We start from the raw sequence: 53,750 nt of genomic DNA, 5'->3' as shown, positions 1-53,750 counted from the left end.
AGTAGTATACATTATCTAAACGTTCGAGGAGAAATGCCACTGCTACTCCGGCTGCTAAACCGCCAAAAATACCCGTCATAATTTGATTGATTAAATTGTCCGCAGGCGCACCCGGACGAGCGGGAGGAGATAGAACTTGCCAGGGAACTTCTGTTTGAGCGCCTTCAATTTGTAGAGATTCTCGTTTTTCTAAAAAGCGATTGAGACTGTTGGTTGCAATGGTTAAATCCCGTTGTAAATCAGTATATTGACGGTCTAAAGTCGGCATTTGTTCAAGTTGACGATTGACTTGGGTTTCGGCTTGAGAAATAGCATTTAAACGAACTTGTAATAATAATAGTTCATTGGTGACAGCAGCGACTTGAGAGCCTAAAACTTGTTGAGCTTCTTGACTCAGTAAAGGCATTAAGTTTTGGCGTTGGTTGAGTAGGTTTTTGATTGGAGCGCTGTTAGAACGGTAGCGGGTAGATTCTAAGGCAATTAGGGTTTCAATTTGTCGGATTTGACCGATTAATTGTTGATAGTTTGCCGAAGAATTTAAAACAGCAATTGCTCCTTCATCTTGTTGTAATATTGAGTAGCGGGTTTGAACTTCAACTAATTGTTTTTGAGTTTCAAACTTTTCAGCCGATAAATTTTCAGCTTGAGCGGATAATTTTTGGGCTTGAGTTTGCGGATCGATAAAATTATATTGTTGTCGAAATCGTTCGAGTCTGGCTTGTAAGGTATCCACTCGATTGATTAATTCGGGTAATTGTTCATCTACAAAGAGTAATCCTTGACGGAGATTTGTTTGTTGTTCTTGGAGAGAATATCTTAAATAACCAATTGCTAATTGATCGAGTACAAATTTCACCCGCTCTGGATTAGAGTCTTTATAACGAATATTTAATATTTTTGTTTCTCCTTGTCTAAAAATAGATAATTTACTGATAATCGAACCATAACTCAATTGCGGATATTGTGGAGAAATTTCATTTTCAATAATTTTATTAATCAGTTGAGGACTTTTTAAAATCTGAATCTGAGTCTCATAATCTAGAGAAGTTTCAGTGACTTTTCCCCCGTAACTATTGGTGAGTCCAGCCAGTTTATTAGAACTTTTTACAGGTTCAACTAAGAGTTGAAAACCAGATTGATAAACAACGGGTTTTCTGATAGCTTGTAACGTCATTGTCGCCGCCACTGCAAAAGCAACACTGGTAATTAAAATAACGCGACGCTGAATAATCGCAAAAATTTGACCAAAATTATTTTCTTCTCCTTCTCTGGATGGACTGATTTGATTTTGATAAAGGGAAGGGAGAGAGGGAAGGGATTTTTCAGGCTTTGATGAAACTAATTTTTCGGAGTTAGATGGAGTAGCCATAGGAGAAATGGTTAAGTTAAAAAAGCGGAAAAGTTAAAATTGCTTCAAAATCTCCTTCACTCCTGCTGATTAAGATTCCGTAAGCAAAACTGTTATCTGGGTGTATATTCCCTAGCGTGAGTGACTCGAAAAAAAGAGTTATACTGTTAAAATAAACGCTCAATTAATTGAAAAATAATTCCAAACGGTGAAGTTGCATTCAGAATATTACCAAGGTCATCGGAGAGTTTATTTAATCCCGTCGGTCGGACAACAATAATATCATTATTTCGCAGAGTCGGGTTATTTTCTTCTGTAATTCCTTCAGCAAAATTAACACTAATTTCTCGCTTTTCTAAGGTTCCATCGGGAGATAAACGAATTAACTCGACTGCTCCTTCATAGGCACGATTATTAAAGCCTCCAGCCGCTAAAATGGCTTGACTCAGAGGAGTATTAGGTGGAACATCTAAAATTCCTGGACGCAACACTTCCCCAACAAAGTTTACTTTAATTGTATTGGGAGAAAGGGTACTTCGAGCCAGATCATTTACTTCGTTCGGTGTTAATTTATCCGCAGTAGGAATCATAATAGTATCCCCAGTTTTTAAGATTACATCTTGACGTAAATCTCCTTGTTGAATTAACGCAAATAAGTTTACATTAATTGTTTCTTCAGTACCATTGCGGTTGAGACGTTTCACTTGAATTTGACGTAAATTAGCAGATGAAGTAATTCCTCCGGCTTGTTGAATGGCTTGAGTGACAGTTAGAAATCCACCACTTGCACTATCGGCGGTTAAATTATAAGGCCCAGGACGCACAACTTCTCCCACAATTGCGACTTTCATAGGTTTTGATTCAGCCGAATATAAGTTATTATTAACAAGCTGTGGAGCTTCTGCTAAATCAACATCAGTCAGGGTTGGGATAATAATAGTATCGCCATTTTTTAAGATCACATCTTGACGTAAATCTCCCCCTTGCAATAGTGCAAATAAATCCACATCAATAATTTGTTCTTGACCATTATTGAGAGGACGACGGACTTTGACTTGACGTAAATTGGCTGTTGATGTAATTCCACCTGCTTCTTGGATTGCACGAGTAACGGTTAGCACAGCACCTCCACTTCCGGTTTGTAGGGTGTAGGAACCCGGTTGAAAGACTTCACCCACAATGGCAATTTTAGCGGGAAGGGATTCAGTAGGATAAAGATTGTTATTGGCGAGTTGGGATGCTTCTGTCAGATCAACCCGAGTTAAGGTGGGAATGATAATTTTATCATCATCTCTTAAGGTTAAATCCTGCCGCAAATCCCCACTTTGAAATAAATCCCACAAATTAACAGCGATGATTTTTTCTCGTCCATAACCCATTTTTCGCTGTACTTTGATTTCTCTTAAATTAGCCGATTGGGTAATTCCTCCAGCGAGTTGAATGGCTTGGGTAATGGTGGGAAATTCTGTCGGATTTACTTGCAGTTGCAAGGCATAAGCACCCGGACGATTGACTTCTCCGGCGATCGCAATATTTAACGGTCTAGCAGAAACTAAAGTTACGGTCACTTCCGGACTTTTCATAGTTTGAGAAAATCGGGCTTCTAGATTTCTCTCCAGTTGTAAAATCGTCATTCCAGCGACTTTAAATTGACCCAGAAGGGGCATATTAATCAAGCCATTGGTTAAGATAGCATATTCACCATTGTGTTCGGGGAAGTTAGCAACAAAAACGGCTATCCGATCCCCTCCTCCTAGATTATAGTCTGTATTTTCAGCAACTTCGATGGCTTGAATTGTAGAGGAAGAACTCCGAGGATTTTGAGGTGGTGATGGGGTTCTCTGACGCGGATTATTTCGAGGGTTGTTGCCTGTTTGAATCAGGGTTGGGGCTTCTCCTAGACTGACTAAAGCTTGATAGACAAAAGCAGAAACTTCTGCAAGGGTTGCACTTTTATTGGGGTTTAAAACCCGGATATTCGGATAGTTAACAATTAAACGATTTTCAGTTGCCGCAGCAACTTGACTTAAGTTTGATTTCGGTATATTATGAGCATCAATAAAGTAACGATTTAAGCTCTCAGGTGTAATTTGACGGGATTGCAAATTCAAAACTTGAACCAATGTCACCAAAGCTTCAAGGCGAGAAACGTTTTGATTGGGATCGATATCCGGTTGGAGAGGATTAACGCCGAAAGCATTTTGAAGAATGGAGGAAAATTGAGCTTGAGTGATGAATTGATCCGGCTGAATTGAGTTGCCGTCGAGAGGAGGAATGATCCCTCGTAGCACTAAAGGTTCAATAAAACTTCGCGCCCAATGTTGCCCGACTGGATTAGTAGAATAAGCTGAATCGGGGAGAGAAGCAATTCTTTGTTCAACTGAGGTGAATGTCAGGGTTAAAGGATGCGGAGTCGCACCACAATTTCCAGAGGTCAGAATGCTCAGAGTTAAAACAGTTAGAATAGAAACGCGCATGAACGTTGTTTGAGTGCTTGACTGAACAAATGATCAATTAGCAAAAACAAATCGGAATTTAAAAGGGGGAGAAAGGCGGATTTTGTGCGAATGATATCACCCCGAAAACAGCGACAATGATCAAGAAATACTATTTAGATTTACGAAGTGTTTGTCACCGATCCGGAGATCAGCAAAATTACTGTTTATTCATCCGGATGGTGATTGCATAACTCGTATATTTGGAGAGTGTGCGGAAGTAAAATTCTACTCGATCTAACCCTAACTTCCGTATAATTTCGAGTTGGGGGGCTTGATTTTGCGACTCAGATTGGGGTCGGAACCCGGTGAGGTTCCCTTGCGATGGGAATGCCGACCCAGAGAAACAGAAACCCTGAATTGACTATGAGTGTGATCAATAATTCCGCCCTAAGCTGTATTGCTACCGCAGTCGGCTGTACACTGACAGGTATGGCTGTCAACGAGCATCTCGAGCAACCCAACCAGACTGGCCCGATTAAACTCGGTGTTCAGGAAAATCCTCTGATGGATGCTGAGGATTTGATGGTTGCTGCCTCAGATGGCGTTGAACAGTCGGTTGCCCCACCCCGACAGATGTTCACCCAAGACTTGACACCTTCGGTTAAAGCTGATAATTTTTCCAATTTTAGACCACATGAGCCAGAAATTTGGCAACAGTCGCCACTCGATATTGGTAATTTAGTGGTTAAGGCTCGCCCACTTCCTCGGATTGAACAGCCCAAGGTCAAGCCGACGGGGAATTTCAGCAACGAGTATTTTCCCGAGTACCTCAACTTTGACGGCGATGCTCAGGCTCCAGAACCGATTGAGATGGCGATCGAAGAATTACCACAGCCAGAAATCATCAATGAACCGATGGCTGTTTCTGCCTTTCCATCGGGGTTACAGCCTGTTCCTGCTCCACCTCCTCTATTTGACGGTGAACCGATAGGGGGTGAATATATCGTTGAACCTGAGACGATGATTAGCAATGGTTTTGAGGGAATTTATCCAGATAATATTGCTCCTCAAGAGCAATTGTCTAACCGTTCTTCAACAAATGCAACTCAATATATTGTTGAACCTCAGTCGATGACAAGGGCGACTCCTCAACCGCAGCAAGTCAGGGAGAATTCACAAGCTTCAATGCCTGAATTTTCTATTGCTGATTCGGCTAAACTTGCGGCTCAATACGTGGTTGAACCTCGAAGCGTGATGGCAGTTTTTCCGAGTGAACAACCCCAAGAAATTTTATCAACTTCTGAGGTGAATCGTCAGAGAGATGGGGAAGTTACTAATTACCGATCTCAAAAACCGAGAGTTTCTAGAATTTCGAGATCAAATCCATCTCAAATAACAGTTGCATCTACAGTTAATTCTTCAGTTTCGGCGATCAATCCCAGACCTAAATTATTGCAAAAATTAGTTGAACCTTATCAACTGCCCTCAGAAGTGAGAACGAATGAGGTTGTTTCTCCGGTCACTTCTACCCCTGAAAATAATCAAATTAATTCAAAGATCGCAGTTAATTTAGCCGAGGAAAAAACTGAAGTTATTGTGGCAGTTGAGTCGGAGTTAGATACGGCTTCAGAATCGATGATTGAAGAACCAGAGACAGAAACAGAACAAATGCCAAGTTTGTTAAGAAAACTGGTTGAATCCTACAATGAATCATCAGACGTTCTGCATGATATCAAAGTTTCTCCCTCTCCTTTAAAAGCATCCGAATCTAAATTTGCACAAAACTAAGTGATCTATAAATGATCAGGGATAGCAAGAATAGTTGAATCTAAGACTCTGTTGGAGTTTCGAGATATTTGATCTCAAGCAAGCAGAGTCTTGTTCAGCTTAGGGATTTTACAAAACTAGGGTATTTATAAAGCTTAAGACCGATCAGCTTTACAAAACTAGGGGATTTGTAAAACTCCAGAGGTCAATCCGGATAGTGAAGTTTGATTTAGTAAAAGGGAGTGAAAACAAAACCTGTTTTCATTGCTTTAAATCCGGTATGATTTATCTTCATTAATTCCATTTATGACCCTAAACTCTACCGAATTAATCATTGAATCTGGTCGAGTAGAACGCCAATATTGGCAAGACTTGTGGCGATACAGAGAGTTGTTTTACTTTCTCTCTTGGCGGGATATTTTAGTTCGTTACAAGCAAACGATTATTGGGATAGCTTGGGCATTAATTCGACCGTTTTTAGCAATGGTTGTATTTACTGTGGTATTTGGTAAAATCGCCAAACTTCCATCCGATGGAGTTCCCTACCCAATTTTAGTCTTTGCGGCGATGCTTCCTTGGCAATTTTTTGCCAATTCCCTAACCAACTGTAGTAATAGTTTAATCGGGAATGCTAATTTAATTTCTAAGGTTTATTTTCCGCGATTAATTGTACCTGTTAGTGCAGTTGTTGTTAGTTTTGTTGACTTTCTGGTTTATGGAATTATTTTACTGGGATTAATGGCTTGGTATAACTTTATTCCCAGTTGGCGAATTATTACATTACCGTTATTTGTTTTGATTGCAGTCTTAGCTTCTGTAGGAGGAGGGTTGTGGTTTGCATCACTAAATGTCAAATATCGCGATTTTCGCTATGTTGTGCCGTTTGTCGTTCAGTTTGGTCAGTATATTTCGCCCGTTGGATTTAGTAGCACGATTGTTCCCGAAGACTTGAAGTTTTTTTATTATCTCAATCCTCTTGTTGGGGTAATTGATGGGTTTCGTTGGGCAATTATCGGCGGAGAAACTAAAATTTATTGGTTGGGATTTAGTTTGTCTATTGGATTGGTTGTACTAATATTTGCTACGGGAGTTTGGTACTTCCGAAAAACAGAGCGAACTTTTGCCGATGTGATTTGATTGAATTGAATTTCAAAAAATTTACGCATTTTTCCGGAAAAGTTAATCAAACTTAGCAATTAGGGAACAGTAATTCTTCAAATATATGTCTGAGACAATTATTCAGGTCGAAAACTTAGGCAAAAAATACATTATTGGTCATCAAAAGCAGGAGCGTTATGCTACGCTGCGAGATCAGATGGCAAATGGGGCTAAGTCTTTCGGACAAAGTTTACTCAAACCTTTTGGAAAACAAACCAATGATCCCAGTAGTGAAGAATTCTGGGCGTTAAAAGACTTATCCTTTGAGATTAAAGAAGGGGATAGAGTCGGAGTTATTGGTCATAATGGTGCGGGTAAATCGACACTCTTAAAAATTCTGAGCCGCATTACAGAACCCACAACAGGAAGAATTACAATTAAAGGTCGGGTTGCGAGTTTATTGGAGGTAGGAACTGGATTTCATCAAGAGTTAACTGGGCGAGAGAATATCTTTCTTAATGGTGCAATCTTGGGGATGAGCAAGGCAGAAATAAAACAAAAATTTGATGAAATAGTTGCTTTTTCTGAAGTAGATAAATACCTCGATACACCAGTGAAAAAATATTCTTCTGGAATGCGAGTTCGTTTGGCTTTTGCAGTTGCTGCTCATCTAGAACCCGAGATTTTAATCGTTGATGAAGTCTTAGCGGTTGGGGATATTGCCTTTCAAAATAAATGTCTTGGTAAGATGGAAAACATCACCGAAAATGAAGGCAGAACGGTATTATTTGTTAGCCACCAAATGGCGGCAGTTCGCAAGTTATGTAATGTTGCTTATTGGCTAGAGGGAGGAACTGTCCGGGAAACTGGAAAAGTTGATGACATCATTGATTCCTATGAAAAACACATGATTAGTCGAGCTAGCTCTCAGTTAAATGGCAAGATTGTTAATGAAGAACATGGGCTTGAACTCCACAGTATTGATGCTTTTATCGAAGATGATGAAACTACATCAACACTCAAAGTAGAAGTCAAAGGTTATGCTCAAAAACAAATCTCTCGTTTAGCAGTAGCCGTTCGGATAACGACTTCTGATGGAGTTCTTGTTTCTAATATTTGGCCGAGGATGGCTAACTCATTTTTAGATAATATTCAAGAAGACTGGAATTGTGTCTTTAAATATCAAGATATTACTCGATATTTAGGGGGGGGTGATTATTTGATTAATATCATGGTTAGTCTGCCGGGAATGGGAATTATTTTGAAAGTTGAAGATGCGGCAATTATCAATATTCCGCCTGTAGATATCTATGGAGCGGGTAATTATTTCTCTTGGCGTCAACATGGAATTGTTCCCTTATCAGTTCAGTTTGATTATAGTCAAGGATAAATTAAATTTATAATTTTTATTTTCCCAGTACATGAAAAAATTAATTGATTGAATAAGTTATGAATCTGAAAAAAACTTACATAATTTGCTCGACAATGAGAAGTGGAAGCACTCTACTCTGCGATCTCCTAAGCCATACCAAATTAGTAGGTCAGCCTCAAGAGTTTTTTCTAGCCGAATGGGAGAAAAAAAGTAAGTTAGACTCTAGTAACTATCCAGAATATATTCAAAAAACCCTGGAGTCATTTGCATCTTCTAATGGTGTCAGTGGTGTTAAGTTAATGTGGTGTAACTGTCAAGAAGTTCTGCAAAGATTGCATGAAACTTCTGAGACTACATCAAAGTCTGATTTAGAATTGTTGAAAGAAGTTTTTCCCAATCTCAAGTTTATTTTCATTTCTCGCCGGAACAAAGTTCGCCAAGCCATATCCTTAGCTCGTTCAATTAAAACAAAGCGATGGAATAAATATCAGGATAGTCAAAATCCGGGCAAAATCTCATTTAATCGATACGATAATATTTCCAACTCACCGAAAAATCCTTATCCTTATATCAGCCCTGGAACGGTAGAGGTTTACCTCTCTCAGATAGAGAAAGATGAGAAGGCGTGGTTTCAGTTCTTTGAAAACAATAATATTGAACCACAAATAATTATCTACGAAGAACTTGCTCAAAATAAACAGAAGAATATTGTTGATGTTCTCAGCTTTTTAGAAATTCCAGTTTCCGAGGATATAAATTTTAATTCATCCTTTAAAAAGCAGGCGGATTTTTACACAGATTTATTGCTCGTTCAATATCATAGTTATACCCTTTTAAAAAAATGGGTCTCCCCTAGAATTTTAAAAATGTTGTCTGTTCTTAAAGATCGGTTTAAGAATAGGGGTACACCAGCAAATTCAAAAAGTTAGTTACAAGTCGGCTAAACAGGAGTAAATAATACCATGAAATTGGCATATTTGGGTCATCATAAGTCGGGATCAACTTGGATTGAAACCTTAATTAAACAAGTTTGTTATCTCGTTAATCTCAAATGTCAGATTGCTAGCAATCCTCAGCTATTTAATTCTGAGTTAGATAGCTATCTTCAAAACGAAAATATAGATTTTATCTGTTATACAAACGCGAATATTCACTTTCTCAAACCTATCTTAGAAAAGATAAAAGGCTTTCACGTTATTCGAGATCCTAGAGATATTGTTGTTTCTGCATATTTCTCTCATCGATATAGTCACTCTACCCATTCTTGGCCGGAGTTGAATGATTATCGTCAGGAATTAGAACACTTACCAAAGGAAAAAGGCTTACTTTTTGTGATGGACTACCTCTCCTATATGAAGGTAAATGGAGTGGAATTAAACATCTTTGGAGAAATGCAGGAATGGAACTATAATCTCCCAAATATCCTAGAAATTAAGTTTGAAGAAATGATTGCAAACCCCTACAATAAGTTTTTAGACATTGTGCAATTTTTAGACTTGCTGGATGACTCTCCGTATATTTCCGTTAAATCTATGTCATCCTATTTAGTTAGCGAAACTCTCAATCGAGGCTTAAAAAAAATAAATCCTTATCAGAAAAATAAGATTAGTTTTAACTCAAAAATTTATGCTTGGCAAGCATTAAATATTGTCTATGAACATGATTTCTCTCGCTATGCAAGAGGCAGAAAACCCGGACAAGAAGATGTCAAATCTCATAATCGAAAAGGAGTTGCTGGAGATTGGAAGAATCACTTTCAAGAAGAACATAAACAGTTTTTTAAAGACAAATACGGTTCACTTTTAGTTCAGCTTGGCTATGAAGAAAACAACGACTGGTAAAGCTTTTCAGAGTGATTCTGTAATCAATATTTGCATTGTCACTCCTCACTATCCAACTCGACATCTAGTTAATAGTGGAATTGCCAATCATTTTTATGAATTGGCAAATGGATTAAGTCAACTTGGTCATCAGGTTCATGTTTTATTTGTCACCGATAAAAATTTAACAGAGGATGATATCCTAGTAGAAGTTTCAGAAAACCAGAAGGTAAAAATCTATCTTCATCCCATTTCAATTAAGTTACCCAACTGGATTGAAACCGGGTTTAAAGGTAGATGGGCGCAAATATTAATCCTGAAAAAACTTGGGACTATTCTGCATACAAAAAAAGTTTTAAGCCAACTTGTTAAAAAACATAATATTGATGTGATTGAAACAACAAGTTATGATTTTCTTTGTCTGGCTTACTTGTTCAAACGTAATCGTCCCCTAATTGTAACGAGGGTTTCAACAACACTCAAACAAATTAATAGAGATCATTATGAATTTGTTTCCAGAGCGATAAAAATAGCATCTGCTTTAGAAGGGTTAATGATTCGTTTGAGCGATCGCTTAACCACTCATACTCTCGCCCATCGAGATGAAGTTTGTAATGACTTTAAAATTAATCAAGATAGATTTAAGATTATTCCTCATGGGATTCAACTCCCAGAAAAGATAACGTTCGAGAAATCATATCAACCCTTAAAAAAGATTAATGTTCTCTATGTAGGCCGTTTTGAATATCGTAAAGGGATAGATGTTTTGCTAGAAGCAATTCCCCTAGTTTTAGAAAAAATGAATAAGATTTATTTTACCCTTGTCGGCCAAGATAAAGATTATAATTATCAACAAAATTTTCAAAATAAATGGGGTAAAAAATTTAATGATTGTGTAAATTTTATTGGAACAGTAAACTCAGAAAATTTACATCATATGTATCAAGAATGTGACTTATTTGTTGCTGCCTCGCGTTATGAATCTTTTGGCTTAATTTATGTGGAAGCCATGAGTTATGGAAAACCTGTGATTGGTTGTAAAACTGGAGGTATTCCCGAAGTGATAGAGGAAAAAGTAACAGGGTTACTCGCTCAACCCGGCGATTCAAAAGACTTGGCTGAAAAGATTTTAAAACTTGCTGGTGATGCTGATTTGCGTCATCAGATGGGCCAACAGGGTCGTCTGCGAGTTGAACGGCTTTTTAGTCGAGAACAAATGGCTAAACAAACAATTAAAAATTACTCGGTGATTTTGCCATGAACCCAATTATCAGTGTAATTATCTGTACACATAATCCTCGACCTGATTATATTAGTAGAGTGCTGGAGGCATTAAAATATCAAACATTACCGATAGAGCAATGGGAACTCTTACTCGTTGATAATGCGAGTCATCAACTACTTTCATCAGAAATTGATTTAAGTTGGCATCCAAATGCTCGCCATATTCGAGAAGAAAAACTAGGCTTAACAGCGGCTCGATTGCGAGGTTTTCAAGAAGCAGTTGCAGAAATATTTGTCTTTGCAGATGATGATAATGTGCTAGCTCCCGATTATCTTAAAAATGTAGTTAATATTTGTGTAAATTATCCCAAACTAGGAGCATGGGGGGGCAAAACAATACCTGAATATGAAATTAAACCCGAGTCTTGGATATCCGAAATTGATGGACTTTTAGGACTACGTGATTTCGGAGATGATCTGAAAGTATGCTATTGGGAAGAAACATCAATTCAGTCTTTTAACTTGGCTAAACAATTGAAACAATATCCTGATTGTTCTCCGATTGGTGCCGGACTGATATTACGACGAGAAGCAGCAGAATTCTATGTACAACAAGTGACTGGAAGTAGCACCAGGCTTGCATTCGGTCGTACCGGAAAACAACTGATTTCAGGTGAAGATAATGACATTGTTTTAACAGTTTTAGAAGGGGGTTGGGGTGTCGGTTATTTTCCTCAACTTCAATTAACTCATTTAATTCCCTCCAGTCGCCTCTCAAAAAACTATCTTGCCAAGTTAAATCGAGCCATGTCACGTTCTTGGATTCAAGTATTAGATACACATAAAATTCGACCTTGGCTAAAAATCCCTCGTTGGACAGTTTTACCCCGAAAAATTAAAGCCTTTTTTCGTTATAAACCCTGGAAATATCCAGCTTCATACATTCGATGGCAAGGTGCTTGTGGAACCTTTGAAGGATTGGGTGAATTAACAAATCATAAATCAGTCAACTGATCGCCAAATTATTATTTTAGAGGAGTCCGTTTTTATGTCTTTAGACTTATCCATTATTATTCCCGCCTACAACCGAGTAGATTTATTGAGATATACATTAGAAAGTGTAGCCAGAGCAATCCCAAATTTACAGGTTGAAATTTTAGTGGTTGATGACGGTTCAGAACAACCCTTAGCGAAACAATTAACCGACTTTAATCACTTGCCAATCCACTTTATTCATCAAGAAAATCAAGGCTCAATTATAGCCAGAAAAACGGGTTTAAAGCAAGCGACTGGAGAGTATATCTTATTTCTAGATTCAGATGATCTGATTCACCCAGATAAACTTGTTTCTCAAATTAGTCAAATGCGGAATCAACAGGCTGATGTTTCTTATACTGACAAGGCTGTTACAACATTAATAGGTTCCTATGATTCATTAGTTTTTCAACCCAATGGAACCTTACCAGCAGTGAAAGATGCTACTGAATTTTACTTAAAAGTGCAGCCAATGCCTCACAGTCCAATTTATCGACGCTCCTATATTCAAAAGCATTTAGAAAATCCATTGGTTCCTGAACATCGAATTTTTGACTCAGTTGGAGATGTTTGGATTTACTATAATTTAGCACTTTATCCCGCAAAAATTATTAAGGTTGATGGCTATTATACAATTGGAACTCAACATAATGAGGAGAGATTTACACAACACTGGGAAAAGTTAGGAATAGCATCCTTGGCTTTAATGTCAGTGTTTATCAAAAATTGTCCAAAAACTGAAGATACTCTAAAAGTACGCGAACAGGTTGGTGAATGTGCTTTTATGTCTTGGCGAAGATTACCAACTCACTTTAATCAAACCTTTGAAAATATGATGTTAAACATTTGGATAAATTCACCTAAAACTTCATGTTCAAGACTGGGTGGAAGAAATTTTAAGCGACTTGCTAAAATTGTGGGTGTTGAAAATGCTGCACGTATTTTAAGATGGATTCAAAGACCTAACTATTCAAAAATTAAAACAGTTAGTGAATCTGAATTTAAAGAGTTAGTCAATCGGTTAGTAACAATATAATTATCAGGAATATATGAATAAATCACTCAAGCAAATTGCTAAATCTCTGCACTTAGGAGTTGTCGCTTATCGGCTTTATTACGCTCCCAAAGGTTTGATGCAGAAATATATACGTCGAGATCCAATTAAACGTGCGATAGATGAGCAAGCACGTCAACAGATGGAAGCAGCAGCTTATCAACTTCAACCCATTGAAATACAGAGTCCAGATTCTCCTCTAAACATTCACTTTTTAACCGGTCGAAAGTTTTGGTATCAAACTTGTTTTTGTGCTTACTCAATGGCTGTTTATTCTCCGAGTAATATCCAGCCAATCATTTATGATGATGGAACTTTAGCAAACAAGTATATTGAACAAATTAAGCGAATATTTCCTCGAACAAAAATAGTTTTTTTGAATGAGATAGAAGAACGCCTAGACCAATATTTACCTATCAGTAAATTTCCTTATCTTAGAGAACGTCGTGCAAATTATCCAAATATGCGGAAGCTCACTGATATTCATATTGGTTCTTCTGGGTGGAAGTTAGTGTTGGACTCAGATATGCTTTTCTTCCGAACTCCAACCTTTCTAATTGACTGGTTGAACTCTCCCAATAAACCCTGTCATATGGTCGATGTAGAGACTTCCTACGGTTATTCAGAGGCTTTAATGAAATCTTTAGCCGAAGCTGAAATTCCTCAACGCTTGAACGTTGGAATTTGTGGCTTAAAGAGTGATGAAATTGACTGGGAACAGCTAGAATATTGGTGTCGAATTTTGATTGAAAAAGAAGGAACTCATTATTACCAAGAACAGGCTCTTACTGCAATGATTATGGCAGGGAAACCTTGTGATATCGCCCCCCCAAAAGACTACATTGTGAAGCCAACAAAAGAAGAAGTTGTTAGTCAAAGAGGAATTTTACATCATTATGTAGCCGACTCCAAACCTTGGTATTTTCGCCACGCTTGGAAACAAATTGTTGACCGTCAAAAAAAGCCCGAATAAGTTAACTTGAAACTCTGTATGGAGGATTCATTATGAAACCACTGGTCTCTATTATCATTCCTTGCTATAACTGCGAAAAATGGCTAGCTGAAACTTTAGAATCAGCTTTAGCGCAGACTTGGAAAAACTTAGAAATTATCATTGTTGATGATGGTTCAACAGATAACAGTTTAGCAATTGCACGGAGTTTTGAATCGGAAAATATTAAACTAATTCATCAGCAAAATAGGGGGGCGAGTGCGGCAAGAAATCAAGCGTTTCACGAAAGTAAAGGAGATTTTATTCAATACCTCGATGCTGATGACCTTTTAGCATCTGACAAAATAGAGCGTCAAATTCAACTTTTAGGAGATAGCAACTCTGAATTTGTAGCAACTGGAGAATGGGCAAGATTTTATAAAACACCTTCTGAAGCTGTGTTTAAATCTCAACCTCTTTGGAGGAATATGTCACCCATTGACTGGTTAGTTTGTGCTTGGGAAGGAGAGTGGATGATGCACCCTGGAGCGTGGCTGGTACCTCGTAATATTGCAGAGAAAGCGGGTTTTTGGAATGAAAATTTATCTCTAGATGATGATGGTGAATACTTTTGTCGGGTTGTTTTAGCGAGTCAGGGCGTTAGGTTTTGTCAAGGTGCTAAAGTTTTTTACAGATCTGGTATTTCAGGGAGTCTCAGCGCTTCTAAATCTCGAACAGCATGGGAATCAGCTTTTCACTCTCTAGAACTTCGCACCAGCTATCTTTTAGCAAGAGAAAATAGTTCTTGTACACGTCATGCTTGTGCTACTGCTTTTCAACGTTTTATTTATAATAACTATGCCAATAATGTACCGGATTTAATTCGTAAAGCAGAGGATAAAGTTGAATTTTTAGGAGGATCGGAGATTAAACCCATTGGCGGGCCTCGGTTTCAGAGATTAGCTGAAATAGTAGGTTGGAAATCAGCCAAAAAGATTCAATTAGTTTTCAATGATTTAAAACAAATATTTTAAATCCAAAATATCAAGATTAACGGATTATGCAACTTAAATCTTTCACGAACTGGATACCTCCTCTGTGGAGAGTCGAATACAAGCTTAAATTTGCTCTTTCTCATGTTGGTTTATTTGATAAAAAAGCAGTTTACACAGGTTTAAAACACGTTTTTGACGATGATATTTTCATTGTTTCATATCCCAAATCTGGCAATACCTGGGTGCGGTTTATCATTGCTAATCTAATCAGCGATCGAGACACAGTAAGCTTTAGAAATATTAATAATTATGTGCCGGACATTTATCTTTATAAAGATTATCTTAACACGATGAAACAGCGACCTCGTTTCATTAAAACCCATGATGCTGGTTATGAGTTTTACCCCAAATTTATATACATCTACAGAGATGGAAGAGATGTAGCTATCTCCTACTATCATTATTTAACAGGACGAGGCGAATTTAATGGAACTTTGAAAGAGTTTTTAAATAGTAAACCTTCTTGGGGTGCAGTCGGTTGGAGCAGTCATGTATCCAGAGCTATAGATTATGCTAAAAGTCATTCAGACCAGGTTTTATTAGTCAAATATGAAGATCTGCTGAATAATACCGTAAAAAATGTTAAAAGGATAGCAGATTTTTGCCAATTAAATGTGAGTATTGAAAACATAAATTTTGCCATTAACAAATCGGAATTTCACCGATTAAAAAAAATAGAAAAACAATATGGTTCGGAATTTAATCATAGTAAAAATACTTTTTTTCGTTCGGGAAACTCCGGACAATGGAAAGAGATGTTTTCTGAGGAAGATATCCAACAGTATTTATCAATAGCAGATAATACACTTCGTCAACTCGGATATTTAGATTAACCCTTAAAATTGGAGAAAATCATTATAATGCGAATCTTTTTAGTCTGTCAACAGTCTCTTAAAAATCACTTAGTTCCGGCTTACCAGTTTTGGGAAGACTACTTTAAAAAAGGAATAGAAGAAGCGGGACATGAATGGGTTGAAGCTCAAAACGTTGATTGGGCTGAAGGTTTAGTATATTTAGATAAAAAAGCCTTAAACAAATGGCGCGATCGCACTTGGTCTTTGACCCTTTCCGCAATTAAAAAAGAGCATCGTAAAAAACCGATAAACCTATTTCTGAGCTATCTGTTTCCGAAACAAGTTGAACCTACAGCCCTTAAATAAATTCAAAAATTAGGAATTCCTTGCGTTAACTTTTTCTGTGATAATATTCGTGAGTTTACAAAAATACCCGAAGTATTTTATAACTTTAATTTACACTGGGTTCCCGAATTTAAAGCGATAAAAATGTATCAAAAAGCCAGACAAAACTATGTTTATGCTCCTATGCCTGTGTGGATTCCACCCGAACAAAGAACGTGGGATCATCCAGAACATTACGGTGTCAGTTTCATTGGTTCGCGAGATATTCAGCGAGAAGCATTATTAGCTCAAGTCTTGAATTTGGGTATTTCTCTAGAAATTCGAGGATCAGCCTGGAATCAAGCTGAAACTCCGAGTTCAACTCTTATAAAACCCGAAAAAACCTTTTACAAAACTCTAGTCAACCAGGTCAATTTTTTAACTACAAATGGAATCAATGCTTGGTATGGAAAAGCAACCTATAAACGTCAAACGAGAATACCTGATGATTATTTTCAAGACGCAGTAAAACCGAAACCTAACCCTCAGGAATATGTCAATATTATCCAACAAAGTCGTATAACTTTGGGGATTAATCGCTATCCAAGCTATCAATATCCCTTTTCAAAACCAGATACTTATTCTCGAATGCGAGATATTGAAGCCCCAATGATGGGAGCTTGTTACTTGACAGAATGGACAGAAGGATTAGAACATCTTTATGAGCTAGGTGAAGAAATTGAAACCTATCGTACTGCTGAAGAAATGGTCGATAAAATTCACAAGTTAGAAGCCGATCCAGAACGACGGAAAAAAATGCGTTTTCAGGCTCATAAACGAGTATTTTCCCAGCATACTGTCGTTAAAAATGTTGATAAAATTATCAATAAACTTGGATTAAAAATTTAGTCTAAACCGATGTGTTATCCAGCTATTTCAAAACAAATTTATGGCTAAAATTTTAATTTTAATTGGTGGTCATCTTTGCACCGCACCTCGCCCTCAAAAAGAAGCAGACGCTCTAGCCGCAGTCGGACATGAAGTCACTGTGAGAGGTTTCTGGTTTGATCCCGAACTGGTAGAACGCGATCGCCTTATTTTAGCTACAAAAACATGGCAATTTTTACCCATTATTGACTTTCAACCCGCTCATAAAATCAACAATATTAGAGTTAGAATAAAGGCGAGAATTGCCAAAGAAAAATATAAACGATTTGGCACATTTTCACCGGAGTTATTAGGCTATGGTGCAACTGCCATGCTGCAAGTCGCCCGTCACACTCAAGCCGACTTAACTATCGTTCATTCTGAAGGTGGACTTTGGGTAGGAAATCAACTTTTAAATGAAGGTTTTTGTGTGGGAGTTGATTTTGAAGATTGGTTTTCAGAAGATTTGCTTCCCTCAGCCCGTGCAACTCGACCCATTCATCAATTAAAAACATTTGAACATCGTCTAGCTATAAACTGTATTTACTGTTTGACCACTTCTCATGCTCTCGCCGAGGCTTTTTCTGAGGCTTATCAAGTACCCAAACCGACAGTAATTTACAATACATTTACGGCGAAAGAACGCTTCAATATCGATGGAAAAACACTCGATAAAATCAATTCAAAACTTCCTTCTTTGCATTGGTTTTCTCAAACAATTGGGCCGGGACGAGGCTTAGAAATTTTGTTTAAAGCTTTACCCTATCTGCAAACCCCTGTTGAAATTCATTTGCGGGGTGACTATCCCAAAACAGCACAGCAATGGTTACAACAGCAAGTAACTGACGAGTGGCGCGATCGCATTTTTATTCATCCAACTGTTCCCAATTCCGAGTTATTATCTCGCATTGCTGAACATGATATTGGTTTGGCACTAGAACAAGCCGATATTCCTAGCCGAAATCTTACCATTACTAATAAACTTTTTCAATATTTACAAGCAGGTTTAGCTGTCATTGCTACGGACACAGCAGGACAAAAAGAGATTTTTCAGGACTGTCCTGAAATTGGTCAGTTACTCACAGATAATCATCCAACTCTCTTAGCTGAAGCGATTGAAAACTTACTGCAAAATCCGGAAAAGTTAGCTAGAGCTAAAGCGGCGGCACTGCAAGCCTATGAAAATAAATTTGGTTGGGAAAAACAAGTTAACCTGCTGTTACAAATATCGGAAGTTTCTCTAATTCACAGAGCGAAAAAATTAGAGTAAAACTTTTCCGGATTCTGAAGTTTATGCTTGATATTAGAATTATCCAAGATTGTGACTGAGTACAAAAAGGATCGTGCATAATCTAACTTTACAAATCAATCTATCTCCAGGTGATGTTGCTTATGCGGGCGTAACGGTTCCAGTTATCGCTAAATTTCATCGAGCTAACGTAGATGAAATACTGGCAATTGTGGATTGTTGTAAACCTCAAAAAACGAAAATTGTTGATCCAAATCGACGTTTTCCTGAACCCGGATTTTCTCAGCGAGTCGAAAAAATTTGTGCAATTGTTGAAGAATTTAAAAGTCAGGGCTATATAGATCGAATTGTTTACTTGAAACCAGGGAATTCTTTACAACCCATTCTAGCTCTTAAATATTTAGGAAACTGGGTAAATGAAACCCATGACTACGGGGGTTGCGCCCTGATGTCTTATCTGGCGGCTTTTGAGATGAGCAAAACTCGCTATCTACTGCATTATGATGCAGATATGTTGCTCTATCAATCCTTAAATTATGATTGGTCTATTGAAGCGATTTCTTTGATAGAAAAATCACCAAACGCTGTCGCAGCTAGTCCTAGAATTAGTCCACCTTTTAGTACAGAAAAACAACTTCCAGATGCACCTAGTCTTCACGAAGGTAGACCATTTACTCCGGTTGAAGGAGGCTGGAAAAATGACTGGTTTAGCACTCGCTGTTACTTGATTGATAGAGAAAAACTCTCGACTTACTTACCCTTAATTAAAGGTAAGATTTTAGCAGAAACTTTACTCCGAAAATATCTGAAGCGAGGTTATCCAAGATCGCCAGAAATTATGATATTTCAGCGTGTTGGTCGGGCTGGAGGTTGGAGATTGAATCTGAACTCTGAGAACGCTTGGTTACTGCATCCAACCACGAAATCTCCCCGTTATCTAGAGTTATTACCTCAAATTCAACATTCAATTTTACAAGGTAAAGTTCCTCTAGAACAGAGAGGTTATGCAGATATTAAGTTGTCAGCCTGGGAAACATTTCTTCAAGCCAAATAAAAGGAATTTAACTGGCTTTATTAAAAACTATTGTAAATTTTAGTTGATGGATTGAAAAATTAAATCTGATGAAAATCCTTCTAAGCGCCGATCCAGAACTTCCGGTTCCTCCGAAACTTTATGGAGGAATTGAACGCATTATTGATTTATTAATTACTGAATTGCGATCGCGGGGTTATAGCATTGGGTTAGTAGCTCATCACAACTCAACCTCACCCGCTCATTATCATTTTCCCTGGCCAGGATTGCGTTCTCAAGATAAATTTGATTCCCTAAAAAATACACTCACATTATGGTCAGCCGTTCAACAATTTCAACCCGATATTCTTCATAGTTTTTCTCGCGTTCTTTACTTATTACCCCTGCTAAAATATCCTCTCCCGAAAATCATGTCTTATCAACGGGCTACAGGAGGATCGTCCGTTAAATGGGCAGCTAAACTCGCAGAAAATTATCTTACTTTTACAGGTTGCAGCGATTATATTTGTCGCCAGGGACGATCAGCCGGAGGCGTTTGGCATACCATTTACAATTGTGTTGAAACTGAAAAATACACCTTTAAACCTCATGTTGCTGACGATGCACCGTTGGTGTTTCTTAGTCGTATAGAACGCATAAAAGGCGCACATACCGCTATCAAAGTTGCACAGAAAACCGGACGAAGCCTGTTAATTGCAGGAAACTATAGCACTATAGGTGAAGCAGGAAGCTATTGGGAAAACGAAATTATCCCCCATCTTGGCAAAAATGGAATTGAATACGTTGGTACCGTCAATGATGAACAAAAAAACGAACTTTTAGGTCAGGCGGCGGCGATGATTGTTCCGATAGAATGGGAAGAACCTTTTGGCATTGTATTTGCAGAAGCGCTCGCCTGTGGAACACCTGTGATTTCTTGTCCGAGAGGTGCATTACCTGAAATTATTCGTCCGGGAATTGATGGCTATCTTATTAACAATATAGAAGAAGCTTGTATGGCAGTAGAAAACCTGACGAAAATTGACCGTTATAATTGTCGTCAACGCGCCCAAAAATGTTTTTCTGCTTCCAAAATTGTAGACCAATATGAGCAACTTTATCACAGTTTAGTGGGTACAAGTTTAGAACAAACTCTGATGGATTGCTGATTGAAAATCTAAACATTTATGAAGTTTTCCGGAGATATTGGCAAGTCTTTGTGATCTGTCGTAGAGAGTTTCTATCAAAACTTTCACTCGGATAAATTTTAAATAAATTTAAGAGGAATTAGCCTTGAACCGTAAAGTTTTGATTATCAGTCCTCATTTTCCCCCCATTAATGCGCCCGACCATCAACGGGTTAGAATGGGATTACCCTATTTTAAAAAATTAGGCTGGGAACCTCTAATTTTGACAGTACGCCCCGACTGTGTAGAGGGAATTATAGACCCGCTACTCACTCAAACTCTACCTGAAAATCTATCAATTACACCCATTAATGCGTTACCTGTTGAACAGACTCGTCGGCTTGGATTAAGTAATATTGGTTGGCGATGTCTTCCCTATTTATTTGCCGCAGGTCAGCGAATACTAAGCACACAAAAAATAGATTTAATTTATTTCTCTACAACAGTGTTTATAACAATGGCATTAGCCCCCTTGTGGTTTCGTCGTTTTCAAGTTCCTTATCTCCTCGATTTTCAAGATCCTTGGTTAAATGACTATGGGAAAAAATATGGATATGATCGACCTCCTGGCGGTCAATTTAAGTATGGTTTTGCTCAACGACTAGCGGAAAGTTTAGAGCCGTTTACAATTCGTAAAGTCAGCCATATTATTAGCGTTTCTCCCGCATATCCCCAAACGTTACTTGATCGATATTCCTGGCTGAAAGAAGATAAATTTACAGTTTTACCCTTTGGTGCGCCGGAAAAAGATTTTGAGTTACTTCCTCAGTTAAACGTTAAGCAAACTATTTTTAATTCCCATGATGGTAAACGTCATTGGGTTTATGTCGGTCGCGGTGGAAGTGATATGGCTCTTGCATTACGGGCTTTATTTTTAGGGATTAAATCAGAGCGCGATCACCATCCTGAATACTGGAGTAAAGTCAAGTTACATTTTGTCGGAACCAGTTATGCTTACGGAGAACGAGCAACCAAAACGGTTGAACCCATAGCAGAAGAATTTGGAGTCAATGACTTAGTTGAAGAACATCCTAATCGTGTTCCTTATTTTGAAGCTTTACAACTTTTAGTAGAGAGTGATGGTATTCTATTAATTGGTTCTAATAACCCAGATTATACTGCTTCTAAACTGTATCCTTGTATATTAGCTCATAAACCTGTTTTAGCTTTATTTCATCAACAGAGTTCAGTCGTAGAAATTCTTAAAAATTGTCAAGCCGGTCGAATTATTTCTTTTTATTCTCATAACAGTCCTACTGATTTACTTCCCCAAGTTACTGAGCAATTAAATTGGTTAATTTTAACTCCAAAAGGATATCAACCTGAAACAAATTGGTTAGCTTTTAAACCCTACACAGCACAAGAAATGACTCGACAGCAATGTGCTGTATTTGATAGAGTTTTAAGTAATTCGTCATTATCTTAGTTTATATGAGCTTATCTCATCAAGTTATTGCTCTTTATCAAAAAGCTCAATCCCAACTGATTCGCTGGGAAAGACGACGTTTACTTAAAACTTTTTGGCTTGGGGTTGGTGTATTTTTTGTTCAAAATGCCCAGTCTTTACAAACTAATGATCCACTCGTTAGTTTAGCTGCTATTTTAGTGAGTATTGCATCCTTATATCCGATGTATCTTTGGTGTTCCGGAAAAGCGTTAGGAATGCCCATTTTTCCCTTCTTTGCTTTAACCCATTTAAACACAAATGCAATCCCTCTACTCAGCAACCATCCTCTAGTCGTTACTTATCCTCCAGAAAGCCAATTTTATGCCGGAATTACAGTTACTATTCATCTAGCAGTCGGAAGTTTTTTTTGGTTAAAACAGGTTAAATCGAGTCCCCCTCCACCTCTATCTTATCGCGCTCTTGTTGATAACAAAGGAGAAAACTTTTTCTTATTAATTCTAGCGGGTGCAGTTTTCTTTCAAATGTATGCTAGGGGGAAATGGTTTGCTCTGAGCGGGGGATTATTTGCATTGGTTCGAGGAGGAATTTTAGGACTAAGTGTATTAGCTGTTTTTATTTTATCTTATCGCCAAGGGGAAAAAAAGTTAACAGGTGTTCAATCACAAATCTATATTGTTTTAATGATTTCCTATTTTATTAGTAGTGCGGCTGGATTAGTTCTCCGAGATAATGTTGGGGTTTTTTCTGTCGCTTTTATTGCTTATATTTTGGGAAGTCGTCGCATACCATTAATTACAATTGTGATGCTTTTAGCTTGTCTAACTGTTCTCCATTATGGGAAGGGTGAAATGCGAGGAAAATATTGGTTTGATCAAGGAGGATTTACATTACAACCCTGGCAGTATCCAGCCTGGTACAGCGAGTGGATCGGTTATTCTTTTGAAAACTTAAACCATGAAGAACAGGAAGAAGAAGGATCAAAAGAAAGTTCACCTTCTGAGCGCTCAAGTATCATTCAAATGTTGCTTTTAGCTCAGAAAAAATCTCCCGAAGAATATCCCTATTTAATGGGAAAAACATATCTAATTTTACCTCAGATGATACTCCCCAGAATTATCTATCCTAACAAGCCTCGGAGTCACGAAGGAACTTACATTTTAAGTGTTTATTACGGACTACAAAGTTATCAAGATACCTATAGAACTACCATCGCTTGGGGGCTTTTAGCGGAAGCTTATGCAAACTTTGGATTAATGGGTTGTACTGGACTCGGAATGATTCTCGGAACGGCTTATGGTAAAATTTCTCGCTGGAGTATGAACACCTCAATTCTCTCAGTACGATCGCTTTTTTCGATTCTAATTATTAGTTTTGCAGCTCAAAGTGAATGGTCAGCTAGTGTTTATGTTGCCTCACTCTTTCAATCCAGTATGGTTTTAGTAGGGATATCATTTGTCTTTATGAAAGTTATTCCTAATCGTAAAAATCCCGTTTTTGAATTAATGGAATATAGTCATTACTACGAGGTAGAACATGAATAAAATTGCTATTATCACAACTCATCCAATTCAATATTATGCTCCTTGGTTTCGTTCTTTAGCTCAAGAAAAAGATTTTTTAATTAAAGTTTTTTATCTTTGGGATTTTGGCATAACTCAACAGGTTGATCAGGGATTTAAGCAATCAATTCAGTGGGATATTCCCTTATTGTCAGGATACAACTATGAATTTGTTCCTAACCAAAGTTTAAATCCAGGAACCCATCATTTTTGGGGATTTCAAAACCCATCATTAGTATCAGTCGTAGAAAGTTTTCAGCCCCATAGTGTACTCTTAATGTGTTACAACTATGCTAGTATTTATAATTTTATTTGGCGTTGGGATACTCGTAAAGTTCCCCTAATTTTTCGTGGAGACTCCCATCGAATTTTACCCAGAACAGGCATTAAAGAATGGATGCGTCGTCAATTTATCTCTCTAGTTTATAGTCAATTTTCAGCCGTTTTATATGTAGGAAAAGCAAATTATAACTACTACACTTATCACGGAGTTTCACCTAAAAATCTGTTTTTTTCTCCCCATGCAGTTGATAATAATCGTTTTTTTTCTCAATCTCAGGAAGCAATGAAACAGGCTAAACTTTGGAAACAAGAACTTAAAATTCCCGAAGATCATGCAGTGATTTTATTTGCAGGAAAATTTGAAAGCAAAAAACGACCACTTGATTTACTTCAGGCTTTTATACAGTCTAATTTACCTAAAGTTTCACTCTTATTTGTTGGGTCAGGTTCTTTAGAAAATGAATTGCGATTACAAGCAAAAAATCACTCATCAATTTATTTTGCTCCTTTTCAAAATCAAAGTCAAATGCCACGTACCTATGCAATAGCTGATCTTGTCGTTTTACCCAGTTATGGGGCTTGGGAAACCTGGGGACTAGTGATTAATGAAGCGATGTGTCTTTCTCGGGCAGTTATTGCAAGCAATCATGTTGGATGCGCCCAAGATTTAATTCATTCAAACCAGAATGGATTAGTCTTTCCAGCAGGAAATATTTCCGCTTTAGCAAATTGTCTACAAAAGGCTTTCTTAGATTTTGAAAAATTAAAACGATGGGGAGAAGAAAGTCGCAATATAATCACAAATTATAGCTATATTCAAGCAACTCAAGGACTGAGAAGTGCTATCAATCATCTCAAGATTTAATTATTAATTTTTTTAAACAAAAATTAGAGTTTTTTTATTGTCAAAAGGAAACACGATGTATACTTCTACTTTCCCAAACGTTACTACTGATAAAATTGTGGACTCTCTCCACCAAAAAGGATTTTTTGTGTTTGAAGAAGCTTTAACTGAACAGTACATTGATGAGTTACTACAAGAAATTAATTTTAACCAAATCTTAGTTAATGCGAATGATGTCGGTGTTGTTATAGCAAAACATCAGAAATTTTTAACTCATTGTCTCGCTAAATCTAAAAAAGCTTACGACTTAATTACCTCACCTCAAATTTTAGAGATTTGTGAAAACTACTTTCAGGATAGATATGTTTTAATTAATCATCGCATCTATCAAACTCAAAAAATATCTCATATGCCTTGGCATACCGACAATAATCGACAAGTTGGTAGACAACTTTCAAGTAAGCATGATATGCCAGGATTGCTATTTTTATTTTATTTATCTGATGTTACAAAAAATCCTTTTCAGTTAGTTAAAGATTCTCATCTGTGGTCTCATAAACATAACCATGAAATTTATTTAAGTGATGCTTTTATAGAAAAAAAATACCAAAAAGATGTTATAAATTTTACCCTCAAAAAAGGAAGTTTAATCCTTTGTAATATTCATGCAGTTCATCGAGCAGAACCTTTTAAAGATAACACTTATACTCGAAACACTCTACTTTTCCAAGTTGATCAAGTGGGTTCTAATGTAATTGGACATGGTGAAAAAAATTTAGTCAATACAGAGTTTATTGATAATATAAACCCCAAAATTATGAACTATTTAGGATTTGGTTATAAAACTGATTATCCTGCTTTTCCAAATACATCAATTTCGACACTGACCCTTCAAGATCTGATCAGTTTACATCGTCAGCTATTGGCTTTAACGCTAAAATCAAGTGCTAAAAATTTAGCACTCAGTCTATTACCAGGTGAAATCATAATTCAAATAAAACGAATTCTCTGGAATTGGAAATCTAAGCAAATTAATACCGAAAAAATTAAAGACATTAAATGAAAATTTTATTGATTGGAAATTACGAACCTGATGCAATTATTAGCATGGAGCGATTTTTAACGATGCTCGCTACCACTTTGCCTACATTTGGTCATCAGGTACGAATTATACGCCCCAAACCTAAGTTCGGAAACTTTCAAGCTACTTTAAAATCCATAGGAAAATGGTTAGGTTACATTGATCAAATTTTTCTATTTCCGTTAGAACTACATCAAGCATTATCTTGGGCTGATGTTGTTCATATTTGTGATCATGGAAATGCAATATATACTCAATATTTACAACACATTCCTCATGTTGTAACGTGCCATGATTTATTAGCAATTCGCGCAGGTTTGGGAGAATTTACAGAATACAAAACTGGCTGGACTGGTAAACAATTACAAAAAATGATTATTAAAGGACTCAATCAAGCTCAAAGTGTAGTTTGTGTTTCTAAACAGACTCAAAGAGATTTATTACGTCTTTCATCAATTAAACCCGACGCTGTTTCTGTAATTTATCAGGGATTCAATTATGCTTATAGTCCGATGGAATCTTACAAGGTAAAAAAATATTTACAAGCTTTAGGAATTCCTCAAAATTGTCACTATATTTTACACGTGGGAGCTAATCATTGGTATAAGAATAGATTAGGTGTAATTTCTATTTTTAAACAGCTACTCTATATATATAAAAACTGTAAACTGCATTTAATTATGGTTGGTAAACCTTTCACTTCAGAAATAAATAAATACATTAAAAATTATCACTTAAGTCAAAATGTAATTGAACTCATTAATGTTGATTCAGAATATTTACGTGCGCTTTATTCAGGTGCAGTCGCTTTACTTTTTCCATCTTTACAAGAAGGTTTTGGTTGGCCAATTATTGAAGCTCAAGCCTGTGGTTGTCCGGTATTCACATCCAATCGTCCCCCTATGAATGAAATTGGAGGTCAAGCTGCAATATACATCGATCCTGCTTATCCTCAACAAGTGGCTGATCAAATCATTTTTCATCTACCTAAACGAAAAGAAATAATTGATCGAGGTTTAATTAATGCTCAAAGATTCAAAACAGAAAATATTATTCTAGAGTATATCAAGATCTATCAAAAACTAAAAACATAGAATTTAATTATAGTTCAAATATAAAAATTACATCAAATCAAACTTTTAGTTCCGGATCAACCTAAAAAGTTCTGTATTTTATTAAGTATCTACTATTTTTGGATTTTTTACAGTTTTCCTAAAATTTGTATGACATTTGATAATAACACTCGTTATCAACCCTTACCATTCATTTCAAGTCATACAAACCCACTCCGGATTTGTCAAGTTGTTGCTAGTATCAATGAGCAGACAGGCGGCACTGCTTTTGCCGTTACAAGTCTTGCTGAAGTTCTTGCTAATCAGGGAATATGTTCTTATTTATTTACCTTAGATTATCAACAATGTGGTCAACAAGTTACAACACCTGGAGTTAAAGTTCATAGCTATCGTGCTAACCGAATTGCTCGCTATATTCGAGGACTTCATCCAGTAGCCAGTCGTGCGCTCTGGGAATTGGCAGCAACAGAATTGGATTTAATTCACAATCATGGTTTGTGGATGTTTCCCAATCTTTATGCACGTCAATCTGCCCTGAAACATCAATTACCTTTTGTCATTTCAACTCATGGAATGCTGAGTTCGTGGTCTATCAAATTTCATCATTTTAAAAAGTGTATAGCTTGGTTCTTATATGAATACAAAAATTTATTAAGTGCTACAGTTTTTCATGCGACCTCTTTTGAAGAATTATTAGCAATTCGGAGTTTAGGATTTCGACAACCTATTGCAATTATTCCCAATGGAGTAGAATTTGAAGATCCAATCATTAAATATGATCGAGAGATCCTGACTCAAGATTTTCCAGAGCTAAAAAACAAAAAATGGTTACTTTTCTTATCAAGAATACACCCAAAAAAAGGAGTATATAATCTCTTATTAACATGGAATATAATCTCAGAAATTTTCGACGATTGGCATTTAATTATTGCTGGGCCTGATTCATTAGGATATCAAACAAAACTAGAACTATTAGTCGCAGAGTTAGGAGTTCAGCAGCGTGTCACATTTACAGGGATGCTTTCAGCAGATAAAAAAAAGACTGCATTATCTAATGCTAATTTATTCGTATTACCAACCTATTCTGAAAATTTTGGTATTGCGATCGCTGAAGCTTTAGCCTATGGAGTTCCAGTCATTACAACTAAAGGTGCGCCCTGGGAAGACTTATTAACCTATGACTGTGGTTGGTGGATTGAAAACACACGACCTACACTTGCGGCTGCTTTAACTGAAGCCATGCAACTCTCAGATCAAGAACGTCAAGCAATGGGATTAAAGGGAAGAAATTTAGTCAAAACCCAATATTCTTGGGACTCAATTGCTCAAGAAATGTCAAAAGTATATCAATGGATTATCCGAGGATATAACCCGCCCAATTCTATCCATTTTTAAAAATTTTATTTCTAAAAAAATAAAGTTAATTTTTTGATTTGATAACCGCTCTATGTCTACAAATAACAAGTTTAATAAAATTCATCTTTGGCTTCCTAATATGTTTGAATTTAAAGGAGGTATTCAAGTTTATTCATCATTTTTTTTAGAGGCTTTACAAAATATTAATCGCCCGATAAAATATGATGTTTTTTTAAAGCATGATACTCACGTTTCTGACAAACAGGCTTTTGATAAAAATACTAACTTCCACTTTTCAGGAACATGGCCATTGAAAGTTAGAACTGCAACTTTTGTTAGTCAAATACTGAGTAGTGGAATTTTACAAAATCCTGATCTGATTATTAGCACTCATCTGAACTTTACCATAGCGGCTGACTATTTAAAACGACTACGAGGTATTCCATATTGGACAATAGCACATGGAATAGAAGCATGGAATATTCAAAGTCCTGCTCGACAAAAAGCACTTCATAATGCTGATAAAATTCTCTGTGTTAGCAACTACACACGTAATCGCTTAATTCAAGAACAACATCTCGACCCCAAAAAACTCTCACTTTTACCAAATACATTCGATAGCAATCGATTTAAAATTTCTAGCAAGCCTTCTTATCTATTAGAGCGATATAAACTCCAACCAGAACAGCCAATTATACTAACTGTTAATCGTTTAGTCAGTCAGGAATCCTACCGAGGTTACGACAAAATTTTAGAAGTATTACCGCAAATTCGTCAAGTTATACCTAATATTCATTATATTATTGCAGGTAAAGGGGACGACCGATCTCGCCTAGAAAAATCAATTGCTCAACATCAACTTCAAGACTGTGTTACACTCGCTGGATTTGTTCCTGATTCAGAACTTTGTGATCATTATAATCTTTGTGACGTGTTTGCAATGCCGAGTAAACTTGAAGGCTTTGGTATTGTTTTTTTAGAAGCTTTGGCTTGTGGAAAACCAGTCTTAGCAGGCAATCAAGATGGTGCAACTGATGCTTTATATCAAGGTAAATTAGGAGCTTTAGTTAATCCAGATGATACCAAAGAAATCACTAAAACATTAGTTAAAATCTTACAACATACCTATCCACTTCCTCTAATGTATCAATCCGAAAAACTACGAAAAAAAGTCATTGAAATTTATGGATTCGAGCAGTTTAAAGCTTGCTTAAATCAATCTATTGGCGATTTTTTAAACTTTATCTAAATACAGGATCATCTGAAATGTCTCAAAAATTAGCCATCAAACCTCAAAACTGTTATCCTCATATTTGTCACGTTGTTGCCAGTATTAATGAAGAAGTTGGAGGGCCAGCTTATTCAGTTACCCATTTAACTCAAGCTTTATCTAAACAGCAAATATTTCCTCACTTGTTTACCTTAAACTATCAAAAAGTTGGTCATCAACTTGCAACAAATGGAGTTACACTTCATAGCTATAATGCGACTCCAGTTGCTCGATATTTGCGAGGTTTTCAACCTAGTGCTTATCAACATCTTGAGCAACTTGCTTCTGCCGAAATCGATCTAATTCATAATCACGGATTATGGATGTTTCCTAATATTTATGCTCGTCAAGCTGCTGTGATTAATCGATTACCTCTCGTTATTTCTCCCCGAGGAATGTTAGAATCTTGGTCACTCAAACATAGTTGGTACAAAAAAAGATTAGCTTGGATTTTATATGAACGTAAAAATCTAAAGAGTGCAACTGCTTTTCACGCGACTTCAGATGAAGAAGTACAGTCAATTCGCCGACTTGGTTATAAACAACCCATAGCATTAATTCCTAATGGAATCACAATTCCATCACTTTCTAACTTACCCAAGCGAGAAGTCTTAATTCAAGCTTTCCCCAAACTTAATAACAAAAAATGGTTACTCTTTTTATCAAGATTACATCCCAAAAAGGGAATAGATAATCTTCTCTATGTTTGGCAATCCTTAGTCAATCAATTTCCCAATTGGCACTTAATTATTGCTGGGCCAGATTTAATTTATTATCAAGCAAAACTTGAATCTTTAACAACTCAGTTACAACTAACAGAAAAAGTTACATTTACAGGAATGCTATCAGGAGAACTGAAAGTCGCTGCTCTCAGTCAATCTAATTTATTTGTTCTACCGACTCATTCAGAAAACTTTGGAATTGCTATTGCTGAGTCTCTCGCTTATGGTATTCCTGCTATCACAACTAAAGGTGCGCCTTGGAAAGATTTAGTTGAATACCATTGTGGTTGGTGGATTGACGATAACCAAAAAGCATTAAAAGAAGCTTTACTTGAAGCCATAAACTTGTCTGATAAAGAACGTCAAGAAATGGGAGATAAAGGACGAATAATGGTTGAGAAAAAATATTCTTGGGGTGTAATTGCTGAGGAAATGTCAAAAGTTTATCACTGGATATTAGGAGAAGATAATTATCCCAGTAGTATTCATTTATATTAACTATATTGAAATCATCAATCACTCCGGATATCTCGTTTAACGCTGGAAGAAAGGGTTGGAACATGAGTATTTCACAGCCCTGAAGTTACCCTAAATTAACCGACTTTCATGCGAATTACTATTGTAACAGGCCCTTGGCTTCCTGTTCCAGCCTTGCAAGGAGGTTCAACAGGAAGAATTTGGCAAGGTTTAGCAGAATCTTTTGCAACTCAAGGTCATCAGGTTAAAATTCTCTGTCGTTCTTATCCAGGTCAACCCAATCAAGAAATCAGGAATAAAGTCACCTATATTCGTCGAGGTGGACTTCCTCAAAGCACAAATATTTATCTAGATTTAGTTAAAGATTTTGCTTATGGTTTTACAACATTTCCGACTTTACCTTCGGCAGATATTCTAATTATTAATGATTTTTGGTTGCCTGCTTTTGCCGCTACTTTTCGTCCAGACGCAGGTAAAATTGTCATTCATGCAGGTCGTTTTCCCAAAGGTCAATATCGTTTAGGTTTATACACGGGTGTAACGCGGTTTGTGGCTTTATCTCGTGTTATTCAACAGGGAATTGCCCAAGAATATCCAGCCGCTATTCCTCGAATGCGAATCATTCCAAACCCGATTGATACTTCTATCTTTTCGCCTTCAACTTCTCCTCAACTTAATCGAACGGAAAAAATAATTCTATATGTTGGTCGAGTTCATCCTGAAAAAGGAATTCATCTTCTTATAGATGCTTTTAGTATTTTAGTTCAAAAAAATTTCCAAGTTCGTTTAAAGATCGTCGGCCCCATAAAAGGAACTCAAGGAGGTGGAGGAGAAGAATATTTCCGCATACTTAAAACTAAAGCTCAAGGTTTACCAATTGATTTTGTTGATCCGATTTTTGATCCTTGTAAACTTGCTAATACTTATCGTTCGGCTGACTTATTTTGCTATCCTTCTCTCGCCGAAAAAGGAGAAGCTTTTCCCGTTGCACCTCTTGAAGCAATGGCAACAGGTTTAGTTCCTATTATTTCTAATCTTGCTTGTTTTGAAGATTATATTCAAGACGGAATTGACGGCTACTTTTTCGATCATCGTAGTGATCACGCTGTACAAAATCTGGCTGAAAAATTTACCTTAGCTATTCAAAATTGGGAACAAACGATGAACATTGGGCAAAATGTGGCGAAGAAAGCCCAGCACTATAGCTATGAACAGATTGCAAAAGTATATCTAGATGATTTTGCGGAATTAATCAATTAATAGAGAGATTGATGTTATATATTTCAAACTAAATTATATCAAATAAATACCGATTTTATGCTAGAAAAAATAACACCCCTAATTCTCACTTACAACGAGTCTCCCAACATTGATCGCACCCTTAAACAGCTTACTTGGGCTAAACGAATTGTAGTTATTGATAGCTACAGTACCGACTCAACCTTAGAAATATTGAAGTCTTATCCTCAAATTGAGATATTCCAACGAGAGTTTGATACTCATACTAATCAATGGAACTATGGTTTAGAACAAGTCACCTCAGAATGGGTTTTGTCTCTCGATGCGGATTATCAGTTAACAGATGAACTGATAGAGGAAATCAAAATGCTTTCTCTCAAGACTCAATTTGATAGTTATTTTGTGCGATTTAGATACTGTGTTTTTGGTCAACCACTGCGAGGAACGATACTTCCGCCCCGAGAGGTTTTATTTAAACGAGAAAAAGGCGTTTATATTGATGATGGACATACACAATTATTAAAAGTTCAAGGTAACTCAGGAATGTTATCTTCTTATATTAATCACGATGATCGCAAGTCTCTTAGTCGTTGGCTGTGGGCGCAAGATCGCTACATGATTATCGAAGCCAAAAAACTTCAAGAAACACCTGCATCAGAATTAAGTTTGAGTGATCGCATCCGACAAAAAATTATTTTTTCTCCTCTGATTATTCTTTTTTATTGCTTAATTTTTAAAGGTGGAATTTTGGATGGTTGGGCAGGATTTTATTATGCTTTTCAACGAACTTTAGCAGAGATTTTGCTGTCAATTCGGTTAATCGAAAGAAAAACAAACTCTTAACCCAAATGAGTAGAGATTTTATCGGAAATCGCTACAACTTTTTATCTTTATTTCATCGAACTTTATCTGAAATGGCAAGTAGACAAAATTTGCTATTTAGTGCTATTTTTTATGGCTAGATTATGATAAAATTACCATTTTTGTCTCGCCCAGACTGTTCCTTTCCACAGACTAATAAATAAAGCACTGGTAATCAAAGCCCCTAAATTCCATTTAATTGAACGCTTAAACAGGTTCTGGCGTTGGGTACTACGGGCTTGTTTGGCTCGAGTTGTGAGTTGTTGATCGCTATTTTCTACCACCGTTGATAGACGATTTTTTATATCTTCAAATTGCTGAAAGCTGTCAATTTCTGGGACACCTCCTTGAGGGTTTATCTGACTTAGTAAATCTTCCATTTCTGCCGGATTATTGACCGTTTTAAGTTGATCTTTAACTTGTTTAATCTGAGTTTGAACTTGATTTACCTGAGTCGATATTTGTTGATTGGCTTGACGATCAATTCTCAAAGTATTAAACAATCCCAAAGGAATCAGCAATAAAAATATAATTCCATAGAGTAAAGTCAACCAAGATAAAAAACTCACAACTGGAATTTCCCAACGATCTCGGGAATTGCGTTCACCAAAAAAGATTAAGACAAAACCGAGGAGAGGAACAGCTACTCGTTCTACTAACTGTCCCATTGTTTGTAATTCCCAAGAAGGATTCATAAAATCAGGCGGATACAAGATATCGATTACGTCAAATAAACTCAGAACTATAAATCCATATCCTACCCATCGAACGAGATTAATAGAACGTAAAAGACTAATATTAAAGCGTCGTAAAACTTCTATAGATTGATTAGAAGAAGAATGATCAACTTGAGTCATAGCTACTAAGAAAAAATAAAAAGTTGACTAAATGAGATCGTAAACCCTCTCAGTTTAAACTGGGAAAGTTAGCAGACCACCATGTATACCAGGAAAACCAAGCTTTCTCTAAGACTTGATAAGCTGCTTCTGGAGAATTATCTTCTAGAGGAATAGATAAGTTTGCCCACAAACAACCCCGTTGTCGTAGTTGTTTTTGTCCTAAAAACCAGGGAATAAAGCGATTCCATTCTAGGGTATAAATAGAATGATTTTGACTGTATTGTTTGCGGGTAAAGGTACTAATTCCCTTCGGGTTAATGCAAGCGCTGAGATAAGCTCGTTTTTCAGCAACGAACAGCCCATAAAAACCAAGGTTTTCTTGTTGACGTACTAGAGGAAATGATGGGGAAAGCTGGTATTTTTCAACAAGTCTCTCTACATTTCCTCCGGGAAGATAGCGCATTTCAATATTCAGAGTCAGATCATTCTGAATATATTGATAGCGTTGATCTGGCGTCTTAAATAAGGATTCTTCCTCGGGTTTTTCAAGAGTATAACTCGTGCTATTCCACTCAGATAATGGCACTTTTTCGGGTAAATTTATAGTTGTTTTGCTGAGAGTTTGAGTAGAAGATGCAAACACAACTCGGGCTAAAACTAAGATTACAAAGCTACCCGTAAAAGCTAACAGAGGAGTTCGCAGTTGATGCCAAAACTTCATCACTCATAACCCTCTATTTTATTTTCTTGGGGTTCCTGATTACTTTGTTGTAATAAAAACCAGCAAAATAACCCAAATAGCAACACAGCTATAATAGAAAAAACAAATGAACCATCGCGATGATGCCAATAATCAAAAGCTTCTGTATTATTCTGTGCAACTAAAATAGCCAACAACATCACCCGAAATCCATTCACCAAAAATCCTATACTTAAAGCCACGATTGGTACAAAAATTTTCTGTATCCAATTGGTTGGAAACATCAGCAGAAACAGTAGCGCTAAACCTGACAAATGAATCATGGTTTCGATACCCGAACACCCCGGATAAACTTCTACAGTTCCGGTTGGTAAACTGATATATACTCCATTAAGTTTGGCTTCAAAACCGGAATACCACAATATAAATGCAGAAAATTTTGCTGTAATTGGTGAAATATCAACAATCCAGGGTTCTAACAGGCGAGGAGCGCCAATAAAAAATAAAGCGACTAACTCAGTCCAATATTGTTTTAATCCCCGAAAACCAGAGGCGAGTAACCCCAGTCCTAAACCGGATAAAACGGGAATCAAATCAAAGAAGTTTCCCCCTAAAGGAATAGAAGCACTTCTTATCAAAATAACAGCAATTAGCAAAAAACCAACGAGACTCGCAAATACTCCGCTTTCGAGTTTTAAGTCATCGCGCCTTTGCCAAACTAATGATGCAACAGCAGACCAAAATAAAATGCTGGTGCCGATTGTATTAGGATTATCCGCTCTCCAAACTAACGTCAGATGAATCGCCATTAAGCCGGAACCAATGGTTAAAAGCCAGAATGGAGAGGTTTTGAGGCGTTGAAATAATACAGGATAAGTTGCATTCATAGCCATCAGCATTTATACCAAGAAAACCCCCTCACAGAGAGAGGATGAAGGGGGTATTCCCGGTGATTTTATCAATCAATTAGGCATCGGACTTAACTTTGTTTTGACGCTTGTCGTGTTGTTTTTTCATCAGAGTTCCAGCGCCGAGAGCAGATAAAGAACCCAAGATGGTAAAGGGTTCGGGAACAGGTTCAACTTCGATAGAACTGAGGAAGTAGCTATCGTTATTATCTGTCACTGTAAAATCGAAAACTTTACCCGTGATATTTAGTGATGTAAAAGTTCCCTGATCAGTACCTAAAAAATTACCGCCTGGAATATCAGCAGAACTGAATAAAACACCATCAACAATGAGTCTAACTTCATCATTGATTCTGCCAACAAGGGGTAAAGTAAAATCCCCAACTCCCGAAAAGCTTGCTGAAGTCAAAGTAACAATCTGATTAAAGTTTAATCGCAGAGTTTCGTCAAACCCTAATCCATCAATTTGAGGATTTTCAAGCGAACTGAGTCCACCTGAAAATTGAACCCCTAAACCGCTAGAACGTCGTACAACATTGCGATCGTTACCATTGCTGGAAAATCCAGTCGCAGTGTAGCCAATACCCCCAACGGTGTCAGAGATTGACGAAGTAGTAAGATTTGAACCTCCGAAGTTAATACTAACAGCAACGGCAGCTTGTCCTCCTGCGAGAGTCACAACAGTTGCACCAGTCGCCGCCATCAGAGCTTTTTTCACGAAATTTGCAGTGATCATTTAAGAAGTTTCTCCAAAAATTGAGTGTGACCATAGAGACACCCAGATGTTTTTTGTTTCAAATAATACTTTTGAGTTGGGTACCCAAGCGTGATTCGTGAATTGATATTCACTTCAGTCGCCTCAATTTACAGCGTTTTTAAAAATATTCAGGAATCAACCCCCTGTTTTTTACATTTCTAGGGGATTTGTGAAGATACTCAAGGGTTCAGCTTTACAAAACCCCCCCCTTTTGTAAAGATTAAGTTGATCCCCAAAAATAATCGCCTCAATTCCGAGAGAATCAAAGCGATCGCGTGTTAAAACTACTCTAGAAGCGATGAGATTTAATCTTGGTTCTGGTCTTGGGAACGATGCTTTTTGAGAAGCGCCCCCATTCCTAATGCAACTAACGAACCTAAAATCGTCATCGGTTCAGGAACAGATTGAATTTCTACATTGTCCACCAACAAACCCGAGGGGAAGAAATCATTACTGTCATCCACATCTACAACCCCAATTCCTAATAGATAGATTCCTCCTTGAGTGAAGGTGTAGGAAAAGGTTTTGTATCCGGTTTCTGTATCAAAGATGGTATTCGACGGATTGGCTAAACCAGAAGTATCCCCAATTTTTAGGACTGTACTTCCAATGGATACAAACGCCAAGTCATTGAACGTTTTCTCATTATTATCAAATATAGTTTCATTGGAGAGAAAATTCCAAGAAAACCTGAGAGTCTCTCCCGCTCGAACGGTGAGCGTTTGTTTGATTGCTGAACCTTCAACAACCTGAGCCGATAACAGAGTATCTAGACTCCCTAGAGATAAATCTAAGAAAGATTCCAAATCGGTATCTGTAACCGAGCCGTATTTACTTGTAATTAAGGCTTGAAACTCCCCTTCAGTCGAAGTTACACCATAAGTATTTGTGACAATGCGAGTGTCACCAATGGACATCCATTCAGTAGAGAAATCACCCGTCTCAAAACCACCGTTGAGGACGATAGCTTGAGCCGAATTCTCCAATCCAAACAGGGCTGCAAAACTAATTAAACTAGCAACACCTGCGGTTAGAGTTGAGTGGTAGATAGAAGCGATGGGATTGAACATGAAATTAATTTCTCCAGGAGTTGAATCCAAACTTTGGAGCTGTTGTCAAAAGCAATTGCTTATTGGGTGACTCAGAAAGAGGGGGATAGGATTAAATTCAACAGATGAATGGGAGTTTGTTGAGAAAATCCTTACTCTGTTATTACGAGTAGAGATTCAATCCAGCACTCAAATCATTCTGGTTCATTTTACAGAATGTGAGAATTTTATCAGGAAAAATTTGAGCGATTTTACGTAATCTTATTACTTTATTGGTAAAATAATAAACTGGCTTTAAATAACCTCCTCTTAATCCAAAGTTGAGTCAAAATTTAACTCAGATCAGAGCAATTCGTCTTCCTCTGATCGACAGATACCGAACCCAGAATCAATATAACTCCCCGATCTAACTTAGCATCAGTTACTATAATAGTAAAACTGCGAATTTATGAAGTGGTTTCAGCGCACACAATCACCCTACCATTGGATTATCTGGGCTGGCTCAATTCTGCTTCTATTTCTGATCAGCATTATTCCCGTCCAACTGGCGATCGCTCACTATCAAGCCCCAGAACCCCAAGCCATTTTCACCCTGGGGGGAGGATCGGCTCGAGAACTGTTTACCGCTCAATTCGCCCAAGCGAACCCCGACTTAGACATTTGGGTGTCATCTGGAATTCCCCGTGAACCTGCAATGGATATTTTTCGCGCCGCAGGAGTCCGGGATCGTCGGGTTCACCTCGATTATCTCGCGGTGGATACGGTAACAAATTTTACCTCAATGGTCGATGAGTTCAAACAACGGAATATCCAACATATTTACTTAATTACCTCAGATTTTCATCTCCCTCGCTCCCAAGCGATCGCCACGATTGTACTCGGAAGTCAAGGAATCACCTTTACCCCAGTTGCTGTTCCAACTCCTGAAAAAGAAGAATCCTCCTTACGGATCTTGCGGGATATGGGACGTTCTATTCTGTGGGTGATCACAGGGCGAACCGGAGCAAGTCTGAACCCTAGAGTAGCAATGACTCATGCGTTTAAACCAATACACGACTGGAACCTACACTCCCGGCGCACCACTATTCCAACAACTTCTATGGTTCTTTCTCGGCGATCCCCTCGTTCGTAGCCGACTCCTCCCATTTTCAGGCTTGAAAGTCTTAATTTTGCGTTGGTTTGGTGCGAAAATCGGTCAAGGTGTACGGATCAAGCCCGGAGTTCGGATCAAGTTTCCCTGGCGTTTAACCGTTGGGGATCATGTTTGGATTGGTGAAAATGCCTGGATTGATAATTTAGCCCTTGTGACGATTGAAAGTCACGTTTGTCTGTCTCAGGATATTTATTTGTGTACGGGAAACCATGATTGGAGTGATCCCCATTTTCAACTGATCACCGCCGAAATTTATATTGAACAGAGGAGTTGGATAGCAGCCCGAGCCGTTATTGGGCCAGGAGTCCGAGTCGCTCAGGGTGCAATTTTAGGGCTAGGAAGTGTAACCGGACGTTCTCTCGCAGCGATGACAATTTATGCCGGAAATCCCGCTCAACCGATTAAAAAACGAACCATTCGAGAAGCTGTTCCAGAAATGATTCAAAACACTTCCGAATCTCTCACCCCCAATTCCAAATTCTCTGTTGCTGAGTAATCCGGATATGAAATGACAATTTTGTATAAAGGAATGGAAATCGTGCAACCTTGACACTCTTCATTTCCCCACACTATGGTATTTTTTTATCCTTATGGGGTTGCCTTCATTCTTTCTATCCTTATTGTTCTCTTAAGTACACCGCTTGTTCGATCAATCGGTCTGAATACTGGATATTTTGATCATCCTGGAGAACGAAAAATTCACGACCAGCCTATTGTTCGTTTGGGTGGAATTGCAATCTGTTTGGCAACCCTATGTAGCTGTTTGATTGTTGGATTATTTGATGATTTTACCCGTTTACCTCCCGTCAAGATCTTAGAATTTTGGGGAGTCATTGTCGGCGGATTTTTATTTTTTCTGATTGGATTAATCGATGATTTGTCCGATTTATCTCCCTTTACCCGATTAGGATTACAATTTGGCGTTGCCAGTTTAGTCTGGGTTGTTGGAGTTCGGATTGAATTTTTACCCATTCCCGGATTAGGATTGATCCCTTTAGGTCTTTTGAGTTTACCGATCACTATTATTTGGTTAGCCGGAGTGGTGAATGCTATTAACTGGATGGATGGTTTAGATGGACTCGCCGCAGGAATCTCAGGAATTTCAGCTTGTATCATGCTGGTGATTTGTTTATTTATCAATCAACCCGCAGCCGCTTTAATTGCTATTGCTTTAGCCACTGCAACTCTAGGATTTCTTCGCTATAACTTTAACCCCGCTCAAATTTTTATGGGAGATGGAGGGTCTTATTTTATCGGATTTACACTCGCGAGTTTGGCTGTGATTGGATTGATGAAAACCTCTGATTTTAGTCTCGTTATTCTTCCCTTTCTGATCTTAGTCGTTCCTATTTTAGATATGTTAGTCGTGATTATCGCTCGACTTTCCGATGGTAAATCCCCTTTTTATGCGGATCGACGTCATTTGCATCACCGACTACTCAATCGAGGTTTATCCCAACGATTAACCGTTCTATATATCTATACATTGACGTTATGGGTTGGATGTTTAGCTCTGGCAATTATTGGAATTCCAGGTGGGATATTTTATGGAGTCGGAGCCACCGGATTACTTATTTATATGAGTCGAAATTTAGGAGAACACAAACAGCTTACTTCAGTTGATTAATCATTATTCAGACCTTGCTTGCATTAAATAAAGTTGATGGGATTGTGATTACGGATATCTAATTAATCATCCTTTTTAGACACCACTAACCTAATCAGTGGGATAATAGAGAATTTATTTTTTTGTGTTCACAAAATGGAGAGTGTTTTTACAAAAGCTTTACATAAAATCAGGTTAACTTTACAAAAACCCCTATAACTTTTTTGATAAAAGAGACTACAATCAATCAGAGTAAAAACAACTGCTTAGGCTGAGTGATTAAACTGAGTGAATGCAGCTAAGTTATAAGCATTGTACAGATTGATGAAATAACTATTTCCCCAGGGCTTTCTATCTTTCCTTAAATTTGTATTGATTACTTGCTGAATCTCAAGCAATAGATGAAGTCACAGATTACTTAATCTTCTATTGCTCAAGTTTTTAGTTTAATATTTGTATGGAATGGTTTCAAAAAACAACTTACCGCCTCTATCTTTGGACTGAATTAAATTGTAGATATTTTCAGTAAACCTTTGATTATAAGTTGATAATAGATAATATAAATCTATCGAAAGATAGAGGTTTTTAGCATTAATTGACATCTGTTTTTAATCAAAAAACTGTTATCAAGTATACTGTTTAAGCTGAAAAAATTAATCAAGAATGTATTCTATTTTTTATAAAAAAGTCATTAAAATCTTTTCATAAAACCTTCGACAATTCCGGATGTTTATTTTAATTATTGTAAAAAGGGTTAACAATTGATTGCATCCTATTTAGCTAAATCTATCTAAGCTTTTAGTTATGATCAACGAATCTACAATGTCTAAAATACATCTGGGAAAAGTGAAAACTGCATCCATTCAAACGGATAAAACATCAGAAACATCTACTACTTTCCACAGTTCTCAAGTCAGTCAACTTTCAATTATTACTCAGTTTTATCCTCCAGACTATGCCGCAACAGGACAACTGATTGCAGAACTAGCCACTCAACTACAAAGCTTAGGAATGCGGGTAAAAGTCTTTACAGGACAGCCTGGATATGCCTTTCAAAATAGCAAAGCTCCTCAAAAAGAAATAGATAAAGGAGTACATATTCAGCGAACCCGAACCACTCAGGTTTGGTCAAAAAGAATTAGAGGGAAAGCTCTAAATGGATTATTTTTTTGCTTTAGAGCAGGTCTACACTTGCTCAGAAGTGTTAACCGTTCAGAAATTTTATTGCTGACAACAGCACCACCATACTTAACAATTTTGGGTTATTTAGCTCATCTCTGTTTTGGTCAGCGTTATGCTTGTTTATTGTATGATTTGTATCCAGATGTCGCTGTAGAACTCGGCTTAATTTCCTCCAAAAATCCATTGGTTAAATTTTGGGATTGGATTAACTGTAAAGTTTGGAAAAGAGCCGACTCAATTATTGTACTCAGTTCAACCATGAAAGATAGAATCATAGCTAAATGTCCTCAGATTGAGCATAAAATCAATGTGATTCAAAACTGGGCGGATTCTAAGTTTATTAAACCCCTGAATAAAACCGAAAATTGGTTTGCCCGGGAATTTAACCTACTGGAAAAATTTACCGTATTATATTCCGGTAATATGGGTCGATGCCATGACATGGACACCATTATAGAAGCTGCTGTCGAATTACAAAATGAACCGATTCAATTTGTCTTCATCGGTGGCGGTGCAAAGCAAGAAACTTGCATGAAGAAAGTACAAGAATTAAGATTAGACAACTGCGTGTTCTTACCCTATCAAGACAAAGCCGTATTACCCTATTCTCTAACTGCTTGTGATCTTTCCTTAGTCAGTGTCAGTGAAGGAATGGAAGGAATTGTAGCCCCCAGTAAATTTTATGGAGTCTTAGCCGCAGGACGTCCGGTTGCAGTTGTTTGTGAATCCCATTCCTATTTACGTCAACTGCTGGAAGAAGCAAAATGTGGTGCTGCATTTGATAATAGAGATGGGACTCAACTCGCTCAGTTTATTCGTTTACTCGCATCTGACCCTCAATTAGCAACTCAAATGGGTAATGCGGGTCGTCAATATTTAGAAGCGAAGTTGACTCCTGAAATTATTGCTCAACAATATTTTACCACCTTATCAAAGGTGAAAGCTTACAATTGATCGATTCACTGCCAACATGATTTTCCTCTATTGGGTATTCAGTTTGTACAAACTTCATGCTGAATACCATTTCAATTTCATCGCTACAATCAGAAAACGTTCTCATTCTCCTCTTTTAAAGTTGATTAATATTGTGAGATTGCCAGACAACTTAACTCAGATAAGCAAGATCAACTGCTAAAGCTTGAGCGGCATCTTGCAACAGTTCAATATCCGATGGCAACCAAGAACGAGAACTCTCACAATGATGAGCAATCAACAATCCCCATAATTGCTGATGATCCAACAAAACAGGAACGACTAAATTTGCTCTCACTTCTATACTCCGCAAAAAATCTTTATGACAATCATGAATTGGTTCTACTTCTACATCTGAAATCGCTCGTGTTCGACCTGCAATATATAACGCGGCATATTCATCATTAAAACATTCATCCGCTCCCGTTGAACCATAAATTGACCATTGGGGATGACTTAAAGCCTCAAACGTGACTTGTCCTTCCCATTGACGATAAAAATAATACAGTACAACCCGATTGACTTGTAGCTTCTTGAGAAGACGATTCAATGTTTCTTGTACGACAAAATCTCGTTTCCCATTAGCTTTCAAACGCTTATTAAACTTTTCTAACTCAGGATCACTTGAAGGATACAAAACTCTATTCGGGTTATTATCAGAGTTCAATTTTTGATTTGACATTATTGTAAAGTATGAGATCAAGTTGTTCTGATCTGAGTTTACATAAGTCAACAGTGTTTTACCCAAATTTTAAACAAAGCTTTAATTTTTCCGAAAAAAGAGAGCCAGTGATCGAGCTACACCCTCCGAGACCGCTAGAAGACAACAGTATACCCAAGAAAAAACACATCCCCTCAAAAAGAAGATGCGTCTGATAGAATTCAATAATCACGTTCAATTCATACCTTTATTTGAGGTAGCACTCAACTTGAGATTTACTCAAAAGGTGCAGGTACAACAAACAAAGTAATATTTTCTTTCTTGACAATATGAACAATAGTTCCGGGTCTGACGGTGGTATTCGTTATACAGCGAGCATTCCACCAAGTCCCCCGAAATTTGACTCGACCTTGACGATAAGGTTGGATTTCTTCAGAGACAATACCTTCTCCTATAATTGTAATCGGTTGAGAATCACAAGGCGTTGTGTGGATTTTATTACGAAAAAACATTGTTCTATCTCCCTTGCATAAATCTAAAATCAGCCTATAGAGGAAACCTTTTGAACTTATTCAGCTTGTAAGGTCTCACAAAATTTGTACGGTAGTTCTTCTAACAGTGCGAATAGCTTTCTACTTAACTATCACTTTACCCTGGTTATTTTATGGAAGAAATTCAAGTTGTTTAAGTTCCGAAAGTGGAACCTCCTAACCTGACCGTAGAGATCACTGTGACTTCCTGACGGTAATCTAGTTCAGGTCTGCTTTAAAAATCCAGGTGGACAATACTCCATAGGAATTGAAAGCACTGTCCTCTATAGAATCTGTAATAGCATTGGATCGACAACGATGAGAGCAAATCCGGAATAAATTGAATTTCAGTTCTCTCTCCAGATGATTTCTGGTATCTCTATATACAGTATGAACCTAAAAAGCTGATTGAATTCCAGTTCTCAAAACCAGTGATTTTAAGGACAGATCACATTTCGTCCACTCCAGTGCAATCGATTCTCGCTTTCCTGCTCATTATCTTTTGAAGAATATGCCTGCTCAATATATTTTGTTTTATAAACCTTATGACGTTTTATGCCAATTTACCGATAACGATCCGACAACCCCCCGCCGGAAAACCCTCAAAGATTTTATCTCGATTCCTGGGGTTTATCCCGTCGGACGATTAGACCGCGATAGTGAAGGATTATTGCTTCTCACTAATCAAGGCAAAATTCAACATCGTTTGAGTCATCGCAAATTTAGTCACCCTCGAACTTACTGGGTTCAGGTGGAACACATACCGGATGAAACCGCCTTGAATACTCTGCGATTTGGTGTGAAAATCAAAGACTATCAAACTCGCAGCGCTCAAGTGCAGTTACTCCCCACTGAACCCGCTTTACCTCCTCGTGATCCGCCCATTCGTTTTCGCAAAACTGTTCCCACCGCTTGGCTAGAAATTACCCTCACCGAAGGTCGCAATCGTCAAGTACGTCGAATGACCGCAGCCGTGGGATTTCCAACTTTGAGGTTAGTTCGAGTGGCGATCGCTGATTTCCGTTTAGACGGATTAAAACCCGGTCAATGGCGAGACTTAAGTTCAATTGAAGTGCAGAATTTGTATCAGTTAACCGACGTTTCCCCTCCAAAAAAATAACAAATTACAGGTTAAGGAATACCTGCTTGTTGAAAAAGTTGTTCGGGGATCAGTTCTAAGCCTTCCAAAATTGAGTCAACAATCGGTGCAGTTCCTCGCTTGATTTCCGGGGGTGCATCGGGATAAAAAATCGTAATACTTTGATCTTGGGGATCAATTATCCAAACTCTTAAAACTCCCGCTTTAATATAATCAACCGCTTTCTCGCTCATCCTCCCAAAACTTTGTTCGGGCGAAATAATTTCAATCGCTAATTCCGGTGGAACTGGACAAGCAACATTCTCTATCCAATCCGCATTTAAGCGATCGTAGGAAATATACAGTAAATCCGGCACCGGAACCCAGTCTTTTTCCCCACGTTTCAACTTCACTGACCACTCAATCCCGACTCGACCTCGATTTTGATGACCCTGTTGAAGTAAAATAAATAAAAGACCTGTGAGTGAGGAATGAAAATATTTCGGTGACATTTTAGCTAGAGCTTCTCCGTCAACGAACTCATAGGTGATATCATCTTGAGGTAAAGCTAAAAATTCTTCCAGTGTTAGGCGGTTCTGTGTTTGAACAGTCATTTATTTAAACTCCGAACCCACAAATTAGTCTCATTTTAGCGAAACAGAAAAGACGACGAAGCAGCAAAAATCTTCAACCCATCCCTTATCATATTGAAAAGAAAAACCATTAAACTTGAGTTAATCCTGTGAACTTTCAATCCGTCATTGCCACTTTACATCAATTTTGGAGCGATCGCGGCTGTTTAATCGCCCAACCCTACGACACCGAAAAAGGGGCGGGAACCATGAGTCCTCATACCTTTCTACGGGCGATCGGCCCTGAACCCTGGTCTGTCGCCTACATCGAACCCTGTCGCCGTCCCACTGATGGACGTTATGGCGAAAATCCGAACCGTTTTCAACATTATTATCAATACCAAGTCTTGATTAAACCTTCTCCTGATAACATTCAAGAGGTTTATCTCGACTCCCTGCGATCGCTGGGAATTCAACCTGAAGATCATGATGTGCGGTTTGTTGAAGATAACTGGGAATCTCCCACCTTAGGCGCCTGGGGAGTCGGTTGGGAAGTCTGGTTAGATGGAATGGAAATTACCCAATTTACCTATTTTCAACAATGTGGCGGAATCGATTGTCGTCCTGTTTCTATTGAAATTACCTACGGACTGGAAAGATTGGCGATGTATCTTCAAGACGTCGATGCCATGACGAAAATTGCCTGGACAGATACGATTAATTATGGGGATATTTATCTTCAGGGAGAAGTCGAACATTGTACCTACAATTTTGAAGCCTCGAATCCTGAGTTACTGTTTACTCTCTTTAGTTTGTATGAACAAGAAGCCCAACAATTAATCGACAAAGGATTAGTTTTGCCGAGTTTAGATTATGTATTGAAATGTTCTCACAGCTTTAACCTCTTGGATGCCAGGGGGGTGATTGCTGTGACCGAACGCACTCGTTATATTGGCAGAATTCGCAATTTAGCTCGACGAGTCGCTGGGCGGTATTTAGAACAACGAGAAACTTTAGGATTTCCTTTGCAAAAATCTGTTTAATTTACACAATAAAAATAGAGTTTAGGGCGCGGATTTTGCGCCCCTTGTTTTTAGCCATGAATTTGATCTCATTCTCAAAATTAAGTTCTAAGCTCGATGACTAGACACTAAACGAATTAAAGATAATGTTGCTGCATCTGTAATCAACTCTTGCAACATTTTACCCATTTTTTCAGGCGGCCAATGCCAACCACTTTCAGTCTTTTTCCCTATGGGCGGAAGAAATTTGAGAACGTAAGCGATCGCCTGGTTTTTATCAATAGATTGGGTAATCTCGCCCGGAAGGGTTCTCAGTTGAAGTTCAATTTCTTGAGCAACCCAGGATTCAAGAGTTTGGCACTCTGGTAGAATAGATTCGGCAAACACTTTACTCATTAGACAGGTATGGGGTTGAGATGAATTGACATTCATCAATGTACAGAGGGCGCAGATCAACTTGCATCTGTCAAAAGTACATATGGCTTACATTTTGACGCTTATGCAATTTTGACCGTCAGATCACAAAATAGACCTCTATCCTGAGAAGAAAGTTCCCCCCATCACAGTCATAAATATTACTCAGTTCTCAAGCCGATTTAGGCTTCTGGAGTTTCCGTAGAATGACTCTCTAGAGTGACATCTTCATAGAGATCAGCCAAGGACACGGTTAAATTCAAACTTTGGAGTGGAAAAGTTCCTTCGGTGGGGGTATAGGTTTTAAAAATCCATCCCCCTTGTTCGTGGCGTTGAAAAATTTCTACTCGTTGATGTTTGGTATTTACTAAAACATATTCTTCCAAACAGTCTAAGGTTTGGTAGTCGTTGAATTTGTCGCCTCTATCAAAACCTTCGGTACTCGCAGAAAGCACTTCAACAATTAATTTAGGAAAGCGTTTATAAGTCGAAGTTTCTTGATCTCGGGCGTCACAAGTGACCAGAAGATCGGGATAATAGAAACAGTTGCATTCTTCGAGACGGGCTTTGATATCGGCAAAATAAACACGACAGTTTGTTCCCCGTAGATGACTGCGAATCAAGGTTGCGAGGTTTAAAGCAATCGTGTTATGGGTGTCAGTGGTTCCCGCCATTGCGTAGACTTCTCCATCAATGTATTCGTGTTTGATGGGGCTTTGAGTTTCGAGTTTGAGGTATTCTTCTGGAGTTAGAGAGTGATGCTCAAAAACAGCAATCATCGTTTTAGTATTCCTAAATAGAGTTTTGGACAAGTAAAAATTAAGGCTTGTGGGATATCTTCATCTTTACTCAGAGCGATCGCATTGATAGAAAATAAAAGAGTCGCTATAGATAATAATAGGCTAGATTTTGTTCTTCGGGTAAAATCTAAGCATAAACTTTTTGAGGAATGAAAGGATAACTACTTTTCTGATTGCATAGTGTTTCCGCAGAAGTTGGAGGAAGTTTACTATGTATTTGGAGGTTTGACGACAAGTCACGTTTCCCTCAAGTCATCAGATTTTAGAGTCGTTCTTAGGAGAGTTACTATAGAAAGAGTTCTATAACGGCTTCGAGACGACCTTACTCGATCAAGAGTCCGACTCCCGTTGCTTGTTCCCTTTTGCCTTTTAAGATCACTAATTGACTACAACTGAGATAGGACTGTTTATATAATCACTTTATTCGAGAATCATAGAAGTGAAAACAGCAAAAACCATGAATATCAAACAAATTTTACCGTTAGGATTTGGAGTTATTATTTTAATCGTGAGTCTGAGTAGCTTAATTACACTGAATAGTACCTCAACTTTAAAAGAGTCTTCAGACTGGGTTGCTCATACTTATCAAGTGCAATCGATGTTAAGAGGTTTAGAAAAAAGTTTAGTTGATGCTGAAACCGGACAACGAGGTTTTATTATTACAGGAGAGGATGAATTTCTCGAACCCTATAATCAGACCGAACAGAATTTAGATGATGACTTTGATCAGCTCAGTGACGAAATCTCAGATAATCCTGAACAACTTGAAAGACTGGCTAAACTTGAAGAATTAGCTCAAGAAAAACTCGCGGAACTGCAACAGACGATTAATTTAAAGAAAGCCGGACAAGATGAAATAGTTTTAAATATTGTGCTTTCCAGTCAAGGTAAACAAATTATGGATAATATTCGGATAAAATTAGCGGAGATGATTGCAGTTGAAAGTGATCTTCTCAGCCAAAGACAAGAACGGACTCAACTCGATTATCAATTAGTAAATTTAGTCTCTTGGATAGGATTAATCACTATTTTTATCGTCGGTCTCCTCGTCTTGCTTTTGATTAATAAACTCGCAATTCAACCGATTAATACCGTTGCCAATACAATTGCAATTTCCGCTCATGAGATTGCTACAGCTATTGAACAACAAGAACGCACGGCTTTAGGACAAGCGGCTTCGGTTAATACAACCACGACAACAATGGATGAATTAGAGGCATCTTCACGTCAATCTGCCGAACAAGCAGATGCGGCATCTGATCAGGCACAACTTGCCCTTCAAGCAGCAGAAAATGGAAATCGTACCGTTTCCCAAACATTAGAAGGTATGGATCAAGTAACACAAAGCGTTAAAGAAATTGCAGACAAAATTACTAGATTGAGTGAAAGAACCAATCAAATTGGTAATATTTCTCTGATTGTTAGTAACTTGGCGAGTCAAACTAATATGTTAGCACTCAATGCTGCGGTAGAAGCAGTTAGAGCAGGAGAACAGGGTCGAGGTTTTTCGATTGTTGCTTCAGAAATTCAAAAATTAGCAGATAAAAGTAAAAAATCCACTGAAGAAATTAATACTTTGGTTGATGAGATTCAAAATTCAATTCGTTCTACAGTAATGGCAGCAGATGAAGGTAAAAAAACAGTAAACTGGAGTATGAGCATGACCCAAAATACAACTCAAGCCTTTGTCGGTATTACGGATACGATTAATACAGTTGTGATGTACAATCAACAAATTTCTCTCAATGTTCAACAGGAAGTCATCGCTATTAAACAAGTCGTAGAAGCAATGGAAAGTATTAATCAAGGAGCGAAAGAAACTGCACTGGGTATTCGTCAAACTCGAATTGGAACTGAAAATTTAAAGCAGGTTGCCGAGCAACTTAAAACGATTGTTTGAGTCTGAAACTCATCGCCATCAAGCACCCATTCCTGAGTATTGTCTTAATCCTTTTCGCCATAACCAACGATTCAAGATAAATATTACAATCCCCCAACCTAACATTACTATTAACCCTCGCCCAATGTTGGTTGGTAGTCCCACTAACACCGAAGCTGGAAAATTGACTAAGTAGGGAAACGGTGTCCACAGAACAATTTCTCGCAGGGTTGGGGGAAACATTTCTAAAGGGGCGATGACTCCAGATAGGAACAAATAGGGTAAAAACCAGAGTTCCTCTAAGGCGGATGCTCGTTCAGTCCAAAATGCAGCTAAGGCTAAGGTATATTGAATTAAAAATCGTAAGCAAAAAGCAACTAAAAGAATTAAAAGAAAGATTAAAGTGGTACCCAAACTCGGTAGCCAAAAGGCTTGGGGATAGAGGGTAAAAAATAGTAATATCAGTCCGATAATAAAGGGAAATCGGGCAAATCGTTCGGCGATATGCGAGAAAAAATGATGCCAAACGGGATCGATGGGTTGAAGTAATCGCGGTGAAAGTTTCCCTTGAATGACTTCTCGCTCAAAATCCCAAATCACCCAAACTACATTCGATTGTCGAACTAAAAAAGCAGCAAGAAAATAACGCGCAAACTGAACCGGTTCTAGGGCGAGTTCCTGAGATTGAGCCGCTTTGACCCAAATTCCCATGACAATAAAAGGTAATGAACCTGATAATACCCATAAAAAGAGTTCAGCCCGATACTCTAACATATAGGCATAATAAGTCGTGAGTAAAGTTTTGGCAGTTTTCCACATTTTTAAAGCTAATCTTGAGTGATATTACTGAATCAAAATATGTTTCTGAATGGTAACGATGTCTTTAGAGTTTTCTAAAATTAAGAGGTTCATAAAAACCTTGAAATTGGCGGGAGAGAATAAAGATGGAAATAAGTTTTTATAGGCTTTATTGAGCTTTCCTCGTTGCACGGCTGTTAAACCACTCCGAAGTTTGAGATAGGTTTTAAGCTGCTGAGGATTATGAATGTCGGCTTCTACATCTGGATGAACTGTAGACCTATTATTTTCTAACTCCGAAAAACTGACTTCTGAGAGTTTGGGTTGATTGCGAGTTGCCATTGATAACAACAAAATTTTCCAAGCTTTCTGTGATAAAACAGCAGAAGAAGCCATCTTAAATGCTGGATTGATTTTCGCTGCTTTCAAGGCAACTAAGCCCCAATGTAATCTCAAATAATTACGAATTTGTGCCAGGTCAGGAAGCCGATGATGATGCTTTTGATGAATCAGAGGATAAATTTTTTCTTTAATTAAAATATTCGTTCTCAGTCGCTTTTCTAGAGACAACTTTTGATTATAAGCGCCCGGCCAAACAGTTCGGTAAGCTAGACAACGATTAATAAAAATAGCATCTCCAAACTGAGCAATTTTAATCCAAGAATCTATATCATCAAAATTCACATCTAAACTCGAATCCCACCCTCCAGATTTAAGAAAGGCATCTCGGCGATAAGCAACTTGTACCGGAGTTCCAAAGGGAACTTGTTCGAGTAACATTCCATAATGAATGTCTGATTGAGGAATATAAAATGCTTTTCCAGGCCCAATAATTCGAGTGCGGCTAAGTTCTCGTCCGTTGGGATCAACCTGTGCTGCTTGAGCCGAACAAATCACGGCTTTAGAGTTTGTTTCAGGGGTGATTGTCGTGTGATGAATTGCGATCGCCTGTGCCATTTCTTCGATACAATTTGGAGCGAGATAATCATCATCATCAACAGGTTTAATCCACTCTCCCGATGCAACACTCACCCCCATATTCATTGTTTGGGAATGACCACTATTGCGCTCATTACGATGGTAAATTAGACGGCGATCGCTCTGTTGAAGTTGAGATTGACACAAATTTTTGACATATTCTTCAGTCCCATCGGAGGAACAATCATCAGCAATGACCACCTCACAGGGAACCGTTTGTTTTAAGGCGGAATCGATCGCCCGTTTCAACAAATTTAAGCGGTTATAAGTGGTGATGACGATACTAAACCGGATTGCCACTGTTGACGCTTCTTGAGGCATTGTTGAATAAGAGTAGATGAGTAAGGTTGTCCTAGAATCTCGCCATACCGACCTGAGTCAATCTCAGGTAGAAGTTTGATTCCACAGTAGCATTACCGAGGAAGATCGGCCAGATCTATTTTTGCAGTCAACTCACAACTCACTCAACCCCAAAACTCACTAAAATTCCACGCCCTCCTGTTTAGGAAAAGGCATGGAATCTGATGTAGCGGAGACAGCTTTAATCTTTAAATATGAGCAAACGTCCCGTGTAGACCGTAGGGAATGTGATGCTTAAGATGCAATTGGGCAACTGGCCCCTGACTAATATCTTTTGCATCTAAAATCACAATATCTGAGCGATGATAACGTGCATCATACACCAATGTCAAGAGCCAGCCATCGTCTTCATTAACACCGTTGGGATGGGGAACAAACACAGGTTCGCCGGAAAACCCGTGAGGGGCTGCACTCCAGAGTTGACGTTCTCCCGTTTGCAAGTCTAGCTTGAGAACTCCCTGTAACGGTGCATTTCCCTCCGCATCATGGGCGGCGCCGAGGTAGACATAACGATAGGGACGTCCAACCCATTCGGGATGGAGGGTGGGAAACTCACAACAACGGTTGTCTATTTGCTGACGTTCGACTTTACCTGTTTTTAGATTAATCTCAAAATGCCACAATTGCCCCGGATCTAATGCGGTAAAATCTGTATCGTGAAAATCGGCTTGCGGATCAACACCGGGAAGGGATTGATAACAAATTGAATCTACACAAATTTTATCCCCTTGTTCGTAGGCGTTGGCGTGATGGAAAACAAACCCTGATTGAGTTTCAAAACATTTAATTCCGGGTTGTTCTTTTTGATTGCGAGGAATGACTAATATCCGAGTCGGTTGTTTGGGTTTAAATTCCACACATTCTCCCGCCCCAGAAAAGCCGAAAAGAAAGGGTAAAGGATTAAAACTTACTGCATTTTGGAAGAAAATACAATAATTGGGAGTAATCGCGAAATCGTGAACAAAGGCAAATCCGGGTACTGAATGGGCGTGTTTGCGTAAAAGTTTGCCTTGGGGACTCAGTTCATAAATGGTAAATGTGGTAGAAAGTCCGGGTTTAATGGAGAAGTTCACTAGACATTGTTCTCCCCCGTCTAACTCACAATGGGGATCGATACAAGGATGGGCTGAAAACGCATCGCCAGGTTCTAAAATTCCATCTAAATAATCAATTCCAATGGTTTCTAAGGTTTGGGGATGGAGTTGATGAGGTTCGGCTGCTTCCCACAAGGCTAACAGTTTATCGCCCCAATAAATTACTTGAGTATTGGCAATATTTTTTAAACGCAAATCAAACGCATTTGCTAACAAACCGCCCGATTTTTGAGTCCCAAATACACCTCTATAGAGGGGTTTTCCGGCAAGTTGTTCTTCAACAAATCCTTTAGTTCTAACATAACGGTTACGATAATGGGCGCGACCTTGGGAAAATTGAATCGCTGAAATCATCCCATCGCCATCAAAAGGATGATGAACAGGATAACCGTTAATATCTAATAAACCAGGGCCGTTCCTATACAGAGTTCCTGCTAATTCGGGGGGGATTTTTCCTTCGATATCTTCTATCGGATAGTCATATTCATGGGGTTGAGATTGATAGCCTTTTTGCCAGTCTTCGGTATTGTAGGATAATCCTTTATTCGCGAAAGGTTTCGGCATTTGTAGGTTAGTCATTTGCTTTTTTTAGTGTGAGTAGTGTAATAAAAGTCTATGCAAAAATTGGGTTGAAAATTCGTGATCTAAACTTTAGTCTCGAATCCCAATTCCCTCATATTCTGGTACAAATTCCGGCACATGATGATGTCCAGTTCGTTGAGAGATTGGCATTTTAGAATCAGAATCTTCTCCCTCTGCTTTTGCGCTAAGATTGGGCAACCAGTTAAGAAAAAGAAGGGGAAGCAATGTGGAAATATTCGTAATAATCACCAGTATCCAGAGGTTTTCAAATTGATGTTCTGTTACCCCTAATAGGTGAGTTAACAATGCCCCAGATTCGTGAGATAAGAGTCCTGCTAGGTTATACACCGACATTAACAAGGCAAATAAAGTGGCTTCTACTCCGGGCGGACACAAACGCGCTGCTAATACTAAAACAGGCATATAGGCGATTTGTCCCATGACTGTTAAAATTAGACTATCACCTAAACTAAACCAATGATCATCTATTCCTAATGCACGGTTAGCATGGGTGACAAGCAACAACATTGTCATGCCCAAAACTGTTGATAAAATTGTAGACCAAGTGAAGATTTTGCGAAAGGGAATGGTTTTAAAAAAGCGTTGAAACAGCAATACACCCACTAAAGAGGCGATACTCGTAACCAGGCGAACTCGCCCTAAAAATTCGGGTTGAAATCCGAGTTCGTTTGTGGTGAAATAAAAGAAAGCTGAATCGGCTGTTGGGGTCGCTTGCCAGATGAATAAAAAAGCCATCGGTAGCCAGATTGTTTTTTGAGAAACAGCCTGACGGAGTTGACTGATTTGTTGTTTTACGGTATCTAGATTTGAGCGATCACCCACTTTTTCTTCTGTGATTAGCCACGCCACACCACAAACAATTAAAGGAAAACTCGCAGTTATTAAAAATACGGTTTTTACGGTGACGATTTCTAATAAAAAACCACTGAGATAAGCCGTAATTAATCCCCCTAAAGCTGAACTTCCCCAACACAAAGATTGCAAGGAA

At 38.0% G+C, this 53,750-nt stretch carries 49 protein-coding genes (1 of these 49 only partly in view); 33 read left to right on the top strand and 16 right to left on the bottom strand.

Going from position 1 to position 53,750, the window contains the following annotated elements; genetic code table 11:
• Positions 1 to 1,369: GumC family protein (locus M595_RS08080; RefSeq protein WP_023065643.1), on the bottom strand; the 1,369-nt coding region annotated here is incomplete at its 3' end.
• Between the two features lie 146 nt (positions 1,370 to 1,515).
• The gene (locus M595_RS08075) at positions 1,516 to 3,825 is read right to left on the bottom strand and encodes an SLBB domain-containing protein (protein WP_023065601.1); all 2,310 of its coding nucleotides are present in this window, start codon (positions 3,823 to 3,825) and stop codon (positions 1,516 to 1,518) included.
• Between the two features lie 384 nt (positions 3,826 to 4,209).
• Between M595_RS08075 and M595_RS08070 the strand changes: the two genes are divergently transcribed.
• The 26 genes from M595_RS08070 to M595_RS07945 all read left to right on the top strand — a co-directional run bounded on the left by M595_RS08070 (position 4,210) and on the right by M595_RS07945 (position 32,789).
• The gene (locus M595_RS08070) at positions 4,210 to 5,574 is read left to right on the top strand and encodes a hypothetical protein (RefSeq protein ID WP_040483772.1); all 1,365 of its coding nucleotides are present in this window, start codon (positions 4,210 to 4,212) and stop codon (positions 5,572 to 5,574) included.
• Positions 5,575 to 5,859: 285 nt separating this feature from the next.
• Entirely contained in the window at positions 5,860 to 6,690 is an 831-nt protein-coding gene (locus M595_RS08065; RefSeq protein WP_023065654.1) for an ABC transporter permease, read from the top strand.
• 85 nt (positions 6,691 to 6,775) lie between these two features.
• On the top strand, positions 6,776 to 8,041 hold the full coding sequence (locus tag M595_RS08060) for an ABC transporter ATP-binding protein (RefSeq protein WP_023065594.1): 1,266 nt from the start codon (positions 6,776 to 6,778) through the stop codon (positions 8,039 to 8,041).
• 59 nt (positions 8,042 to 8,100) lie between these two features.
• The gene (locus M595_RS08055; RefSeq protein ID WP_023065595.1) at positions 8,101 to 8,952 is read left to right on the top strand and encodes a Stf0 family sulfotransferase; all 852 of its coding nucleotides are present in this window, start codon (positions 8,101 to 8,103) and stop codon (positions 8,950 to 8,952) included.
• A gap of 33 nt (positions 8,953 to 8,985) precedes the next feature.
• Positions 8,986 to 9,864, top strand: a complete 879-nt coding sequence (locus M595_RS08050) for a sulfotransferase domain-containing protein (RefSeq protein ID WP_023065583.1) — start codon at positions 8,986 to 8,988, stop codon at positions 9,862 to 9,864.
• Entirely contained in the window at positions 9,842 to 11,104 is a 1,263-nt protein-coding gene (locus M595_RS08045) for a glycosyltransferase family 4 protein (RefSeq protein ID WP_023065622.1), read from the top strand. The genes M595_RS08050 and M595_RS08045 overlap by 23 nt, the downstream gene beginning before the upstream one ends.
• On the top strand, positions 11,101 to 12,081 hold the full coding sequence (locus M595_RS08040) for a glycosyltransferase (RefSeq protein ID WP_040483770.1): 981 nt from the start codon (positions 11,101 to 11,103) through the stop codon (positions 12,079 to 12,081). The genes M595_RS08045 and M595_RS08040 overlap by 4 nt, the downstream gene beginning before the upstream one ends.
• Positions 12,082 to 12,115: 34 nt before the next feature.
• Positions 12,116 to 13,138 carry a glycosyltransferase family 2 protein gene (locus tag M595_RS08035; RefSeq protein WP_023065588.1) on the top strand — a complete coding sequence of 341 codons (1,023 nt, stop codon included), beginning with the start codon at positions 12,116 to 12,118 and terminating at the stop codon, positions 13,136 to 13,138.
• A gap of 13 nt (positions 13,139 to 13,151) precedes the next feature.
• Positions 13,152 to 14,129 carry a hypothetical protein gene (locus tag M595_RS08030; protein WP_023065584.1) on the top strand — a complete coding sequence of 326 codons (978 nt, stop codon included), beginning with the start codon at positions 13,152 to 13,154 and terminating at the stop codon, positions 14,127 to 14,129.
• Positions 14,130 to 14,161: 32 nt separating this feature from the next.
• Entirely contained in the window at positions 14,162 to 15,121 is a 960-nt protein-coding gene (locus M595_RS08025) for a glycosyltransferase family 2 protein (protein WP_023065585.1), read from the top strand.
• A 26-nt stretch (positions 15,122 to 15,147) separates the two neighbouring features.
• Entirely contained in the window at positions 15,148 to 15,975 is an 828-nt protein-coding gene (locus tag M595_RS08020; protein WP_023065651.1) for a sulfotransferase domain-containing protein, read from the top strand.
• Positions 15,976 to 16,002: 27 nt separating this feature from the next.
• Complete coding sequence (locus tag M595_RS08015; protein WP_023065616.1) at positions 16,003 to 16,302, top strand: hypothetical protein; 300 nt, start codon at positions 16,003 to 16,005, stop codon at positions 16,300 to 16,302.
• A 123-nt stretch (positions 16,303 to 16,425) separates the two neighbouring features.
• Positions 16,426 to 17,169 (top strand): glycosyltransferase family protein, encoded by a 744-nt coding sequence (locus tag M595_RS08010; protein WP_023065620.1) that lies wholly within the window; start codon positions 16,426 to 16,428, stop codon positions 17,167 to 17,169.
• A gap of 40 nt (positions 17,170 to 17,209) precedes the next feature.
• Positions 17,210 to 18,457: a glycosyltransferase gene (locus M595_RS08005; protein ID WP_023065647.1), complete on the top strand. Its 1,248-nt coding sequence runs from the start codon at positions 17,210 to 17,212 to the stop codon at positions 18,455 to 18,457.
• Between the two features lie 73 nt (positions 18,458 to 18,530).
• Positions 18,531 to 19,490 (top strand): hypothetical protein, encoded by a 960-nt coding sequence (locus tag M595_RS08000; RefSeq protein ID WP_023065638.1) that lies wholly within the window; start codon positions 18,531 to 18,533, stop codon positions 19,488 to 19,490.
• A gap of 68 nt (positions 19,491 to 19,558) precedes the next feature.
• A complete protein-coding gene (locus M595_RS07995; RefSeq protein ID WP_023065636.1) occupies positions 19,559 to 20,617 on the top strand; it encodes a glycosyltransferase in 1,059 nt (352 codons plus the stop codon).
• 124 nt (positions 20,618 to 20,741) lie between these two features.
• Positions 20,742 to 22,061, top strand: a complete 1,320-nt coding sequence (locus M595_RS07990) for a glycosyltransferase (protein WP_023065602.1) — start codon at positions 20,742 to 20,744, stop codon at positions 22,059 to 22,061.
• 5 nt (positions 22,062 to 22,066) lie between these two features.
• Complete coding sequence (locus tag M595_RS07985; RefSeq protein WP_023065587.1) at positions 22,067 to 23,584, top strand: hypothetical protein; 1,518 nt, start codon at positions 22,067 to 22,069, stop codon at positions 23,582 to 23,584.
• On the top strand, positions 23,577 to 24,749 hold the full coding sequence (locus M595_RS07980) for a glycosyltransferase family 4 protein (RefSeq protein WP_023065609.1): 1,173 nt from the start codon (positions 23,577 to 23,579) through the stop codon (positions 24,747 to 24,749). The genes M595_RS07985 and M595_RS07980 overlap by 8 nt, the downstream gene beginning before the upstream one ends.
• A 55-nt stretch (positions 24,750 to 24,804) precedes the next feature.
• The gene (locus M595_RS07975) at positions 24,805 to 25,791 is read left to right on the top strand and encodes a phytanoyl-CoA dioxygenase family protein (protein WP_023065655.1); all 987 of its coding nucleotides are present in this window, start codon (positions 24,805 to 24,807) and stop codon (positions 25,789 to 25,791) included.
• The gene (locus M595_RS07970) at positions 25,788 to 26,903 is read left to right on the top strand and encodes a glycosyltransferase family 4 protein (RefSeq protein ID WP_023065646.1); all 1,116 of its coding nucleotides are present in this window, start codon (positions 25,788 to 25,790) and stop codon (positions 26,901 to 26,903) included. The genes M595_RS07975 and M595_RS07970 overlap by 4 nt, the downstream gene beginning before the upstream one ends.
• Positions 26,904 to 27,032: 129 nt before the next feature.
• A complete protein-coding gene (locus tag M595_RS07965; RefSeq protein ID WP_023065605.1) occupies positions 27,033 to 28,277 on the top strand; it encodes a glycosyltransferase in 1,245 nt (414 codons plus the stop codon).
• A gap of 52 nt (positions 28,278 to 28,329) precedes the next feature.
• Positions 28,330 to 29,487 carry a glycosyltransferase family 4 protein gene (locus M595_RS07960; RefSeq protein WP_040483769.1) on the top strand — a complete coding sequence of 386 codons (1,158 nt, stop codon included), beginning with the start codon at positions 28,330 to 28,332 and terminating at the stop codon, positions 29,485 to 29,487.
• Positions 29,488 to 29,504: 17 nt separating this feature from the next.
• Positions 29,505 to 30,728, top strand: coding sequence for a glycosyltransferase (locus M595_RS07955; RefSeq protein WP_023065608.1), 1,224 nt, complete (start codon positions 29,505 to 29,507; stop codon positions 30,726 to 30,728).
• Positions 30,729 to 30,836: 108 nt separating this feature from the next.
• Positions 30,837 to 31,967, top strand: coding sequence for a glycosyltransferase family 4 protein (locus M595_RS07950; RefSeq protein WP_023065596.1), 1,131 nt, complete (start codon positions 30,837 to 30,839; stop codon positions 31,965 to 31,967).
• Between the two features lie 57 nt (positions 31,968 to 32,024).
• Positions 32,025 to 32,789 (top strand): glycosyltransferase family 2 protein, encoded by a 765-nt coding sequence (locus M595_RS07945; protein ID WP_023065628.1) that lies wholly within the window; start codon positions 32,025 to 32,027, stop codon positions 32,787 to 32,789.
• A 131-nt stretch (positions 32,790 to 32,920) separates the two neighbouring features.
• Here M595_RS07945 and hpsJ-A read toward each other — a convergent pair whose 3' ends face one another.
• The 5 genes from hpsJ-A to M595_RS07920 form a co-directional block, all read right to left on the bottom strand.
• On the bottom strand, positions 32,921 to 33,664 hold the full coding sequence (gene hpsJ-A, locus M595_RS07940; RefSeq protein ID WP_023065604.1) for an HpsJ-like protein, cyanoexosortase A-associated: 744 nt from the start codon (positions 33,662 to 33,664) through the stop codon (positions 32,921 to 32,923).
• 49 nt (positions 33,665 to 33,713) lie between these two features.
• Positions 33,714 to 34,367: a cyanoexosortase A system-associated protein gene (locus tag M595_RS07935; protein ID WP_040483768.1), complete on the bottom strand. Its 654-nt coding sequence runs from the start codon at positions 34,365 to 34,367 to the stop codon at positions 33,714 to 33,716.
• Positions 34,367 to 35,245 (bottom strand): cyanoexosortase A, encoded by an 879-nt coding sequence (gene crtA, locus M595_RS07930; RefSeq protein WP_023065633.1) that lies wholly within the window; start codon positions 35,243 to 35,245, stop codon positions 34,367 to 34,369. Before crtA ends, M595_RS07935 begins: the two co-directional genes overlap by 1 nt.
• 67 nt (positions 35,246 to 35,312) lie before the next feature.
• Positions 35,313 to 35,990, bottom strand: coding sequence for a PEP-CTERM sorting domain-containing protein (locus tag M595_RS07925; protein ID WP_023065632.1), 678 nt, complete (start codon positions 35,988 to 35,990; stop codon positions 35,313 to 35,315).
• 326 nt (positions 35,991 to 36,316) lie between these two features.
• Complete coding sequence (locus M595_RS07920) at positions 36,317 to 37,081, bottom strand: PEP-CTERM sorting domain-containing protein (RefSeq protein ID WP_023065641.1); 765 nt, start codon at positions 37,079 to 37,081, stop codon at positions 36,317 to 36,319.
• 427 nt (positions 37,082 to 37,508) lie between these two features.
• On the opposite strand from M595_RS07920, the gene M595_RS07915 reads away from it, so the two are divergent.
• From M595_RS07915 to M595_RS07900, 4 genes are all read left to right on the top strand, one after another.
• Positions 37,509 to 38,192 carry a YdcF family protein gene (locus M595_RS07915; RefSeq protein WP_023065627.1) on the top strand — a complete coding sequence of 228 codons (684 nt, stop codon included), beginning with the start codon at positions 37,509 to 37,511 and terminating at the stop codon, positions 38,190 to 38,192.
• A complete protein-coding gene (locus tag M595_RS07910; protein WP_052001725.1) occupies positions 38,095 to 38,709 on the top strand; it encodes a WcaF family extracellular polysaccharide biosynthesis acetyltransferase in 615 nt (204 codons plus the stop codon). The genes M595_RS07915 and M595_RS07910 overlap by 98 nt, the downstream gene beginning before the upstream one ends.
• A gap of 75 nt (positions 38,710 to 38,784) precedes the next feature.
• Positions 38,785 to 39,840 (top strand): glycosyltransferase family 4 protein, encoded by a 1,056-nt coding sequence (locus M595_RS07905; protein WP_023065653.1) that lies wholly within the window; start codon positions 38,785 to 38,787, stop codon positions 39,838 to 39,840.
• Positions 39,841 to 40,641: 801 nt separating this feature from the next.
• Entirely contained in the window at positions 40,642 to 41,955 is a 1,314-nt protein-coding gene (locus M595_RS07900) for a glycosyltransferase family 4 protein (RefSeq protein ID WP_023065618.1), read from the top strand.
• A 151-nt stretch (positions 41,956 to 42,106) separates the two neighbouring features.
• Here the strand turns inward: M595_RS07900 and M595_RS07895 are convergent, their stop codons facing one another.
• Positions 42,107 to 42,655, bottom strand: coding sequence for a GAF domain-containing protein (locus M595_RS07895; protein WP_040483767.1), 549 nt, complete (start codon positions 42,653 to 42,655; stop codon positions 42,107 to 42,109).
• 254 nt (positions 42,656 to 42,909) lie between these two features.
• Complete coding sequence (locus tag M595_RS07890) at positions 42,910 to 43,146, bottom strand: NfeD family protein (protein WP_023065659.1); 237 nt, start codon at positions 43,144 to 43,146, stop codon at positions 42,910 to 42,912.
• A gap of 529 nt (positions 43,147 to 43,675) precedes the next feature.
• Between M595_RS07890 and M595_RS07885 the strand changes: the two genes are divergently transcribed.
• On the top strand, positions 43,676 to 44,284 hold the full coding sequence (locus M595_RS07885) for a pseudouridine synthase (protein WP_023065592.1): 609 nt from the start codon (positions 43,676 to 43,678) through the stop codon (positions 44,282 to 44,284).
• 11 nt (positions 44,285 to 44,295) lie between these two features.
• Here M595_RS07885 and M595_RS07880 read toward each other — a convergent pair whose 3' ends face one another.
• Positions 44,296 to 44,856 carry a Uma2 family endonuclease gene (locus M595_RS07880; protein ID WP_023065611.1) on the bottom strand — a complete coding sequence of 187 codons (561 nt, stop codon included), beginning with the start codon at positions 44,854 to 44,856 and terminating at the stop codon, positions 44,296 to 44,298.
• Between the two features lie 128 nt (positions 44,857 to 44,984).
• Here M595_RS07880 and glyQ point away from each other — a divergent pair, with 128 nt between their 5' ends.
• Entirely contained in the window at positions 44,985 to 45,857 is an 873-nt protein-coding gene (gene glyQ, locus M595_RS07875) for a glycine--tRNA ligase subunit alpha (protein WP_023065613.1), read from the top strand.
• Positions 45,858 to 45,944: 87 nt separating this feature from the next.
• On the opposite strand, the gene M595_RS07870 is transcribed toward glyQ, so the two are convergent.
• A complete protein-coding gene (locus tag M595_RS07870) occupies positions 45,945 to 46,232 on the bottom strand; it encodes a hypothetical protein (protein WP_152983545.1) in 288 nt (95 codons plus the stop codon).
• Positions 46,233 to 46,432: 200 nt separating this feature from the next.
• Positions 46,433 to 47,029, bottom strand: a complete 597-nt coding sequence (locus M595_RS07865; RefSeq protein ID WP_023065640.1) for a Uma2 family endonuclease — start codon at positions 47,027 to 47,029, stop codon at positions 46,433 to 46,435.
• 478 nt (positions 47,030 to 47,507) lie between these two features.
• Between M595_RS07865 and M595_RS07860 the strand changes: the two genes are divergently transcribed.
• Positions 47,508 to 48,950 (top strand): CHASE3 domain-containing protein, encoded by a 1,443-nt coding sequence (locus M595_RS07860; RefSeq protein WP_023065642.1) that lies wholly within the window; start codon positions 47,508 to 47,510, stop codon positions 48,948 to 48,950.
• Positions 48,951 to 48,968: 18 nt separating this feature from the next.
• Here the strand turns inward: M595_RS07860 and M595_RS07855 are convergent, their stop codons facing one another.
• The 4 genes from M595_RS07855 to M595_RS07840 all read right to left on the bottom strand — a co-directional run.
• A complete protein-coding gene (locus M595_RS07855; RefSeq protein WP_023065581.1) occupies positions 48,969 to 49,748 on the bottom strand; it encodes an ABC transporter permease in 780 nt (259 codons plus the stop codon).
• Between the two features lie 24 nt (positions 49,749 to 49,772).
• Positions 49,773 to 51,026: a glycosyltransferase family 2 protein gene (locus M595_RS07850; protein ID WP_052001724.1), complete on the bottom strand. Its 1,254-nt coding sequence runs from the start codon at positions 51,024 to 51,026 to the stop codon at positions 49,773 to 49,775.
• A 227-nt stretch (positions 51,027 to 51,253) separates the two neighbouring features.
• Positions 51,254 to 52,738: a carotenoid oxygenase family protein gene (locus M595_RS07845; protein WP_040483766.1), complete on the bottom strand. Its 1,485-nt coding sequence runs from the start codon at positions 52,736 to 52,738 to the stop codon at positions 51,254 to 51,256.
• A gap of 72 nt (positions 52,739 to 52,810) precedes the next feature.
• Positions 52,811 to 53,750, bottom strand: partial view of a folate/biopterin family MFS transporter gene (locus tag M595_RS07840; RefSeq protein WP_040483765.1) — the 3' portion only. The gene runs 473 nt beyond the window's last position; the window shows 940 of its 1,413 coding nt (coding positions 474-1,413); its start codon lies off the right edge, out of view; the stop codon is at positions 52,811 to 52,813.

This window comes from Lyngbya aestuarii BL J, from assembly GCF_000478195.2.
GTDB classification, from domain to species: domain Bacteria; phylum Cyanobacteriota; class Cyanobacteriia; order Cyanobacteriales; family Microcoleaceae; genus Capilliphycus; species Capilliphycus aestuarii.
Note: the sequence above shows the minus strand (reverse complement) of the source record. Positions and strands in the feature narration are given on the sequence as shown.

Coding starts and splice junctions, on each gene's coding strand:
- M595_RS07845 (WP_040483766.1), bottom strand. CDS start 52,738: ATGACTAACCTACAAATGCCGAAACCTTTCGCGAATAAAGGATTATCC.
- M595_RS08040 (WP_040483770.1), top strand. CDS start 11,101: ATGAACCCAATTATCAGTGTAATTATCTGTACACATAATCCTCGACCT.
- M595_RS07965 (WP_023065605.1), top strand. CDS start 27,033: ATGACATTTGATAATAACACTCGTTATCAACCCTTACCATTCATTTCA.
- M595_RS07905 (WP_023065653.1), top strand. CDS start 38,785: ATGGTATTTTTTTATCCTTATGGGGTTGCCTTCATTCTTTCTATCCTT.
- M595_RS07970 (WP_023065646.1), top strand. CDS start 25,788: ATGAAAATTTTATTGATTGGAAATTACGAACCTGATGCAATTATTAGC.
- M595_RS07910 (WP_052001725.1), top strand. CDS start 38,095: ATGCGTTTAAACCAATACACGACTGGAACCTACACTCCCGGCGCACCA.
- M595_RS07850 (WP_052001724.1), bottom strand. CDS start 51,026: ATGCCTCAAGAAGCGTCAACAGTGGCAATCCGGTTTAGTATCGTCATC.
- M595_RS07980 (WP_023065609.1), top strand. CDS start 23,577: ATGAATAAAATTGCTATTATCACAACTCATCCAATTCAATATTATGCT.
- M595_RS07870 (WP_152983545.1), bottom strand. CDS start 46,232: ATGAGTAAAGTGTTTGCCGAATCTATTCTACCAGAGTGCCAAACTCTT.
- M595_RS08045 (WP_023065622.1), top strand. CDS start 9,842: ATGAAGAAAACAACGACTGGTAAAGCTTTTCAGAGTGATTCTGTAATC.
- M595_RS07955 (WP_023065608.1), top strand. CDS start 29,505: ATGTCTCAAAAATTAGCCATCAAACCTCAAAACTGTTATCCTCATATT.
- M595_RS07945 (WP_023065628.1), top strand. CDS start 32,025: ATGCTAGAAAAAATAACACCCCTAATTCTCACTTACAACGAGTCTCCC.
- M595_RS07855 (WP_023065581.1), bottom strand. CDS start 49,748: ATGTGGAAAACTGCCAAAACTTTACTCACGACTTATTATGCCTATATG.
- M595_RS07880 (WP_023065611.1), bottom strand. CDS start 44,856: ATGACTGTTCAAACACAGAACCGCCTAACACTGGAAGAATTTTTAGCT.
- M595_RS08010 (WP_023065620.1), top strand. CDS start 16,426: ATGTATCAAAAAGCCAGACAAAACTATGTTTATGCTCCTATGCCTGTG.
- M595_RS07960 (WP_040483769.1), top strand. CDS start 28,330: ATGTCTACAAATAACAAGTTTAATAAAATTCATCTTTGGCTTCCTAAT.
- M595_RS08055 (WP_023065595.1), top strand. CDS start 8,101: ATGAATCTGAAAAAAACTTACATAATTTGCTCGACAATGAGAAGTGGA.
- M595_RS08020 (WP_023065651.1), top strand. CDS start 15,148: ATGCAACTTAAATCTTTCACGAACTGGATACCTCCTCTGTGGAGAGTC.
- M595_RS07865 (WP_023065640.1), bottom strand. CDS start 47,029: ATGATTGCTGTTTTTGAGCATCACTCTCTAACTCCAGAAGAATACCTC.
- M595_RS07895 (WP_040483767.1), bottom strand. CDS start 42,655: ATGTCAAATCAAAAATTGAACTCTGATAATAACCCGAATAGAGTTTTG.
- M595_RS07920 (WP_023065641.1), bottom strand. CDS start 37,081: ATGTTCAATCCCATCGCTTCTATCTACCACTCAACTCTAACCGCAGGT.
- M595_RS08035 (WP_023065588.1), top strand. CDS start 12,116: ATGTCTTTAGACTTATCCATTATTATTCCCGCCTACAACCGAGTAGAT.
- M595_RS07915 (WP_023065627.1), top strand. CDS start 37,509: ATGAAGTGGTTTCAGCGCACACAATCACCCTACCATTGGATTATCTGG.
- M595_RS08015 (WP_023065616.1), top strand. CDS start 16,003: ATGCGAATCTTTTTAGTCTGTCAACAGTCTCTTAAAAATCACTTAGTT.
- M595_RS07975 (WP_023065655.1), top strand. CDS start 24,805: ATGTATACTTCTACTTTCCCAAACGTTACTACTGATAAAATTGTGGAC.
- hpsJ-A (WP_023065604.1), bottom strand. CDS start 33,664: ATGACTCAAGTTGATCATTCTTCTTCTAATCAATCTATAGAAGTTTTA.
- M595_RS08005 (WP_023065647.1), top strand. CDS start 17,210: ATGGCTAAAATTTTAATTTTAATTGGTGGTCATCTTTGCACCGCACCT.
- M595_RS07885 (WP_023065592.1), top strand. CDS start 43,676: ATGCCTGCTCAATATATTTTGTTTTATAAACCTTATGACGTTTTATGC.
- M595_RS07860 (WP_023065642.1), top strand. CDS start 47,508: ATGAATATCAAACAAATTTTACCGTTAGGATTTGGAGTTATTATTTTA.
- M595_RS07985 (WP_023065587.1), top strand. CDS start 22,067: ATGAGCTTATCTCATCAAGTTATTGCTCTTTATCAAAAAGCTCAATCC.
- M595_RS07890 (WP_023065659.1), bottom strand. CDS start 43,146: ATGTTTTTTCGTAATAAAATCCACACAACGCCTTGTGATTCTCAACCG.
- M595_RS07925 (WP_023065632.1), bottom strand. CDS start 35,990: ATGATCACTGCAAATTTCGTGAAAAAAGCTCTGATGGCGGCGACTGGT.
- M595_RS08075 (WP_023065601.1), bottom strand. CDS start 3,825: ATGCGCGTTTCTATTCTAACTGTTTTAACTCTGAGCATTCTGACCTCT.
- M595_RS08060 (WP_023065594.1), top strand. CDS start 6,776: ATGTCTGAGACAATTATTCAGGTCGAAAACTTAGGCAAAAAATACATT.
- M595_RS07935 (WP_040483768.1), bottom strand. CDS start 34,367: ATGAAGTTTTGGCATCAACTGCGAACTCCTCTGTTAGCTTTTACGGGT.
- M595_RS08030 (WP_023065584.1), top strand. CDS start 13,152: ATGAATAAATCACTCAAGCAAATTGCTAAATCTCTGCACTTAGGAGTT.
- M595_RS08065 (WP_023065654.1), top strand. CDS start 5,860: ATGACCCTAAACTCTACCGAATTAATCATTGAATCTGGTCGAGTAGAA.
- M595_RS07900 (WP_023065618.1), top strand. CDS start 40,642: ATGTCTAAAATACATCTGGGAAAAGTGAAAACTGCATCCATTCAAACG.
- M595_RS08070 (WP_040483772.1), top strand. CDS start 4,210: ATGAGTGTGATCAATAATTCCGCCCTAAGCTGTATTGCTACCGCAGTC.
- M595_RS07995 (WP_023065636.1), top strand. CDS start 19,559: ATGAAAATCCTTCTAAGCGCCGATCCAGAACTTCCGGTTCCTCCGAAA.
- crtA (WP_023065633.1), bottom strand. CDS start 35,245: ATGCTGATGGCTATGAATGCAACTTATCCTGTATTATTTCAACGCCTC.
- M595_RS07950 (WP_023065596.1), top strand. CDS start 30,837: ATGCGAATTACTATTGTAACAGGCCCTTGGCTTCCTGTTCCAGCCTTG.
- M595_RS08050 (WP_023065583.1), top strand. CDS start 8,986: ATGAAATTGGCATATTTGGGTCATCATAAGTCGGGATCAACTTGGATT.
- M595_RS08025 (WP_023065585.1), top strand. CDS start 14,162: ATGAAACCACTGGTCTCTATTATCATTCCTTGCTATAACTGCGAAAAA.